This window comes from Mesorhizobium sp. M1312 (genome assembly GCF_040318115.1).
GTDB lineage: Bacteria > Pseudomonadota > Alphaproteobacteria > Rhizobiales > Rhizobiaceae > Mesorhizobium.
The window spans coordinates 1-57,671 of sequence record NZ_JAMYLQ010000018.1 but is presented as its reverse complement, the minus strand read 5'-3'; the positions used below and the strand labels follow the sequence as shown (position 1 = coordinate 57,671).

The 57,671-nt window shown below is 61.7% G+C and carries 49 protein-coding genes and 1 riboswitch (1 of these 50 running past the window's edge); of the genes, 23 read left to right on the top strand and 26 right to left on the bottom strand.

The features are described 5' to 3' along the window. Nucleotides 1-1,410, top strand: the 3' portion of a protein-coding gene (locus NKH36_RS20520; RefSeq protein ID WP_352962304.1) for a trimethylamine N-oxide permease. It extends 300 nt beyond the left edge of the window; the window shows 1,410 of its 1,710 coding nt (coding positions 301-1,710); its start codon lies off the left edge, out of view; the stop codon is at nucleotides 1,408-1,410. Nucleotides 1,411-1,574: 164 nt separating this feature from the next. Here the strand turns inward: NKH36_RS20520 and NKH36_RS20515 are convergent, their stop codons facing one another. The 4 genes from NKH36_RS20515 to NKH36_RS20500 form a co-directional block, all read right to left on the bottom strand. Next, a complete protein-coding gene (locus tag NKH36_RS20515; RefSeq protein ID WP_352962302.1) occupies nucleotides 1,575-3,068 on the bottom strand; it encodes an aldehyde dehydrogenase family protein in 1,494 nt (497 codons plus the stop codon). 68 nt (nucleotides 3,069-3,136) lie between these two features. Beyond that, a complete protein-coding gene (locus tag NKH36_RS20510) occupies nucleotides 3,137-6,283 on the bottom strand; it encodes an efflux RND transporter permease subunit (RefSeq protein ID WP_352962299.1) in 3,147 nt (1,048 codons plus the stop codon). A gap of 249 nt (nucleotides 6,284-6,532) precedes the next feature. Further along, a complete protein-coding gene (locus NKH36_RS20505; protein ID WP_502912077.1) occupies nucleotides 6,533-7,669 on the bottom strand; it encodes an efflux RND transporter periplasmic adaptor subunit in 1,137 nt (378 codons plus the stop codon). Between the two features lie 79 nt (nucleotides 7,670-7,748). After that, the gene (locus NKH36_RS20500) at nucleotides 7,749-8,363 is read right to left on the bottom strand and encodes a TetR/AcrR family transcriptional regulator (RefSeq protein ID WP_352962294.1); all 615 of its coding nucleotides are present in this window, start codon (nucleotides 8,361-8,363) and stop codon (nucleotides 7,749-7,751) included. A 318-nt stretch (nucleotides 8,364-8,681) separates the two neighbouring features. Between NKH36_RS20500 and NKH36_RS20495 the strand changes: the two genes are divergently transcribed. Beyond that, nucleotides 8,682-9,035 (top strand): VOC family protein, encoded by a 354-nt coding sequence (locus NKH36_RS20495; protein WP_352962291.1) that lies wholly within the window; start codon nucleotides 8,682-8,684, stop codon nucleotides 9,033-9,035. 209 nt (nucleotides 9,036-9,244) lie between these two features. Here NKH36_RS20495 and NKH36_RS20490 read toward each other — a convergent pair whose 3' ends face one another. Beyond that, nucleotides 9,245-9,703 carry a YybH family protein gene (locus NKH36_RS20490; protein WP_352962288.1) on the bottom strand — a complete coding sequence of 153 codons (459 nt, stop codon included), beginning with the start codon at nucleotides 9,701-9,703 and terminating at the stop codon, nucleotides 9,245-9,247. A 305-nt stretch (nucleotides 9,704-10,008) separates the two neighbouring features. Here NKH36_RS20490 and NKH36_RS20485 point away from each other — a divergent pair, with 305 nt between their 5' ends. The 3 genes from NKH36_RS20485 to NKH36_RS20475 all read left to right on the top strand — a co-directional run bounded on the left by NKH36_RS20485 (nucleotide 10,009) and on the right by NKH36_RS20475 (nucleotide 12,850). Beyond that, nucleotides 10,009-10,293 (top strand): hypothetical protein, encoded by a 285-nt coding sequence (locus NKH36_RS20485; protein WP_352962286.1) that lies wholly within the window; start codon nucleotides 10,009-10,011, stop codon nucleotides 10,291-10,293. Between the two features lie 131 nt (nucleotides 10,294-10,424). Then, the gene (locus NKH36_RS20480; RefSeq protein WP_352962283.1) at nucleotides 10,425-10,736 is read left to right on the top strand and encodes a hypothetical protein; all 312 of its coding nucleotides are present in this window, start codon (nucleotides 10,425-10,427) and stop codon (nucleotides 10,734-10,736) included. A gap of 212 nt (nucleotides 10,737-10,948) precedes the next feature. After that, entirely contained in the window at nucleotides 10,949-12,850 is a 1,902-nt protein-coding gene (locus NKH36_RS20475; protein ID WP_352962280.1) for a calcium-binding protein, read from the top strand. A 627-nt stretch (nucleotides 12,851-13,477) separates the two neighbouring features. On the opposite strand, the gene NKH36_RS20470 is transcribed toward NKH36_RS20475, so the two are convergent. From NKH36_RS20470 to NKH36_RS20455, 4 genes are all read right to left on the bottom strand, one after another. Then, nucleotides 13,478-13,810: a hypothetical protein gene (locus NKH36_RS20470; RefSeq protein WP_352962278.1), complete on the bottom strand. Its 333-nt coding sequence runs from the start codon at nucleotides 13,808-13,810 to the stop codon at nucleotides 13,478-13,480. Further along, the gene (locus tag NKH36_RS20465; RefSeq protein WP_352962311.1) at nucleotides 13,794-14,117 is read right to left on the bottom strand and encodes an STAS-like domain-containing protein; all 324 of its coding nucleotides are present in this window, start codon (nucleotides 14,115-14,117) and stop codon (nucleotides 13,794-13,796) included. The genes NKH36_RS20470 and NKH36_RS20465 overlap by 17 nt, the downstream gene beginning before the upstream one ends. Before the next feature lie 1,237 nt (nucleotides 14,118-15,354). Continuing rightward, on the bottom strand, nucleotides 15,355-16,305 hold the full coding sequence (locus NKH36_RS20460; protein WP_352962275.1) for a restriction endonuclease: 951 nt from the start codon (nucleotides 16,303-16,305) through the stop codon (nucleotides 15,355-15,357). A gap of 291 nt (nucleotides 16,306-16,596) precedes the next feature. Further along, complete coding sequence (locus tag NKH36_RS20455) at nucleotides 16,597-17,514, bottom strand: tyrosine-type recombinase/integrase (RefSeq protein WP_352962272.1); 918 nt, start codon at nucleotides 17,512-17,514, stop codon at nucleotides 16,597-16,599. Between the two features lie 65 nt (nucleotides 17,515-17,579). On the opposite strand from NKH36_RS20455, the gene NKH36_RS20450 reads away from it, so the two are divergent. Then, nucleotides 17,580-18,287, top strand: coding sequence for a PhzF family phenazine biosynthesis protein (locus NKH36_RS20450; protein ID WP_352962269.1), 708 nt, complete (start codon nucleotides 17,580-17,582; stop codon nucleotides 18,285-18,287). A gap of 89 nt (nucleotides 18,288-18,376) precedes the next feature. Here the strand turns inward: NKH36_RS20450 and NKH36_RS20445 are convergent, their stop codons facing one another. Then, nucleotides 18,377-18,841, bottom strand: coding sequence for a DUF417 family protein (locus tag NKH36_RS20445; protein WP_352962266.1), 465 nt, complete (start codon nucleotides 18,839-18,841; stop codon nucleotides 18,377-18,379). 162 nt (nucleotides 18,842-19,003) lie between these two features. Beyond that, entirely contained in the window at nucleotides 19,004-20,641 is a 1,638-nt protein-coding gene (locus tag NKH36_RS20440) for an acyl-CoA synthetase (protein WP_352962263.1), read from the bottom strand. Between the two features lie 190 nt (nucleotides 20,642-20,831). On the opposite strand from NKH36_RS20440, the gene NKH36_RS20435 reads away from it, so the two are divergent. Together NKH36_RS20435 and NKH36_RS20430 are read left to right on the top strand one after the other, a co-directional pair. Further along, nucleotides 20,832-21,797: a sugar-binding transcriptional regulator gene (locus NKH36_RS20435; protein ID WP_352962260.1), complete on the top strand. Its 966-nt coding sequence runs from the start codon at nucleotides 20,832-20,834 to the stop codon at nucleotides 21,795-21,797. Between the two features lie 87 nt (nucleotides 21,798-21,884). Beyond that, complete coding sequence (locus tag NKH36_RS20430; protein ID WP_352962257.1) at nucleotides 21,885-23,939, top strand: bifunctional aldolase/short-chain dehydrogenase; 2,055 nt, start codon at nucleotides 21,885-21,887, stop codon at nucleotides 23,937-23,939. Nucleotides 23,940-24,003: 64 nt separating this feature from the next. Here NKH36_RS20430 and NKH36_RS20425 read toward each other — a convergent pair whose 3' ends face one another. The 3 genes from NKH36_RS20425 to NKH36_RS20415 all read right to left on the bottom strand — a co-directional run bounded on the left by NKH36_RS20425 (nucleotide 24,004) and on the right by NKH36_RS20415 (nucleotide 27,683). Continuing rightward, nucleotides 24,004-25,059, bottom strand: coding sequence for a substrate-binding domain-containing protein (locus tag NKH36_RS20425; protein ID WP_352962255.1), 1,056 nt, complete (start codon nucleotides 25,057-25,059; stop codon nucleotides 24,004-24,006). A gap of 61 nt (nucleotides 25,060-25,120) precedes the next feature. Then, nucleotides 25,121-26,140 carry an ABC transporter permease gene (locus NKH36_RS20420; protein WP_352962253.1) on the bottom strand — a complete coding sequence of 340 codons (1,020 nt, stop codon included), beginning with the start codon at nucleotides 26,138-26,140 and terminating at the stop codon, nucleotides 25,121-25,123. A 31-nt stretch (nucleotides 26,141-26,171) separates the two neighbouring features. Then, a complete protein-coding gene (locus NKH36_RS20415) occupies nucleotides 26,172-27,683 on the bottom strand; it encodes a sugar ABC transporter ATP-binding protein (RefSeq protein ID WP_352962250.1) in 1,512 nt (503 codons plus the stop codon). 136 nt (nucleotides 27,684-27,819) lie between these two features. Between NKH36_RS20415 and mtnK the strand changes: the two genes are divergently transcribed. The 9 genes from mtnK to apnL all read left to right on the top strand — a co-directional run bounded on the left by mtnK (nucleotide 27,820) and on the right by apnL (nucleotide 38,818). Further along, nucleotides 27,820-29,091: an S-methyl-5-thioribose kinase gene (gene mtnK / locus NKH36_RS20410; protein ID WP_352962248.1), complete on the top strand. Its 1,272-nt coding sequence runs from the start codon at nucleotides 27,820-27,822 to the stop codon at nucleotides 29,089-29,091. After that, nucleotides 29,088-30,179, top strand: a complete 1,092-nt coding sequence (mtnA, locus tag NKH36_RS20405; RefSeq protein ID WP_352962246.1) for an S-methyl-5-thioribose-1-phosphate isomerase — start codon at nucleotides 29,088-29,090, stop codon at nucleotides 30,177-30,179. The genes mtnK and mtnA overlap by 4 nt, the downstream gene beginning before the upstream one ends. 337 nt (nucleotides 30,180-30,516) lie before the next feature. After that, nucleotides 30,517-31,344 (top strand): phosphogluconate dehydrogenase C-terminal domain-containing protein, encoded by an 828-nt coding sequence (locus NKH36_RS20400; RefSeq protein ID WP_352962243.1) that lies wholly within the window; start codon nucleotides 30,517-30,519, stop codon nucleotides 31,342-31,344. 295 nt (nucleotides 31,345-31,639) lie between these two features. Further along, entirely contained in the window at nucleotides 31,640-32,581 is a 942-nt protein-coding gene (locus NKH36_RS20395) for a D-ribose ABC transporter substrate-binding protein (RefSeq protein WP_352962240.1), read from the top strand. A 94-nt stretch (nucleotides 32,582-32,675) separates the two neighbouring features. Beyond that, on the top strand, nucleotides 32,676-33,335 hold the full coding sequence (locus NKH36_RS20390) for a DUF2291 family protein (RefSeq protein ID WP_352962237.1): 660 nt from the start codon (nucleotides 32,676-32,678) through the stop codon (nucleotides 33,333-33,335). Next, the gene (locus NKH36_RS20385; protein WP_352962235.1) at nucleotides 33,332-34,888 is read left to right on the top strand and encodes a sugar ABC transporter ATP-binding protein; all 1,557 of its coding nucleotides are present in this window, start codon (nucleotides 33,332-33,334) and stop codon (nucleotides 34,886-34,888) included. The genes NKH36_RS20390 and NKH36_RS20385 overlap by 4 nt, the downstream gene beginning before the upstream one ends. Beyond that, nucleotides 34,881-35,945 carry an ABC transporter permease gene (locus NKH36_RS20380; protein ID WP_352962232.1) on the top strand — a complete coding sequence of 355 codons (1,065 nt, stop codon included), beginning with the start codon at nucleotides 34,881-34,883 and terminating at the stop codon, nucleotides 35,943-35,945. Before NKH36_RS20385 ends, NKH36_RS20380 begins: the two co-directional genes overlap by 8 nt. 3 nt (nucleotides 35,946-35,948) lie before the next feature. Next, complete coding sequence (locus tag NKH36_RS20375; protein WP_352962230.1) at nucleotides 35,949-36,983, top strand: Gfo/Idh/MocA family protein; 1,035 nt, start codon at nucleotides 35,949-35,951, stop codon at nucleotides 36,981-36,983. Then, nucleotides 36,980-38,818 carry a D-apionate lactonase gene (gene apnL / locus NKH36_RS20370; protein ID WP_352962228.1) on the top strand — a complete coding sequence of 613 codons (1,839 nt, stop codon included), beginning with the start codon at nucleotides 36,980-36,982 and terminating at the stop codon, nucleotides 38,816-38,818. Before NKH36_RS20375 ends, apnL begins: the two co-directional genes overlap by 4 nt. Nucleotides 38,819-38,820: 2 nt before the next feature. Here apnL and NKH36_RS20365 read toward each other — a convergent pair whose 3' ends face one another. Further along, on the bottom strand, nucleotides 38,821-39,534 hold the full coding sequence (locus NKH36_RS20365) for a transcriptional regulator NanR (RefSeq protein ID WP_352962226.1): 714 nt from the start codon (nucleotides 39,532-39,534) through the stop codon (nucleotides 38,821-38,823). A gap of 141 nt (nucleotides 39,535-39,675) precedes the next feature. Here NKH36_RS20365 and oiaX point away from each other — a divergent pair, with 141 nt between their 5' ends. The 5 genes from oiaX (at nucleotide 39,676) to dhaL (ending at nucleotide 44,732) form a co-directional block, all read left to right on the top strand. After that, nucleotides 39,676-40,926, top strand: coding sequence for a 3-oxo-isoapionate-4-phosphate decarboxylase OiaX (oiaX, locus tag NKH36_RS20360; protein ID WP_352962224.1), 1,251 nt, complete (start codon nucleotides 39,676-39,678; stop codon nucleotides 40,924-40,926). A 9-nt stretch (nucleotides 40,927-40,935) separates the two neighbouring features. Next, a complete protein-coding gene (locus NKH36_RS20355) occupies nucleotides 40,936-42,270 on the top strand; it encodes a four-carbon acid sugar kinase family protein (RefSeq protein WP_352962222.1) in 1,335 nt (444 codons plus the stop codon). A 33-nt stretch (nucleotides 42,271-42,303) separates the two neighbouring features. Beyond that, a riboswitch (FMN riboswitch) is annotated at nucleotides 42,304-42,450 on the top strand. A 76-nt stretch (nucleotides 42,451-42,526) separates the two neighbouring features. After that, nucleotides 42,527-43,000 carry a 6,7-dimethyl-8-ribityllumazine synthase gene (locus NKH36_RS20350; RefSeq protein WP_352962220.1) on the top strand — a complete coding sequence of 158 codons (474 nt, stop codon included), beginning with the start codon at nucleotides 42,527-42,529 and terminating at the stop codon, nucleotides 42,998-43,000. Between the two features lie 74 nt (nucleotides 43,001-43,074). After that, nucleotides 43,075-44,082: a dihydroxyacetone kinase subunit DhaK gene (locus tag NKH36_RS20345; RefSeq protein WP_352962219.1), complete on the top strand. Its 1,008-nt coding sequence runs from the start codon at nucleotides 43,075-43,077 to the stop codon at nucleotides 44,080-44,082. A gap of 11 nt (nucleotides 44,083-44,093) precedes the next feature. Beyond that, complete coding sequence (gene dhaL / locus NKH36_RS20340) at nucleotides 44,094-44,732, top strand: dihydroxyacetone kinase subunit DhaL (protein ID WP_352962217.1); 639 nt, start codon at nucleotides 44,094-44,096, stop codon at nucleotides 44,730-44,732. Here the strand turns inward: dhaL and derI are convergent. The 3 genes from derI to NKH36_RS20325 form a co-directional block, all read right to left on the bottom strand. Continuing rightward, nucleotides 44,729-45,172 (bottom strand): D-erythrulose-4-phosphate isomerase, encoded by a 444-nt coding sequence (gene derI / locus NKH36_RS20335; protein ID WP_254018744.1) that lies wholly within the window; start codon nucleotides 45,170-45,172, stop codon nucleotides 44,729-44,731. The two genes, dhaL and derI, sit on opposite strands and share 4 nt — an antisense overlap. 28 nt (nucleotides 45,173-45,200) lie before the next feature. Further along, nucleotides 45,201-45,959: a triose-phosphate isomerase gene (locus NKH36_RS20330; RefSeq protein ID WP_352962215.1), complete on the bottom strand. Its 759-nt coding sequence runs from the start codon at nucleotides 45,957-45,959 to the stop codon at nucleotides 45,201-45,203. Between the two features lie 100 nt (nucleotides 45,960-46,059). Then, nucleotides 46,060-46,827: a DeoR/GlpR family DNA-binding transcription regulator gene (locus NKH36_RS20325; protein ID WP_352962213.1), complete on the bottom strand. Its 768-nt coding sequence runs from the start codon at nucleotides 46,825-46,827 to the stop codon at nucleotides 46,060-46,062. Between the two features lie 289 nt (nucleotides 46,828-47,116). On the opposite strand from NKH36_RS20325, the gene fba reads away from it, so the two are divergent. Then, entirely contained in the window at nucleotides 47,117-48,181 is a 1,065-nt protein-coding gene (gene fba / locus NKH36_RS20320; RefSeq protein WP_352962211.1) for a class II fructose-bisphosphate aldolase, read from the top strand. 43 nt (nucleotides 48,182-48,224) lie between these two features. Here fba and NKH36_RS20315 read toward each other — a convergent pair whose 3' ends face one another. Genes NKH36_RS20315 through NKH36_RS20280 form a run of 8 tightly spaced genes read right to left on the bottom strand, consistent with a single transcriptional unit; the run spans nucleotide 48,225 to nucleotide 57,372 of the window. Further along, complete coding sequence (locus NKH36_RS20315; protein WP_352962309.1) at nucleotides 48,225-49,166, bottom strand: sugar phosphate isomerase/epimerase family protein; 942 nt, start codon at nucleotides 49,164-49,166, stop codon at nucleotides 48,225-48,227. Then, entirely contained in the window at nucleotides 49,166-50,683 is a 1,518-nt protein-coding gene (locus tag NKH36_RS20310) for a glycerol-3-phosphate dehydrogenase (RefSeq protein ID WP_352962210.1), read from the bottom strand. Before NKH36_RS20310 ends, NKH36_RS20315 begins: the two co-directional genes overlap by 1 nt. Before the next feature lie 49 nt (nucleotides 50,684-50,732). After that, complete coding sequence (locus NKH36_RS20305) at nucleotides 50,733-51,773, bottom strand: 2-hydroxyacid dehydrogenase (protein WP_352962208.1); 1,041 nt, start codon at nucleotides 51,771-51,773, stop codon at nucleotides 50,733-50,735. Nucleotides 51,774-51,783: 10 nt separating this feature from the next. Continuing rightward, a complete protein-coding gene (locus NKH36_RS20300; RefSeq protein ID WP_352962206.1) occupies nucleotides 51,784-53,337 on the bottom strand; it encodes an FGGY-family carbohydrate kinase in 1,554 nt (517 codons plus the stop codon). After that, nucleotides 53,337-54,461, bottom strand: a complete 1,125-nt coding sequence (locus NKH36_RS20295; RefSeq protein WP_352962204.1) for an ABC transporter ATP-binding protein — start codon at nucleotides 54,459-54,461, stop codon at nucleotides 53,337-53,339. Before NKH36_RS20295 ends, NKH36_RS20300 begins: the two co-directional genes overlap by 1 nt. Then, a complete protein-coding gene (locus tag NKH36_RS20290; protein WP_352962201.1) occupies nucleotides 54,458-55,576 on the bottom strand; it encodes an ABC transporter ATP-binding protein in 1,119 nt (372 codons plus the stop codon). Before NKH36_RS20290 ends, NKH36_RS20295 begins: the two co-directional genes overlap by 4 nt. 5 nt (nucleotides 55,577-55,581) lie before the next feature. Then, nucleotides 55,582-56,439 (bottom strand): carbohydrate ABC transporter permease, encoded by an 858-nt coding sequence (locus NKH36_RS20285; protein ID WP_352962199.1) that lies wholly within the window; start codon nucleotides 56,437-56,439, stop codon nucleotides 55,582-55,584. A 9-nt stretch (nucleotides 56,440-56,448) separates the two neighbouring features. Further along, the gene (locus NKH36_RS20280; protein WP_352962197.1) at nucleotides 56,449-57,372 is read right to left on the bottom strand and encodes a carbohydrate ABC transporter permease; all 924 of its coding nucleotides are present in this window, start codon (nucleotides 57,370-57,372) and stop codon (nucleotides 56,449-56,451) included. Nucleotides 57,373-57,671: the final 299 nt, after the last annotated feature.

Sequence of the window (57,671 nt, the reverse complement as noted above, 5' to 3'; positions counted from 1 at the left end):
CTGTCGGTGTGGTGCAACTGGTTCGCCTGGTCGCCGGTGCTATCGCTCGGCTGCTCGATCGCCGCCGCCTACATCCTCAACGCGCTGGCGCCGGTGCCGCTGTTTACCGACACCTCGCCGGAAGTCGCCGCCTATATCGCGGCCAATGCCGGAACGAGTGTCGCCGATGCGATCACCGCGGTGAGCGCGGCCGCCACACCGGCGATCCGGAACTGGACGCTCTACGGTCACACGCTGGGTCCGGTCTCCTTCACCTTCAACGCCACCTTTTTCATCGGCGCCGTGCTGATGCTGATCATCTTCTCCATCCAGCATCGCGGCATCCTGGGCACCGCCAACGTACAGAAATATATCGGCCTGTTCGTGATCATTCCGATGCTGATCGTCGGCGTCGTGCCGATCGTCACCGGCCAGATCGACTGGGCGAATTTTTCGCCGCTGGTGCCGCTCGCAGCCGCCTACGCGCCGGAGCCCGGGGCGTGGAACATCGCCGGCTGGACGCTCGTCCTTGGCGGCATGTTCATTGCCGCGTGGTCGACCTATGGCTTCGAGACCGCGGTCTGCTACACGTCCGAGTTCAAGAACCCCGGCACCGACACCTTCAAGGCGATCTTCTATTCCGGCTTGCTGTGCATGCTGCTGTTCCTCCTGGTGCCGTTCACCTTCCAGGGCGTGCTCGGCTTGAACGGCATGCTGGCGACCCCGATCGTCGACGGCTCCGGCGTTGCCGATGCCCTGGCCGGGATGGTCGGTGGCGGACAGCTGATCCATAGCCTTCTGGTGATGCTGATGATCCTGGCCCTGGTGCTGTGCATCATGACGGCGATGGCGGGGTCCTCGCGCACGCTCTATCAGGGCTCAGTCGACGGCTGGCTGCCGCGCTATCTCAGCCATGTCAACGAACACGGCGCCCCGACCCGCGCCATGTGGACAGACCTGATCTTCAACCTGGCCGTGCTGGCCATCGCTTCGGCCGACGCGACCAGCTTCTTCTTCATCCTCGCCGTGTCGAATTGCGGATACATCATCTTCAACTTCCTCAACCTCAACGCCGGCTGGATCCATCGCATCGACAACGGCCATATCGCGCGGCCGTGGAAGGCACCGAGCTGGCTGCTCGGCCTCGGCGCCATCCTTGCCTATGTCAACATGATCTTCATGGGCGCCGGCGCAAAGGTCTGGAACCCGATGGCGCTGTGGGCAGGACTGATCACGGCTGCCCTGATCATCCCGGTGTTCTGCTTCCGGCATTACATCCAGGACAAGGGCAAATTCCCCGACCACATGCTGGCTGATCTCGGCATGACCTCATCCGATCTCGCCGTCAGAAAGGCGGGCATCTTACCCTACCTGACGCTGATCGCCGGCGTCGCGGTGATGCTGCTCGCAAACTGGCTGTTCGTCATCTGATATCAGCCTCAAAGATTGAGCGCGACGCGCGCTCGGTCCCCTTGCACGTTTGTTCTTGCTTTGTGCCGGCAGTTATGCTACTGTTCTAACTGTAGTGCCGATTGGCACCGATGACCCGCCGCCGAGGCGGGTTTTTTCGTTTCATGCCATATCCCGCGTGAGACTCAATCGATCTTGATGAACACGCCCTTGGTGTTGAGATACTCGTCGAGGTGCTCGGCGCCGCCCTCGCGGCCGTAGCCGCTCATCTTGTAGCCGCCGAAAGGCATGGCCGGATCTATGGCGTGATAGGTGTTCACCCAGACCGAGCCGGCGCGGATTTTCCTGGAAAGCTGGTGGGCGGTGGCGAGATTTTGGGTGAAGACCCCGGCAGCAAGACCGTAGGGCGTGTTGTTGGCCCGCTCGACCGCCTCGTCGAGCGTATCGAACGGCAGTGCCGAGATGACCGGCCCGAAGATTTCCTCGCGCGCGATCCTCATGTCGTCAGAGACATCGGCAAAAACCGTCGGCGCGACGAAATTGCCGGCGGCCAGCGCGCCCTGCATAAGGCGTTCACCGCCGGTCACGAGGGTCGCGCCCTCCGCCGTGCCGGCCTCGAGATACGAAGCGACCCGTTGCAGCTGCTTTTCGGAGACGAGCGGGCCGATTTCGGTCGCCGGGTCAATACCGTCGCCGATCCTGAGACCTCTGGCGTAGACCGCCAGGCGCGCGACGAACTCGTCGTGGATGGAGCGTTCGACGAACAGGCGCGAGCCGGCGATGCAGATCTGGCCGGAATTGGCGAACACCGACATCGCCGCGACCGGCACCGCTCTGTCGAGATCGGCGTCGGCGCACACGATGACCGGCGACTTGCCGCCAAGCTCCAGCGAAACGCGTTTGAGATTGCCCGCCGAGGCGCGGACGATCGACTGGCCGGTCGCTGTCGAGCCGGTAAAAACGATCTTGTCGACGCCCTTATGCTCGGCAAGTGCCGCGCCTGCCTCAGCGCCGGTGCCGGTCACGATGTTGACGACGCCGGGCGGAACGCCGGCCTCGTTCATGATGTCGGCGATCAGAAGCGGCGTCAGCGGCGCCTCTTCGGAAGGTTTCAGCACGACCGTGCAGCCGGTGGCCAGCGCCGGCCCGATCTTCCAGATCGAAGCGGCCGTCGGTGCGTTCCAGGGGATAATGGCGCCGACGACGCCGACCGGCTCCTTGCGCGTGAAGGAGACGATTTCGCCCGGCAGCGAGTTCTCGATCGTCTCGCCATGCAGGGACGTCGCCATGCCGGCGTAGTAGCGCAGCATACCGATGACGCGGTTGCGGTTGGCGCGGGTACGCACGATCGGCATGCCCATGTCGGTCGTGTCCGAGCGGCTGATCTCCTCCCAGTGCTTTTCGAAGAGGTCGGCGATCCTGAGGAGCAGCACCTGTCGCTCGTAGGGCTTATATCTGCTCCACGGCCCGTCGAAGGCCCTGCGCGCCGCGGCCACCGCCAGCTCGATATCCTGGCGGTCGCCGTGCGGCACCGTGGCGATGACCGCGCCGGTGGCCGGATTGCGGGTCTCCACAGTGCGGCCCGAGCGGGCGTCGACCCAGGCGCCATCGACGAACATCTGGCGGTAGCGTCCGTCGATTGGCTGGCGCAGCGCCGCCGGTGTCTGAGCTACGGTCATGACGGTCCTCCTCCAGCGCTCCTGCCGGTGGGCGGATTTAACCCCTGGACGTCACATCTGCCAACGCTCTATTCGGCGGCCAGAGCCAGTCGCGGCCTGTCGTCGTTTTCTGCCAGGTCCGGCTCGGCCGCCTGCTCCGCATCCTCGGCCTTCTTGCGCTCCCTGCCGAAGAACAAGGCATAGCCTGCCGGAAGGACGAGAATGGTGAGCACGGTGGCAACGAGGATGCCGCCCATCATGGCATAGGCGAGCGGACCCCAGAAGACGCCGCGCGAGATCGGGATCAGCGCCAGGACCGCCGTCAGCGCCGTCAGCATGATCGGCCGGAAACGGCGGACCGCCGAGCCGATAATGGCCTCCGAGCGTTCCATGCCGGCCGCGATATCCTGGTCGATCTGGTCGACCAGGATGATCGAGTTGCGCATGATGATGCCGAGCAGCGCGATGACGCCGAGGATGGCGACGAAGCCGAAAGGTGCGCCACTGATCAAAAGTGCCGCCGCTGCGCCGATGATGCCGAGCGGACCGGTTGCCAGCACCAGCATCGCCTTGCCGAAATGCTGCAGCTGGATCATCAGCAGCACGACGATGACGGCGAGCATGATTGGAGCTTTCGCAGCAATGGAGGCCTGGCTTTCGGCCGAATCCTCGGCGCCGCCCTGGATCTCGATGTTGTAGCCGGGCGCCAGACCGTCGCGAAGGCCTTGCATCTCGCTGTACATCTTCATGACGACATCGTTCGACTGCACGCCGTCCGGCAGCGTGGCGCGCACGCTGATGGTCGGCAGGCGGTCGCGCCGCCATTCGACGCCTTGCTCCAGCACCGGGACGACCTTGGCGACCTGCGACAGCGGCACGAAGCCACCGAAATCCGTCGGGACAGAGACGGAGTCGACTGCCGAGAGCAGGTGACGGCTTGCTTCCGGTTCGCGGGCGACGATCGAAACGGTCTCCTCGCCGTCGCGGAAATCATCGAGCGGCGCGCCCGACATGGTTGCCTGCAGCATCTGGCGGATGCGCTGCGAAGTGACGCCGAGCGCACGGGCGCGATCCTGGTCGATCACCAGCTTCATCTCCGGCACCGGCTCCAGCCAGTCGTCGTGAACGGCGCCGAGCAGCGGATTTGCCTGGAACTTCGCCTTCACCTCGTCGGCGATGCGGCGCACCTCCTGGCGATCCGGGCCCATGACGCGCATCTGCACCGGCCAGCCCGTGGGTGGCCCGAGGAACAGGCGGTCGACCTTGGCGCGGACCGACGGGAAATCCTCGGCCAGAATGGTGCGCAGCTTGACGATCAGCCGTTCGCGGGCCGGTTCGTCATTGGCCATCACCAGAAGCTGGGCGAAGTTCGGATTGCGAAGCTGCTGGTCGAGCGGCAGGAAGAAGCGCGGCGCACCCTCGCCGATATAGGTGGCTATGAAGCGCTTGTCCTTGTCGTCCATCATCCTGGTTTCGAGCGCCTTGGCCTGCGTCTCGACTTCCTTGATGCTGGTGCCCTCCGGCAGCCAGAGATCGACAAGAATTTCCGGACGCGACGACTGCGGGAAGAAATTCTGCGGGATGAACTGGAACGCCCACAGGCTGGTGGCGAAGGTCACCAGCGTCATGACCAGCACGATGATGCGGTGGCGCACGGACCAGCCGACGGTGGCGCGAAGCCGGCGGTAGAAGCGCGTGTCGAAGACATCGTGATGGTTGCCGGCGTGTTTTCGCTGCTTGAGGATCATGTGACCGAGCCACGGCGTGAAATAGACCGCCACGAACCAGGACACGATCAGCGCGATGCCGACGACATAGAACAGCGTGCGCACATATTCACCTGCCGTCGAGGCCGCGAAGCCGACCGGAATGAAGCCGGCGGTGGTGATCAGCGTGCCGCTCAGCATCGGGAAGGCCGTCGAGGTATAGGCGAAGCTCGCCGCCTCGATTTTGACCAGTCCTTCCTCGAGCTTGCGCTCCATCATTTCGACGACGATCATCGCGTCGTCGACGAGCAGGCCGAGCGCGATGATCAGCGCGCCGAGCGAAATGCGCTGCAGATCGATGCCGATCTCGTACATGATGGCGAAGGTGGCGGCCAGCACGAGCGGAATGGTGATCGCGATCACCAGGCCCGAACGCCAGCCGATCGTCAGGAACGAGACGACAAGCACGATCAGCAGCGCCTCGCCAAGCGCCTTCATGAACTCGCTCACCGCTTCCCGGACAACTTCCGGCTGGTCGGCGATCTGATCGACCGAAACCCCGTAAGGTAAAGCCTCTTCGAAGCGGTGATAAGTCGCCTCGACGTCCTTGCCGACATCGGTGACGTTGAAGCCCTTGGCCATGACGACGCCGACCTGGACGCTATCGTGCCCGTTGAAGCGATATTTGCGCTGATAGGGGTCTTCGAGACCTGTGGTCACGGTTGCGATGTCGCCGAGGCGCGTCACCTGGTTGCCGGCGCGCAGGCGAAGTTCACGGATGTCGGCCGCCTCCGTCACATTGCCTTCGACCGAGATGCGCACAGAGCGCTGGCCGGTGTCGACCGAACCTGCCGGATCGACATTGTTCTGGCCCTTGATCGCGTTCTGCAGATCGGTGAGCGTCAGGCCGCGCTCGGCAAGCACCTTGGACGAAACGTCGATGTAGAGTTTTTCCGGCTGGTCGCCGATGATCACGGCCTTTTCGACGCCGGGCGTCGTCAGCAGCATGTCACGCGCCTGGATGGCTAATTTCTTCAGCTCGGGATAGCTATAGCCGTCGCCGCTGATCGAATGCAGGGTGATGAAAGTGTCGCCGAACTCATCGTTGAAGTAGGGCCCGAGCAGCCCCTGAGGCAGCTCGTTGGCTATATCGCCGACCTTCTTGCGCACCTGATAGAAGGCATCCGCGACCTGCGCGGGATTGGTGTCGCCTTCCACCTGCAAGGTGATGATGGCGCTGCCGGCGCGTGTGTAGGAACGGACGAAATCGAGATGCGGCGTTTCCTGCAGCTTGCGCTCGATCTTGTTGACGACCTGGTCCTCCATCTCCTGGATCGAGGCACCCGGCCAGACAGCCTGGACGACCATGACGCGGAAGGTGAAGTCCGGGTCTTCCTTCTGGCCCATGCGCATCAGGCCGAGCGCACCGGCGACGATGATCAGGCCAAACAGGAACCGCGCAATGCTCGGGTGCCCGATTGCCCAGCGCGAAAGATTGAAGGGCCGCTTCTCATTGGTGTCGGTGGTCATAGCGCCAGTCCATTTGTCTGATCGTCAGCGCACGCACATGGCATGCCCACGGAGCTTCTCATGCTGGCTTCCGGGCGGCGAGGCTTTCCGAACGGAGAGACACTCATCACTGTGGGGACGCGAGGATCGATGTGGGGGGTTACATCGACCTGCCGTCTCGCCAATCGGGCACCTGCCGCCCGGAAACCGTGAACCGCTTGACCTCGCGGCTTGCGCCGATGCGAGGAAAAGCCGTTTTATGCCTGGCCGTCAGCGCACGTGCTTGACGGCGTCGCCATCGTCCGCCGATGCGGACTGTTGCACCGCATCGCCAGCCAGCTTGACCTTCAGATTTTCGGTCATGAACTGTGTGCCCGCCGCAACGACCACATCGCCGGGTTTCAATCCTTCGGCAACATGCACACCGTCGGCGGTGAATTCGGCGACCTTGATCGGACGCGCATGGACGGTCTCGCCGTTGCGGTCCACGGTCCAGACGATCTGCTGGCCATCCTTTTGCGCCAGCGCGCTCAACGGGATCGAAACGCTTTGCGGGCTGCTCTTGGCCGCCGAAGCCTCGATGTTCGCGGTCATGCCGAGAAGCACGCGCGGATCGTTGGGCAGGCTGACGCGAACGGCGAAGGTACGCGACTGCTGATCGGCGCTGCCGGCGACTTCACGGACCTTGCCGTCGAGCGTCAGCGCATCGTCGGACCAGAAGCTTGCCTCGACGTCCTTGCCCGGCTTGAACTGGGCGATATCCGTTTCCGGCACGGCGACCAGCACTTCCTTTTCGCCATCGACGGCAACGGTCACAACCGGCGTGCCGGAGCCGACCACCTGACCGACATCGGCGGTGACTGATGTGACGATGCCGTTCCTGTCCGCCTTGAGGTCGGTGTAGAGGACCTGGTTCTTCGCCTGGTCAAGCGCTGAGCGGGCGGAATTGCGGGTGGCGACCGCCTGATCATAGCTGAGCGTCGCCTGTTCGAGCTGCGCTTTCGAGGCGAAGTTCTTGGCAAACAACTGTTCGGCACGACGGCGGGCAAGGCCCGTTGTCTCGACCTGCCGCTCGGCGGCCTCGAGGCTGGCCTCGGCACTCTTGACCGAAAGGTCGTAGTCGGCGGGATCGATGCGGGCAAGAACATCGCCCGGCTTCACGCGCTGGCCGATGTCGACCAGGCGTTCGGTGATCTTGCCGTTGATGCGGAAGCCAAGGTTCATCTCGGTGCGGGCGCGCACCGATCCGGAGTAGGAAAGTTCACGGGTATCGTTCGCCTTGGCGATCTCGACGACCTTGACCGGCCGGACGATGTCCTTGACCTCCACTTTTTCTTGCGAGCAGCCGGCGAGCCCAAGCGCCGCGACGACGACCAGAGCCGGACCAATGGCCGGCAGCCTGTTCATGATGGATTTGGACAAAGGCACTTGCGTACTCCCGAAATGGATATGGATTGCGACATCGCCGCCCGACAGGCGGAAACGGTCATTTCTTCAAAGCCCTGATGGCAAACTCGATAAGCTCGTCCGGCATCGCCCGGTTCTTCTTGGCAAGGCACTGGGCGACCATCTGCGGATGACAGAGGGTGATGATAGCGGCGCCGAAACACCGTGAAGCGACTTCCGGGTCCTGGTCGGCAAACTCGCCTGCTGCGATTCCCTCGCGGATCACCTCCTCCACCAGGGAGCGGATCCTGTCGATATGCTTCTCGATGACATGCCAATCGCGTTCGATGGCAACGACGACCATTTCGTGCACATTCTCCTGGTCGAGCATGGTGTTGCGGGTCCACTGATAATGGGTTTGCACGTAGCGGCGAAGCCGTTCGCTGGCCGTTCCGGGACTATGGCAGGCGTCGTAGGTCAGTTGATAGCAGGTAGCGAGCATACGGCCGCAAACGGCCTGGTGGATCTCAACCTTGGAGGCGAAGAAACGGTAGATGTTGGCCGTCGACATGCCGAGTTCACGCGCTATGTCGGCGACATTGGTTTTGCCGTAGCCGTAGTGGCGGAACAGCCGCTCTGCGCAATCGAGGATGCGCGCAACATTCTCCTGCCGGATCAGGTCGGCCGTATCGAGGGTATCAAGGGTATCATTCATCGTGTTTCATTAGCTCATTACGAGTGACGAATTTTGAATTTCGTCACTCGTAATTCGAAATCGCCCGCCTGTCAACATGTGACGTTACCTTTCTGGACGAGAGGTGACATCTATTGACACAACCTGAGCGTGAACAGCGTTAACGAAGCCTACTGCGAGCCGTGCACAGGCACCCCGCCGGTCCTTCAAGGTCCATCTCCGGCACTCTGCGGCTCAGGTGATCGGCGCCTGTTTTGTTCGAGACGTGCTCCGCAGCGCGCAGCTATGCGTTACCATCCAAGCTGTGGAGATATGGCAAGCTGTGAAAGGAGATATGGAATGACCGTCCTGCGCATCGTCTCGAATATCGCAACAGACAGCATTCCGGATGTTCGGAAGTTCTATACCGACTTGTTCGGGCTCGATGCCGTCATGGATCAGGGGTGGCTCGTCACGCTGGCGTCCAGCGAAACCACCGTCCCCCAGATCAGCATCGCCAGCGAGGGCGGCTCAGGCACCCCGGTGCCAGATCTGTCGATCGAGGTCGACAATGTCGACGCGGTTTATCTTCGCGCGAACGAGATCGGTTGCAGAGTGGTCTATGATTTGACCGACGAACCGTGGGGCGTAAGACGCTTCTTCATTGCCGACCCAACCGGCAAGCTGCTCAACGTGCTCTCCCACCTCCGCTAGAAATTGTCTGCAATACTGCACGGGCCCAATTGCGGTTCCCGGAGGAAAACCATGAGCAGAGCAATTCCATTTCATTTCATCGATGTCTTCGCGGTAGAGCCGCTGACCGGCAATTCACTGGCGGTGGTCGATTGCGGTGGCGAGTTGGCGCTCGCGGCCAGCCGGAACGCGCGCTGGCGGGGCTCAAATCGCCGCGCTGTTGGGGAACTCTACTTCTTGGCAGGGTTCGTATTCCAAATATCCCGATGCATTCGCCATTCGCCGTCGGCGCCCTTTTTCCAAACGACAATGTATTTGCCGATTTCCTCACTGATCTTGCCGTCACTGCCGGGAATCTTGATAGAGTAGGTGCCGTCCTCATACGCGAGAGTGCCGCTCTCCTCGACCTGCGCCGCTTTCAAGGTCAGATCGGTCAATCCTGCATCGATCCAGCTCTGCCACATCTTCTGAACGCTTTCGCGGCCGGCGATCCGCTCTTCATTGGGAGGAAACGCTACCGCGTCTTCGGTATAGTGTTGAGCCAGGCCTGTCGTATCCTTGGCGGCAAACTTCGCAACAAAGTCCGCATTGTTCGCCTCTATGCTTGATTGGGCTGTCTGGGCACCGGCAGGTTCGCCACCGCCGATAACTAGTGCGACGAAACAAAAAGTGGCTAGAAGGTAGCGCATCGAAGTCCTCCCTTTTAAAGCCGGCCAGCGAAGACCGTGTGCAGATGAAGACAACGAGGGCGATTGCTGGCTGTTGTCGGACATCGGCGCGCCCACTAAATACAGACGGGGCGTAGCAGGCCGCTTGCAGGGCCAATATGCGCTTACGCTAATACAATGACAATCCCGGCCAGACTTATCCATGGTCCCCACCGGCTTCCAGCGCTGTGGCCGCTCATGGTGCTGAATGACTGTTCGTGTGACGGGCTCCATTGCACCGGGAAGCCGGATAAGATCGTCGCTCATCGGAATATTCTCACTTCAGCTTGGTGGAAGATTCTACAGCCGGTCTTGACGATCAAGAAGAATGTTCCTTATTCGTTCTCATGGCGCACGATCCGATAGACACGCTGGGCAAGGCGACCCGGCACAACATGCTCGTCAAGGCAGAATGCAGTTGCGGCAACGTCCGCTACTGCCGTTCGGCGGACCTGATGATGGTCTATGGCGGCGGGCGATCCGCTGAAGCTGAAATTCGACTGCAGCCGCTGCAAGCCAACGGTGAAGATCACATTGCTCAGTTCATCCCGAGCACCTGCCCAAGCGCCTGATGATACATAAGCCGATGAAGATCGGCGGCAAGATCCATTGGACCACCGAGCGGTTCCGGGGATGAGCGGGCGCCTCAAGGTCCGCCTCGCCTATCAGCGTGGCTTCCAAATCGTCGAAGGCAGCATCGTTCTTGCTGCCTTCGAAAAGCCTGTCGAGGCCTTTAAGTTTCGTCCGCGACCGCGGCGCTCGGGTATGGCTGGACTGGGGCAGAACCGTGGTCGCCGGCCAAACTGGACAGTACGATTTTACCGCGAATTTCCTGCAATCTTCAGTCGGCCGCATTTTGAAGAATCAATGGGGTTCCCTCTCTGGAACTTGGTCCTGGTCGATCTCGACCTCCGATCCACGGTTCCGCCTCCATGGCGGGCAGCGCGGGAACGCCGAGACGAAAGAGCAAGCCGTATTCGAGCTCGAGCGCGAGTTCACGCGCTTCATTTCCTAGACGGAAAAATTCCGGCGCTAGTCACACCAGGGTCGGCGCTTGCCGGTCAATGGCCGCGCCGAAGCGCCCAGGGTTGAAGCGCCTAGGGTCAAAGCGTGACGATTGGTGTCCGTCGAAGATCTCAGTAACGTGTCGCTAATTGATTTAGCGCTAATATTGACCGCCGAGTAGGCAGGAATCGGGGCTACCCGAATCAGACGAGGGATATACGCATGGCCACGATGCACTTCACCTGGGGCGCCTCCGCTGCCCAGGCCAAGGCCTATGGCTTCAACCTGGTTGATCTTCAATACGCGTCATCGGTCAACGCGCTGCCGGATGGCTCGAAGGCTCTGATCTGGCTCGGCGAGAGCAATGGCGTAACCCAGTCCTTCATCGACAAGGTAACGCCTCTCCTCAACAATCCGAAGGTTTTTGGATTTTTCCTGACTGACGAGCCGGATCCCACCGGCAGATATCACACCCAAGTGAGCGCTGCCAACCTGAAGGCGGAATCCGACTGGATCCATTCCCATTTTCCGGGTGCCAAGACTTTCATCACCCTGATGGATATGGGGTCGTACACAGATTCGAATTATTCCAATACCTACAATCCTGCCAACACGGGGATCGATTATTACGGAATAAACCCTTATCCCGTGCGCACGACTGCGGTGGACTTCAACTACATCGACAGAGCCGTGGCTGCGGCGTTGGAAGCAGGCATCCCGCAGAGCGCGATCATTCCGGTCTATCAGGCGTTTGGCGGCGGCGGCTGGGCGACCAATACGGGCGGGTCATATGTCATGCCCACGACGTCCCAGATGCAGACCATGATCGACCACTGGGAAAGGCTGGTACCCAATCCTGCCTTTGACATGGCTTATAAATGGTCCTCGCAGAACGGCGAAACCTCGCTTGGCAACACTCCGGAGATGCAAGACTTTTTCCTGCAGCATAACACCAGCCCGCCCGACGATACGCTCTACGGCACCAGCGGAGCCGATGTACTCCAGGGGACCGGTGCCCACACGATGATCGGCTACGGTGGCAACGACACCTACTACGTCGACAATGCCGGCGACAAGGTGGTAGAGGCGGCCGGCGGCGGCACCGACAGGGTGCTCACCTCGCTGAACTATGCGCTCGCGGCCGGCTCCGAAATCGAGCTTCTCGCCACCACGAATCCATCTGGCACGACGGCAATCAACCTCTCCGGCAATGAGTTCGCCCAGATTATCCAGGGCAATGCCGGCGCCAATGACATCAACGGCCTCGACGGCGCCGACACGATGACCGGCAACGGCGGCAACGACACCTATTATGTCGACAATGCCGGAGACAAGGTGATTGAGGCGACCGGCGGCGGCACCGACAAGGTGCTCACCTCGGTGGCATACGGGCTTACAGCCGGCGCGCAGGTCGAGCTTCTCACCACCACCAACGCTGCCGGCACGGCAGCTATGAACCTCAACGGCAACGAGTTCGCCCAGACCATCCAGGGTAACGCCGGCGCCAACAACATCAATGGCGGCGGCGGTGCTGACACGATGATCGGCTATAGCGGCAACGACGGCTACTATATCGACAATGCCGGCGACAAGGCGATTGAGGCGGTCGGGGGCGGTCGCGACGTCGTGGTCACCACGGTGAGCTATGCGCTTGCGGCCGGCTCGGAGATCGAGCTTCTCGCCACCAGGTATCCGACCGCCACAGCTGCAATCAACCTCACCGGCAACGAGTTCGCCCAGACCATCCAGGGCAATGCCGGAGCCAACGTCATCAACGGTGGGCGAGGCGCCGACATCCTGACCGGCAACGGTAGCAACGACACCTTCGTTTTCAATAGCGCCCTTGGTAACGGCAATGTCGACAGGATTACCGACTTCAACCCGTCCCAGGACAAGATCCATCTCGAGAATGCCATTTTCGCCGGGCTGGGCGGGGGCGCGCTCACATCCGCCGCTTTCTTTGCGGGTGCATCCGCGCACGACAGTTCCGACCGTATCCTCTACAACAATTCAACCGGAGCGCTCTCGTTCGACAGCGACGGGATCGGCGGCGCGGTTCAAACACAATTCGCCACTCTCTCTCCAGGTCTGTCGCTTACGGAAGATGCATTCTTTGTGATTTGAATAAGTTGGCGAAGGCGTCCGACAAGCCGATCGCCAAGAAGAAAATTAGCGATCTAATGATTGTCTGTGGGGCAGCCAGCGCGCATACCGCCGATAGCGAGGACACTCCTCAAGCAGATTCGCAACTGACGGGTTTTACATTTCGGATGTAACCCATTGATATCATACAAGCGACTTTTCGCCTGTTTTACAGGCAAGCCATTGGAATCCGGCCGAAAGGGCTAGCTTCCCAAGCTGACAGTATTCTGTTTCTGCCTTGATCAGCTCCCAAGCCGCGGCGCCCTTCCAAAGTCGTTCGCGCCTATTCGGCCAAGAGACAATCATTCCAGCCCCGCCGGAGCGGTGCGGACTTGGGCGGCAATCTTGAGGGCCTCGCGGCCGCTCTACTGCCGAACTCCAGCTCTATCCAAAATGCGAGTATTTCCAGTGATCAGGTCAAGACCGCACCCAAAAAAATCAAAGTCATCGGATACAATGGCATGGCCTCGTGAGATACAGTAGTCGCGCAATATAATATCACTAAAATCCATGTGTCCGCGTCCAGCCTCTTTCAATACGCCGCTGATGCTTGCAGGGTCCACATCTATCGCCTCAAACTTGCAATCGGACAAAATTCCATCACAAATCTCACGTTACGCCGGTCATAAATTCAGAGAACTCGGCACTTTTTCTAAGCTTTTTATAACTTGGAAAGGTTCCGCTTGAACTTGTTGACGTGAATTCATTTTTTCTTATGTCGTATTCAATTTTACAAACTCTATTGAAAAACTCCCCAAGGATGTAGTCATTTATCACAATTGAATTGTCGCTTTTACGCAATTCGGCGAAGAACTCGCTATAACCGACACCAGCACTACGATGCGGATCGATACCTTCGAGTGAGATCCAGACATTTGTATCCAGAAGAACGCTTCGGCCCTTTAGGATACACCCGCTCTTAACATCATATATCGCTGTCATCGTCGTCCTCGGCGTGCGAGCTGATGGCATTTGCGACAATATCGGGTCGGGTGAAGAATATTTTTGCGCGATCGACTACAAGTTTCAGCCGCGTGAGGTGCCATGGCTCTGCATCTATTGGAGGAGCAAGGTGTTTGCGAATGTGCTCTTCGGGGAATTCGTTGTACAACTGACCTACAGCAGCGTTTAAGAAGGCGGTCGTCATGCGACTTATACCCGAAAAGGATAGCGTTACCCTATCGCCCGAAGCGACGTGACGCTGAACGACTTCGTAAACCTTTTGGCCATCCGAGGTCGAGACGCAGATGCCGCCACCTCAGGGCGGCGATCGAAATGGTTACGTTCTTCATTAGGTTTTCACCAGATATCTCTCGGGTCGGGAGCTGAGCCAAGATCGTATTGATTTCGGTCTGACGTGACTATCTCAAAAACCACGGATGTCCCAGGGAAGCCCGTAGGCAGCGCGTGACATGTCACTCTTGATGCGGACTGGCACCAATAACCACCACCGGACACAATTGTCAGCTCCCCCCCGTTCGATTGAACAAATGATCTTATGAGTTTAAGCCCGAGGCCGCCTGGGATGTCTCCCGACCGCGTTGTGCTGCCGGGCAGCATCGCCCAATTTATAGCCTCATGTGGTCGGATTGGGGTGCCATATTTGTCCACGTATGCGCCGACGATCCCTCGTCCTCCGTCCGAGATGGCAAACGCCAAATTCTCGTAACGTGGATAGAATTGTCCACTTACGCTGACGGATGGAGAATTAGAGTGCAGCGCACAGTTGGCAAAAATTTCATCAATCCCCTCGTAGAATTTAAGCGTCAGCGCCTCCGTCATCCTTGGCATCTCTGGGCGCTTCAGGTGCATTCTTGCATATTGGGAGAATAGGACACCGTTATTCGGGTTGAATTCGGTCAACGGCATCGTTGTCCTGTAAATATCGTCCTTCTGTGAGCCAAAAATTTATTCTTTTGTAATATGGTCTGAACCTGCTGGTCCATGTTCAAGAAGCTTACGATGTTCCCTCTCATCTGCGTTGCTCTTATTATTATCATTAACGCAGCAGCAAGATGGGCGTCGAGCCATTTCACTCCTTTGAAATCTATATGTATTGCGTTGAAAAATACGGCAGAAGCGATTGATAGATCGCGCCCAATGTATAAAATCCGGTCGCGCTTGTTCGAATATCACGCGCACCAACGGGGATCACGACCGTTGCGGTCATTGTGGCCCTTCTCGCTTCCAGCAGACAAACAGCATTTATAAAATTGCCGTGCATGCATAACCCTAGACGGTGTCGCGGAACAGGGCCGTCGGCACGATCTTGATAACGCACGCCGGGTATTAGGCGTCGCGACTGGAGGGCGACACGCCCCGGAAGACCCCGATAGCCTCTATGTAATCGGCCTCATATTCGGCAGTCCCTTGATCGACTCCAAACTGCCAAAAAAAGCGGAGGTTAAGGCGTCCTGATTCGCCCGCCGCACAGCATCGCCCCCATTCATCGCTTCGGTCTTCTAGATCTGCGCCGAACAGGAACTTCAAAAGGTCTCGTCCAGTAAAATTTCTTCAAGTCCCTTGTCTGGAACCATCATCCCACGTTCATTTTGGACGTACAATTTACAAAGCGATTCCAGTTTTTGGCGGCCCGCAAGGACGACAAGTTTCGTGGACACTTCTACCCTGGCCCGCATTACCTCACTTGTGAGCCCAGAGGTCGAAAGCAGCAGACCTCCCTTTCCAGCATTTGCCACGACAACGTCTATGAATCTTTCGACGATGTCTTGACCGACCTTCTTCGGTTCCGACCATTGCTTTACCTCCACAAAATATACGAATCCTTCAACCTCCAATTCCAGATCAAAACCGCCGTCCTTACCGGACCTCGTCAGCTTTGTGCCGTAACCAAGTCCCTCGAAGATCTCGCGCAAGACGCGCTCCAGATCGCGCCACTCAACTGCGCCCATCTCGGGGTGGAAAGCGATCCGTCTAGCAACCTCGCGCATTGCGTCGCGAATTATAGAATTCACCGTGCGGATCGCCTCGGCTTCCTCGGTTTTTAAATTCTCTCGAAGTGCTGCAAATTGCTCTTTGATGAATGCGGATCTGGCGGGGCCGTTGATTCTATACGGCTGTCTTGGGTCCAGTGGGCGAGTCCCTTTGGGTCTGCAAGGATCGGAATATTCACGTTCTATGTCCGCGATCGCGGCTTCAAGTGCATTGTTTTGGTCTTCTGAAAACTCTTTCGACGCGCCAGTCTCTTGTAGATGTTGTGTCAGGGTCTCCCGTGCATTCCGATAGACCAAATTCCGATCACCCTGGGTCGGATCGTCGTCCAATCTGACGAAAATGCGCTTCACGACGGAATAGAAATCGGTGGCGTCAGAACTGGCAGCTTCTCGACGGTGAAAAATTCGAGATACAGCAACATCTGTCCAGCGAAAAAAGCGTCCCGCAATTGACGACCAGTCCACAGTGAATCTGCTCGCCACTGTTTTCAACTTTCCCGCTTCGGCCGTTAGGCTGGCAAATCTTCAGATTACAAATGGTGACGCCACGTTAACCACGCAAGCTGCATCAAGCCACGGCCGATCACCGCGGTGCACGGGAGCGCGCTTGCGGGATCTGAACGGGGGGACAAACGGGCTCCGACCAAGTCAAAAAGTGGGACCAGCGCGCCGAAAAACATAATGAAACTGCGCGATCTTGATCTGCCCCACTCTCTCGGAAGATGTTGAAATTCTTCGCTTTAGGCACATCGGCTAGGGGCACCACCCTATTTTTTAGGCACTGATTTTCCTCAGCTTTTTGCCTGTTTTTGTCCCACTTTTTTCAACCGCTTCGATTGGTGGGACAACTTCGTCCATTTTTTGTTCCGCGGTGAAGAGCAGTTTGTGGGCGGCGCGGCCGGCGATCAGTTTGCGTCTGGCCTTCTTCGTGTAGAGAGTTGATTGCGTCTTGGTGACCCAGCCATAGATCGCCATCAGCTCTTCATCGGTTGCGCCGTTCTCGGCCGCGATGGTGGCACCAAGCTTGCGCAGGCCATGCATCGAGCATTGCGGCAGGTCAGCCTGGTTGCACCAGTCACGCATTTTGTTGCCGAGCGAGTTCACCGTGAACGGGCGCTTCCATTCCGATTCCAAGAACGTCATGACGCCGGCAGCGCCGGCATCGATCTCGTCCTGCAGGATCGGCAGGATCGGCAGCTCGATTACGACGCCGGTCTTCTTTGCGGTTTTGCCCGGCCGGATCGACAGCCATCCGGCCTTGACGTGCTGCTTGCCGGCGATGGCAAGATCCTCGCGCCGCAGGCCGGTGAACATCGCCAGATAAAGGGCCAGGCGCGGCTTCGACCCGGCAGGGTGCCGCCGCTTGTAGGCTTCGAACTCCTCGACAGTCCATGTGTGGAAGCCGTCGCCGGAATACAGCCGCTTGATGCGCAAGGCAGGATTGGATGTTGCCACGGCATTGTCGACCGCCCAGCCGAACATTGCCGAGATGACCTTGACGACGTCGTTCTGGGCTCCAAGCGTCGAGCGCAGTTCGTCCCGGATTTCGAGGACGTGCTTGCGCTCCATCAGGGCGAAGGGCAGCGTGCCACGCTTCCTGCCCTTGTGCTTGCTCTCGCAGATATCGTCGAGGATGACCGACCGGCGCGCCAGCAGCTTGGGGGAAAGCTTGCCGCATGCAGAACATTGCACGTGAGTTCAATCAGTCCGAGACCACCTTTGTCCTGCCGGTGACCCGGGCGGACGCCGATTGGTAATTGCGCTCTTTCACGCCGAAAGGCGTAGAGGTTTTCGGTGCAGGCGGCCACAATACGTTAGGGGCTTGGTGGTGGCTCGCTGCAGCGGGGCGGCTCGATCTGGGCGATGGCCCAACATGGTTTCACCAACAGATCGGCGACTTGGTGTATCCATTGGCTATCTGGCAAAGCCAGGGGAACCTCGAAAAGATCATTATGCAGCAAGAAGCCCCAGTAGCCGGCCGGCAGCTCTCAAACCTTGGCGCTCTTGCCACGGTACTCGGCCTTAATACGGAAGAAATAGCGGCTGAGGTCGCGCCTTGCCAGGTGGTCTCGACCGGTGCTGCCCATCTCCTGGTGCCGATCCGCGATCGCGAAGCCGTCGACCGGATTTCGCCTGATGCCAAACAGCTTTTCGACCTGCTCAACAAGGTCGGTGGGGAAGGCTGCTACGTCTTCTCACTCGACCCGCGACAGCCCGAAACCACGGCGTATGCACGCTTTTTCAACCCGACTGTCGGCATTTCCGAAGATCCGGCAACCGGTACGGCGGCTGGTCCGCTCGCCGCACATCTCGTTGCACACGGTCTTGCGCAGCCCGGCGTAATCAAGATCGAGCAAGGCACGGCTCTCGGACGTACCAGCATCATCGAGGTAGATGTAGACGCCGGCTCAGTGAGCATTTCCGGACGCGGCATCGTGGTGGCGAGCGGGGCGCTTTGGATCTAGTCGAAGGTTGCAAATCCGGTTGCCGCGGCGAACCTGTGCCCCGCCATTTGGCGCGCTGTGCGGATGACGTGGTCGACCACGCCTTCGACTCAGATCCGCTTAGGTAGCGATCTGTTCAGTCTGTTCAGGCTTTCGCCCAGTATGACAAGCGCGATGCCGAGCAGCGCAATGTCCTTGATCAGGAACTGACCGGCAGGACCGAGCGCGGGAAAGCCCAGCGCAGGCTCCCAGATCGGCAGGGCAACCATGATCGAACAGGTGACCAGGAAAATCAGGGCGGCCAATGCCCCGCCGGCGACACCGGCGCGCGTCGACCAGGGAGAGGCAATCAGCAGAAGCGCGGTCGCGATCTCGACGACGCCAAGCACATAAGAGGCACCAGCTTCACCGAATACCGGATACATCCAGGCGAGCCAAGGCGTGCCGCCGATCAGCGGCTTCAACGCCTCGATCTCAACAGCCGTGAACTTCATCCCGCCGATCATGAGAAGCGGCAGTATGACCCCGATCAGGGCTAGGATCCGCCCGGCTTTGCTGACCGCGGTGTTCTCCATCGGAATGCTCCTCCTGCTAGATCTTCTTCCGTCGGCCGGGTTCTGTATCGAGGACGATCGGGAGGCACTCGATCCGACACTGAGGGAATCTTTTTTGCTCCGTTCTTGTTGGGCATAGCTGGGCCAACAATGATCTGACACGGATTATGGGTCCTGCCCTGCCTACCCCTTCGCCATCTCCCTCAGCCTGAACTTCTGGATCTTGCCGGTCGAGGTCTTCGGGATTTCGGCGAAGATCACCGCTTTCGGCACCTTGAAGCGGGCGAGCAGCGCGCGGCAGTGATCGATGATCTCGGCTTCGGTCGCCGTCCTGCCCGGCTTCAGCTCGACATAGGCGACCGGCACCTCGCCCCATTTGTCATCGGGCCTGGCGACGACGCCGCAGGAGGCGACGGCGGGATGCTTGTAAAGCGCCTCCTCGACCTCGATCGATGAGATGTTCTCGCCACCGGAAATGATGATGTCCTTGGAGCGGTCCTTGAGCTGGATGTAGCCGTCGGGATGCATGACACCGAGGTCGCCTGAATGGAACCAGCCGCCGGCGAAGGCCTCGTCGCTCGCCTTGCGGTTCTTCAGATAGCCCTTCATGACGATGTTGCCGCGGAACATGACCTCGCCGATCGTCTCGCCGTCGGCCGGCGTCCCCTCCATCGTCTCGGGGTCCATCACCGTCAGATCCTCGAGCGCGGCATAGCGCACGCCTTGCCTGGCCTTCCTCGCCGCCCTGAGACCCTTGTCGAGCCCGTCCCACTCGCCATGCCATTCGTTGACGACGGCCGGGCCATAGGTCTCGGTAAGGCCATAGAGGTGAGTGACGGCAAAGCCTGCATCGGCCATGCCCGACAGCACTGCTTCCGGCGGCGGTGCCGCGGCCGTGCTGAAGGTGACCGTCTGCGGAAATTGCCGCTTGTCCTCTTCCCCCGCATTGATCAGCACCGACATCACGATCGGCGCGCCGCACAGATGGGTGACGCCATGATCGGCAATGGCGTCATAGATCGGCTTCGGCCGCACCCAGCGCAGGCAGACATGGGTGCCGGCCTGCACGGCCAGCGTCCATGGAAAGCACCAGCCATTGCAGTGGAACATCGGCAGCGTCCACAGATACACCGCATGCTTGCCCATAGCGGCATGGATGGTGTTGGCGTAGGCCATCAGTGCCGCACCGCGATGATGATAGACGACGCCCTTCGGATTGCCTGTCGTGCCGGAGGTGTAGTTGAGCGAGATCGCATCCCATTCGTCGTCCGGCATCGACCAGGCGAAATCCTCGTCGCCACCCGCGACGAAGTTCTCGTAGTCGAGCGTGCCGATGCGCTCGCCCTTGGGATAAGGGGCATCAGTGGCGTATTCGGGATCGTCATAGTCGATGACCAGCGGTTTTACCTTAGCCAGCGCCAGCGCCTCGCTGACGACGCCCGCGAATTCGCGGTCGACGATCAGCACCTTGGTTTCGGCATGGTCGAGTTGGAAGGCGATGACCGCGGCATCGAGGCGGGTGTTGAGCGAATGCAGCACCGCCTTGGTCATCGGCACGCCGAAATGCGCTTCCAGCATCGGCGGCGTGTTGGACAGCATGACGGTGACGGTGTCGCCCTTGCCGATGCCGCGCCTCTGCAGCGCCGAGGCAAGCTTCAGCGACTGCCGCCAGAAATCACGATAGGTCGTGCGCTGGCGACCATGGATGATAGCAAGATGGTCGGGAAAGGTCTTTGCCGCCCGCTCGAGATAGCTGAGCGGCGTCAGCGGCTGGTGGTTTGCTGGATTCCTGTCGAGATCCTGTTCGTAGGGATTGCCCATCCCGTCCTCCCCTAATGTCTGATCGAGACCTTCTACCCCACAGGCTTCCGGCCCGTCACCACCAACGATGCCACGATAGGGCGCATTTGGCACAATGATGATTTAGATAAAGCAAGCGAAAGGGCATCGTTTACTCTCGCTCGGTTTGACTTTTGTCGAGAGCCGTGAATAATGTCAGCAAGGAGATGGCATGGCGATCCGACCGGCAGAACAGCTTATTCACAAGGCCGCCTGGCTCTACTATGCCCACGGCTTGCGCCAGGACCAGGTGGCCAGCCAGCTCAAGATTTCCCGAGCCTCGGTCGCCATGTATCTGCGCAAGGCGCGCGAGACCGGCATCGTCAACATCTCGACCTCGACCCAGCTTTTCACCGACAATGTCATGGCGCGCAAGCTCGAAGACGCATTCAAGCTCGATGCCGTCTGGATAGCGCCGGAAAACGGCCATGTCGCCGATCCGTCGACCGACATCGCGGTGCTGGCGGCCAGCGTCTTTCTCGAACTGATCAAGAAGGGCGATCGCATCGGCGTCGCCTGGGGACGGACCATCTATACGATCGCCGACATCATGTCCTATGCCGATCTGCAGGATGTCACGGTGGTGCAGCTCTGCGGCAATCTGGGAGCCCCCTATTCCTACCGGCCCGACCAATGCACCATGGAAATCGCACGCCGGCTCAATGCCAAGGGGCTCAATTTCTATGCGCCGCTGGTGCTGACGACGGAAGAACTGGCGCGCGGCCTGCGCGCCGAGCCGGTGATCCGCGAACAGTTGTCGGGCATCAGTGCGTGCAATCTGGCGCTTTACTCGGTCGGCACCGTCGACGCCGACAGCCATGTCGTCAAATGCGGCGCGCTGACTGCGAGCGAAATGGATGTGCTGCGCCGTGCCGGGGCTGCCGGCGTCATCGCCGGGCAGATCATCGACGCGCAAGGCAAGGCGCTCGACTGCAGCTACAACCGGCGGATCATTTCGGCGGAGCTGTCATCGCTGCGCAAGATTGAAAAGCGCCTCGTGGTGGTGCAGGAGGACAGCAAGTTCGGACCGCTGGTGGCGGCGATCGCAGGTGGGCTGTGCACGCATCTGGTGGTCGGCGCACGGATGGCGCGACGGCTGCTCGACCATGCCGGACCGGCAGCGGAAAAGGTCGCCTAGATACGCAAAATTCCGCCGCGGGCGCATTGTCATCAAGGCGCCGCGGCGTTCCTGTTCACAAACAAAGAGAAATCGGACGAAGCGAACATGAAGAACCTGTGGAATGACGGCGACGCGGAAAAGCTGGTTGCCGACTATGCAACAAAGGGTGTGGCCCGCGACCTGGCGCTGCGCGTCTACACGACCAGGCTTCTGGGCGGCGAACCGCGGCTTGTCCTACATGGCGGCGGCAACACATCCTGCAAGACAAAGGCCACCGATCTCGTCGGCGACGAATGGGACGTGCTCTGCGTCAAGGGCAGCGGCTGGGACATGGGCGTCATCGAGCCGCAGGGCCTGCCGGCGGTCAAGCTCGGCGCGCTGCTGAAGGCGCGATCGCTCGAAAAGCTCTCCGACGAGGATATGGTCGCCCTGCAACGGGTGAACCTCATCGATCCGTCTTCGCCGAACCCTTCGGTCGAGACGCTGCTGCACGCTTTCCTGCCGCATAAATTCGTCGACCATACGCACTCGACCGCCGTTCTGGCCATTGTCGACCAGGACGATAGCGAGGCGCTGAGCAAGAAGGTCTTCGGCAATAAGATGGGGTTCGTGCCTTATATCATGCCGGGCTTTGACCTGGCGATGGCGGCTGCCGACGTCTTCGATGCGGACCCGACGGTCGAGGGCCTGATCCTCGACAAGCATGGCATTTTCACCTTCGGCGACGATGCCAAGCAGGCCTACGACCGGATGATCCATTATGTGAATGTCGCCGAGGATTTCATCGCCAGCCCCGGCAAGCCGCGCATCGAAAAAGCCGCCTTGCCGGCCAGGCTGGCGAAGCCTGCGGAAATTGCGCCGATGCTGCGCGGTGCAGTGGCGGTGGCGCGCGGCGAAGGCCGGTTCGATCGCATGATCAGCGATTTCCGCACCTCGGAGGCGATCGTCGATTTCATCAATTCGGCCAGGATTGCCGACTATGCCGGGCGCGGCGTGTCGACACCCGACCTGTCGATCCGCATCAAGACCGGACCGATGGCGCTGCCGGCGCCCGACGCGGACAAGATCGGCGACTACAAATCCGACATTCGCCAACATGTCGAGACGTTCGCCAAGGACTATCGCGCCTACTTCGAAACCAACGATGCGCTCGACGATGTGAAGCGCACGATGCTCGACCAGATGCCGCGGCTGACGCTGGTGCCGGGCCTCGGCATGTTCGGCCATGGCCGTACGCTCAAGGATGCGAAGATCGCCTCCGACGTCGGTGAAATGTGGATCGAGGCGGTGCGCGGAGCCGAAGCGGTCGGCGATTTCCGTCCGCTGTCCAAAGCCGACCTGTTCCCGCTCGAATACTGGTCGCTGGAACAGGCCAAGCTCGCCTCCAACAAGCCGAAGCCGCTGACCGGCCAGATTGTGCTGGTCACCGGCGGCGCCGGCGCAATCGGCGCCGCCACGGCAAAGCTGTTCGCGGACAACGGCGCCCATGCCGTCGTCGTCGATCTCGATGCGTCAAGGGCGGCGGAAGCGGCGAAGAAAGCCGGCAACAGTTCGATCGGCATCGGCGCCGACATCACCGATCCGGCGCAGATGCGCGCTGCGTTCGACAAGGCGGTCGCCGTCTACGGCGGCCTCGACATTCTCGTCTCGAATGCCGGTGCGGCCTGGGAGGGCAGGATCGGCGAGCTCGACGACGCCACTTTGCGCAAGAGCTTCGAACTGAATTTCTTCGCCCACCAGTCGGCGGCGCAGAACGCGGTGCGCATCATGCTCGAACAGGGCACCGGCGGCGTGCTACTGTTCAACACCTCCAAGCAGGCAATCAATCCGGGTCCGAAGTTCGGCGCCTATGGCATACCGAAGGCGGCGACGTTGTTCCTGTCCAGGCAGTATGCCCTCGACTATGGCGCCCATGGCATCCGCTCGAATGCCGTCAATGCCGACCGCATCCGCTCAGGGCTTTTGACCGACGCCTTGATTGCCAGCCGCTCGGGCGCGCGCGGCGTGTCGGAAAAGGAATACATGGCGGGCAATCTGCTCGGGCAGGAAGTGACGGCCGAAGACGTGGCCCAGGCCTTCCTGCATCAGGCGCTGGCCGAGCGGACCACCGCCGATGTGACGACGGTGGACGGCGGCAACATCGCGGCGGCGTTGAGGTAAAAACAGCCCAGACGCGAAAAGAGCGGCCCGAAAGCCGCTCTTTTCTTTTGCCAGCGGTAAAAAGCTATTTGGCGTTCGGGTTCGGCATCCAGGCAGGCATCGCGACATCGGCATGAGCGAACTGCGGCAGCTTGGCCGAGAGGTCTTCCATGTTCTTGATGTCCTTGTCGAGCAGATCCTTCTGGGTGATCAGCGTCGGCGGCACGATGACGTTATGGCCGGGGTCTTCGCCGGCCAAAAGCTGCGCCAGCGCGCGCACCGAAACCTGACCGACGACGGCCGGATTGGTGGCGGCGGTTGCCGCCCAAGCGCTGTCGGGCTCGCGCATCGCGGCGATGTCGGAGGTCGAGATGTCGGCCGAATAGATCTTGATGTCCTGGGACAGACCGGCCTCATCGACGGCGATCTTCACGCCTTTGGCGAATTCATCATAGGGCGCGAACATCACCTTGATGTCGGGGTTGGCCGACAGCACCGAGCGAGCCTGGTTGGCGACGGAATTGGCGATCGGATTGTCGAGTGTGCCAAACATCGCCGCCTCGTTGATGCCGGCATATTTCTTCTTGAACTCGACCCAGGTCTCGTTGCGGCGGTCGAGCGGTGCGATGCCGGCGACATAGACGTAGCCGGCCTTCCAGCTCTCGCCATTGTCCTTGACCGCCTGTTCGAGCGCGAGGCGCGCAAGGTCGCGGTCGGACTGTTCGATCTGCGGTATCTTGGGGTTTTCGACATTAACGTCGAAGGCGACGACCTTGATGCCGGCGTCGACCGCGCGCTGGGCGGCTTCCTTCATCGATTCCGTCAAGCCGTGCTGGATGATGATGCCCTGGACGCCAAGCGCAATGGCCTGGTCGACCATGTCTGCCTGGAGGGCTGCATCCTGACGGCTGTCGAGGACGCGCAGATCGACGCCAAGCGCCTTGGCCTGCGCTTCGACGCCGGAAAGATAGGCCTGGAAAAAGTCGCCGGTCGAAAGATAGCGGACCAGCGCGATCTTGACGGCGCCGGGCTTGTCGAACGGCGCCGGCTTGTCTTGCGCCATCGCCGGGACCTGCATCAGCAGCGTGGCGCCAGCAAGCCCGAGTGCTGCCTTCCCCAAAAGTCTTCTTGTGATCTTCATGTTGTTTCCTCCACTTGTTGAACTCAAATCTCAGCCAGTCGAAATCCTATCTATCGAAATCCTACCTCTTACCCCTGCCGGAAAGGGCGAAGGTGAAGACAAGGGCAACCACGAGAACCACGCCCTTGATGAAATCCTGCGTGTAGTAGGGCGCGTTCATCATCGTCAGGCCCTGCAGCAGCACGCCGACAAACACCGCACCGACGGCCGTGCCGAAGGCGTTGGGCTTGGCCGCCCCGAGGACCGCGTAGCCGATGAGCGCCGCAGCCACTGCGTCGAGCAGGAGATTATTACCCGAGGCGATGTCGCCGCGTCCAAGCCGCGCAGCGAGCAAAACACCGCCGATCGAGGCAAAAACACCCGAAATAACATAGGCCCAGATTTTGTATGCCTTGACAGGCGCGCCGGCGAGTTCGGCAGCCCGTTTGTTGCTGCCGACCGCGTACATCATGCGGCCGAAACGGGTGTATTCGAGAAAGAACCAGATCAGCACTGCAAGCACGAGCAGGACGACCACCGAAACCGGGATGAGGTTCGGGATAAAGAAATCGAAGCGGTGGCGGCCGAGCGCCAGGAAGGCGGCGCTGAACGTGCCGTTGGCCACCGAGCCGTCGGGCATCGTCATGCCGGTGGCGATCGAGCGGCCTTCGGTCGGGATGCGCTGCAGGCCGACGAGCAGGAACATCATGCCGAGCGTCGCCAGGAGGTCCGGCACACGCATATAGACGATCAGCCAGCCATTGATGAGGCCGACGATGACGCCGATCGCGAGACAGGCGATAACCGCGACGACGGCGTTCTGCTCCAGCACCACCATGACATAGGCGGCTGCCATCATGGCGCTGGTGGCGACCGAACCGATCGACAGGTCGAAGCCGCCGACGACCAGGGTGGCGGTGACGCCAAGCGCCAGCACGCCGGTGATGGCGACCGATTGAAAGATGAAGACGGCGCTTTGCGGCGAGACGAAGCCGCTGGCGGCGGTGGCGAAATAGGCGATCAACCCGAACAGCAGAACGATGAAGCCGTAGCGAATGGCATGGTCACGCGCGGCTGCCATCTCTATCCAACCCGAACTCATGCCTTCTCCATTCCACGTCCCATAGCCGCCCTTACGATGCGCTGTGCAACGGCCCGCCCGCCACTTCGGCCAGCAATTGCTCAAGGTCGATGTCGGCGTTGCGATGTTCGCCGACGATTGTCTGCTCAGACATCACCAGGATTCGGTCGGCGGTCTCCAGCGCCTCGTCGAGTTCAGTGACGAACAGCAGCGTCGCGCGGCCGTTCGCGCTCGCCCGCAGCTTGGCCGCGATATCGCGCCTGGCCGAAATGTCGACGCCCTGAAAAGGCTCGTCCAGAATGAACAGTTTTGCGGTCTGCGACATCCAGCGGGCGACCATCACCTTCTGCTGATTGCCGCCGGAAAGCGCGGACATTTCGTCCTTCTCCGAGCGGCAGACGATGCCCAGTTCCCGAATCTGCTGGCGGGCGGTGGTGCGCTCGATCCGGCGCTTGAGGACGCCGAGACGCGACATCCGCTTGTGGAACGGCAGGCTGATATTTTCCTGGATGTTGAAATCGCCGACGATCCCGTTTTCGCTCCGGTCCTTGGCGACGAGAAACACGCCGGCGGCGATCGCTTCGCCCGCCGACCCCGGCGCATAGGGTTTGCCGTTCAGCATCATGGTGCCCGACAGCGGCTTGCGGACGCCAAACAGCGTTTCGGCGAGCGCGGTCTTGCCGACGCCGACGAGGCCGGTGATGGCGACGACCTCGCCGTCGCCGAGCGTCAGCGAGATCGGCCTGGGACCTTCCGCAATCCGTAACCCGTCGATCATCAGGACAGGCTTGGCCGAATTCTTGGCGACGATCCGGTCGAGGTGGATCTTGCGGCCGAGCATGGCGTTGACTGCGCCTTCATAATCGAGCGGCTTGCGGTCGAAGACGCCTGAGATGATCCCGTCGCGCATCGAGACGATACGGTCGGCAAGCCGCCTGATGTCGGACATGCGGTGCGAGATGTAGAGGATTGCGACGCCGTGCTCGCGAAGCCTGTCGAGCAGTGCGAACAGCCGGTCGGCCTCGGCGCTGGACAAAGAGGAGGTCGGCTCGTCGAGAATCAGCACTTTCGGCTGGTGCGCCATGGCGCGGGCAATCGCCACCATCTGGCGGTCGGCCAGCGAGAGATCGCTGATCCGGGCTTTCAGGTCGATGGCCAGACCCATGCGGTCGGCGATCGCTTTTGCCTCGCGACGCACCCGGCCCGGATTGAACAGGGTCGGCGCGCCGCTGCCGCTCAGCCTGTCCAGCGTCAAATTGGTGGCGACGTCGAGATCGGCGACGACACCGTCATTGATGTTTTGATGAACGGTGACGACGCCGGCGCGGATCGCTTCCGCCGGCGTGCTTGGCGCGAAGTCGTCGCCGGCGAGGCTCATCGTGCCGCCGCCACGCTCATAGACGCCGCTGATGATCTTGACCAGGGTGGATTTGCCGGCGCCGTTGGCGCCCATCAGTACGGTCACTTCGCCGGCATGCAGATCGAGCGAGACGCCGCCAAGCACCTCGATATGGCCAAAGGACTTCCTCAGCCCGTGCACGCGGAACACGGCATCATTGCCCATTCGCTCCTCCCTGACCGTGACGCTAGGGGCTGTTCCGGCAATTGTCAACCCGATTGACAATTGCCAGAGAGCTTCCTAGCTTGGATCAACCGCCTTGGCTCCACTATGATGGGAGCACATCAGCGGGAGGGTGAGGATGACTGGGAAATTGCCGTTCGAAGCACTGTCGGTCGACACCCTGGCAGCACGCCTCGGCGCCAACGAGGCGCTGTGCTCGCATATCGGCAAGGACACGGCCCGCTGGAAGGTCCGCGAGGTCGGCGACGGCAATCTGAACCTGGTCTTCATCGTCGAGGGCGCCACGGGTGCGGCCGTCGTCAAGCAGGCCCTGCCCTATGTCCGCCTGGTCGGCGACAGCTGGCCGCTGCCGTTGAAGCGCTCCTTCTTCGAGTATCACGCGCTGACGCGGCAGGAGGCGAGAGCGCCAGGTTCGGTGCCTGCGATCTATCACTTCGATGAGAGCCAGGCGCTGATCATCATGGAATATCTGTCGCCGCACATCATCCTGCGGCGGGCGCTGATCGAGGGCCGGCAACTGCCCAACATCGCCAGGGACATCGGCCTGTTCATGGCCCGCACCCTGTTTCGCGGCTCCGACCTGCATATGGCGACCAAGGACCGTAAAGCCGATCTGGCTCTGTTCGCCGACAATGTCGAGCTCTGCGACATCACCGAGAACCTGGTGTTCTCGGACCCGTATTTCGACGCCAAGATGAACCGGCATACAAGCCCGCAGCTCGACAGCATCGTTGCAGAATTGCGCGCCGACCGCGACCTCAAGGTCGAGGCGCAGCGGCTGAAGCATAACTTTGCCGCCAATGCGGAGACGCTGCTGCACGGCGACCTGCATTCGGGCTCGATCATGGTCACCGAGACAGAAACGCGGATGATCGATCCCGAATTCGCTTTTTACGGCCCGATCGCCTTCGACGTCGGCATGCTGCTGGCCAATTTCTGGATGGCGTTCTTCTCGCAGCGCGGCCATGAGCAGAACGGAAAGCGCGACGCCATGCGTGCCTATCTGCTCGATGTGACCGTCGAAACATGGTCGGTGTTCCGCACCGAGTTTGCGCATCTTTGGCGAACCGAGCGCACCGGCATGCTCTACCAGAAGAGCCTGTTCGAGGATCAGGGCGACCGACTGGGCGCCGAGCAGGCGCTCGACCATGTGCTGCATTCGATCTGGGACGACCTGCTGGGCTTTGCCGGGATCGAGATCCACCGGCGCATTCTCGGCCTCGCGCACAACGCCGATTTCGAGACCATTGCCGACGAGGGTCTGCGCGCCACATGTGAAGCGAAGGCGCTGAAATTCGGCCGCCACATCGCCGTCAACCGGCGCCAGATTCACAGTATCGACGAGGTCAACAAATTGGCCGCGCTGATCGAACGGGAGAACAGAATTTGAACGTCGGCGACCGTCACTATCGCACCATCTGGCTGAGCGACGACGGGCGTTCGGTGGAGATCATCGACCAGCGCTGGCTGCCGCATGATTTCCGCGTGGAAACAGTCAGCACAGTTGCCGGCATCGCGACGGCGATCCGCGACATGTGGGTGCGCGGCGCGCCACTGATAGGCGTTACCGCCGCCTATGGCGTCGCCATGCAGATGGCCGACGACCCTTCGGATGCAGCACTCGACGGCGTCTGGGAGACCTTGCACGAAACCCGCCCGACCGCGATCAATCTGCGCTGGGCGCTCGACGAGATGCGAAACGTCCTGCGGCCGCTTGCGCCGGGGCAACGCGCCGAGGCTGCTTACCGGCGCGCCGGAGAAATCGCCGACGAGGATGTCGGCCTCAACCGCGCCATCGGCGTCAACGGGCTTGAGATCATCAAGGAAATCGCGGCGCGCAAGCAGCCGGGCGAGCCGGTCAACATCCTGACCCATTGCAACGCCGGCTGGCTGGCCACCGTCGACTACGGCACCGCCACGGCGCCGATCTATCTGGCAACGGAAGCCGGCATTCCCGTTCACGTCTATGTCGACGAAACGCGCCCGCGCAACCAGGGCGCTCAGCTGACGGCATGGGAGATGGCCGGCCATGGCGTGCCGCATACGCTGATCGTCGACAATGCCGGCGGCCATCTGATGCAGCGCGGCCAGATCGACATGGTCATCGTCGGCACCGACCGCACCACCGCCGACGGCGATGTCTGCAACAAGATCGGCACCTATCTGAAGGCGCTGGCCGCGGCCGACAACGACGTGCCGTTCTACGTCGCCCTGCCGTCGCCAACCATCGACTGGACGGTGGGTGACGGTCTGGCCGAAATCCCGATCGAACAGCGCTCCGGCGACGAGGTTTCGCTGGTCTGGGGCAAGACGGCGAATGGCGAGATTGCGCAGGTCCGCATCTCGCCGGAGACGACACCCGCGGCAAACCCGGCCTTCGACGTGACGCCGGCACGGCTGGTCACCGGGTTGATCACCGAACGCGGCGTCGCCAAGGCCTCGCGCGAAGGTTTGAAGGCAATGTTTCCCGGACGCTGATGATCCGGCTTCATCGACTTTTGAAAATGGTATCGGCGGGCAACCGAGAGTCCAGCTGTCCTTATCCGTAGCAAGGGCGCGGCTTGCGTCTCATCCAGAGTAGCTCATCTCCGGCAGCCGGCATTTTGATGGCGGCCGTTTCTGCGTGATATCCTGGTGCTCGCCTCGCTGGCACGCGGACGAGCTAAAGCGACGCGATCGTCTAACAACCAACGGCACTGACGAAGCGGGCCGCATCCGATTCCTATCCAGTTGCCAAAGCTTGGTAGGGTGATTATACCAGCTACTAAGATGACGATCGGCAGGGCCATCGTTCGAGATCAGGAGTAATGGCTAGATGACAACGATTGCGCTGTTTGGTGCCGGCGGGAAAATGGGTTACCGCCTGTCGACCAATTTTCGCGGCTCTCCCTACACGATACGCCATGTCGAGGTCAGCGATGCCGGCAGAGAGCGGCTGAAGACGGGGCTGGGCATCGAGGCGATCAGCGCCGATGAAGCCCTTGATAGCGCCGAAGTGGTGATCCTGGCGGTTCCCGACACCCATATCGGCAAGGTTGCGGCGAGCATCGAGGGCAAGCTTGCATCCGGCACTATGGTCGTCGTGCTGGACGCCGCAGCACCTTTCGCCGGCCATTTGCCGAAGCGGCCGGACCTGACCTATTTCGTCACCCATCCCTGCCATCCGCCGATCTTCAATGACGAGACCGATATGGCGGCCAAGAAGGACTATTTCGGCGGCGTCAAGGCCAAGCAGCATATGGTCAGCGCACTGATGCAGGGGCCGGAGGAAGATTTCGCCAAAGGCGAAGCAATCGCCAAGATCATCTGGGCTCCGGTCATGCGGTCGCATCGCGTCACGGTCGACCAGATGGCGCTGCTCGAACCCGGCCTTTCGGAGACCGTCTGCGCCTCGCTGCTCGTCGTCATGAAGGAAGCCGTCGACGAGGTCGTCGCTCGCGGCGTCGACCAGCAGGCCGCTCTCGACTTCCTGCTTGGCCACATGAACGTGCTCGGCGCCGTCATCTTCGGCGAGACCAAGGGTGTGTTCTCCGACGCCTGCAACAAGGCCATCGAGTTCGGCAAGCCGGTGCTGATGCGCGACGATTGGAAGCGGGTCTTCGAGCCTGAAGAGATCGCGGCGAGCATTCAGCGCATCACCTAAGGCGGAGAGCCGGGCGGTCCGGTTCCGGAATTGGATACATATCATCTCAATTAGTGATTGACTCATCATACCAGTTGGCTTAGCTGTTCGTAGGCTCGGGCCAACCAGGCCTCGTCAGGAAATTCAAGGCCTGGGCGAGCGGAGGACTGTGGGACGGGGGCGCGACGATCCGTTCAGAGGAAGCCGGCAAACGGTTTTCAAACTGAGGCGATCCGCGATCTCTTGTGCCGCATGACGAATTGAAATGCAGACAGTGACCTGAGTTGATCAGGGCTTTTTCAAACGGGAGGACTTCATGAAACTCACTCGCAGAATGACACTTGCGGCTTTCGCCGGCATGCTGGCGCTTGGCACCGCCGCACCCGTCTACGCGGCGGATCTCATTGCCATCATTACGCCTTCGCACGACAATCCGTTCTTCAAGGCCGAAGCCGTCGGCGCGGAAGCCAAGGCTAAGGAACTCGGCTACGAAGCACTGGTGCTTGTCCATGACGACGACGCCAACAAGCAGTCCGAGCTGATCGACACCGCGATCGGCCGCGGCGCAAAGGCGATCATCCTCGACAATGCCGGCGCCGACGCCACCGTCGCCGCCGTGCAGAAAGCCAAGGACGCGGGTGTTCCCTCGTTCCTGATCGATCGCGAGATCAACGCTACCGGCGTCGCCGTCGCGCAGATCGTCTCCAACAACTACCAGGGCGCCCAGCTCGGCGCGCAGGAGTTCGTCAAGCTGATGGGCGAGAAGGGCAATTTCGTCGAGCTGGTCGGCAAGGAATCCGACACCAATGCCGGCATCCGCTCCAAGGGTTACCACGACGTCATCGACGACTATCCGGACCTGAAGATGGTGGCGCAGCAGTCCGCCAACTGGAGCCAGACCGAGGCCTATTCCAAGATGGAATCGATCCTCCAGGCCAATCCGGACATCAAGGGCGTGATCTCCGGCAACGACACGATGGCAATGGGCGCCTATGCCGCGCTTGCCGCCGCCGGCCGCAAGGACGTCATCGTCGTCGGCTTCGACGGGTCGAACGACGTGCGCGACTCGATCGCCTCAGGCGGCATCAAGGCCACAGTCCTGCAGCCGGCCTATGCGCAGGCGCAGATGGCAGTCGAGCAGGCCAACGACTTCATCAAGAACAAGAAGTCTCCGGCCGAGGAAAAGCAGCTGATGGACTGCGTCCTGATCAATGGCGACAATGCCGCCAAGCTGGAAACCTTCGCGCTGACCAACTGAGCCAGCGTGACATCAAATCGCAAGGGACGAGCTTCCGGCTCGTCCCTTGCTTCCATTTACTGGGTGCCCTGACCGCCATGCCGAACAAGCCGACATGTTGAACAAGCTCACTTGGCCGAGCCTTGCCGCGCCGATCCTTGCCGTGACCGTCGGCATCAGCCTGACCGCCTGCAAGATCCTGCCGACACCGTCCGGGGAAAACGGCGGCAATGCCCCGGCCTTCAACGCGGACAAAATGGTCGGCGATATCTGGGCTGCCAAGGCGGTGCCCTATCTCCAGCAGAAAGCCGGGCCGTTTCCCGAGGTTCACGCCCTGGCGAAAGCCGATCCAGCGGCTGCCGGCGCCAAGCATGGCAATCCGAAGAAGCAGGCGAATTCGCCGTGGACCTTTGCGGTTCGCCTTGAAGGCAAGGTCGTCGCCGCGAACACGCAATCGCGCGCGGCGACCATGGATGTCGATGCCGACGGTGACGGCAAGGCGGACGCGCGGGTGCAGATCGGACCCGCGATGCGTGGCACCGCGCTGCGCGACAGCCTCGACTTCATCCAGTTCAACGATTTCACCAATCAGATCGACTTCGCCCAGTTCGGCAAGGCGTTCAACATCTATGCCGACAAGACCGTGCTTTCCAAGCTGCCGCGCGAAGCGCTGGAGGGCCGGAGCGTCAGGGTTGTCGGCGCCTATGTCATGGGCAGCGGCCAGGACCTGCCGCTGGTGACGCCGGCGGAGGCAGAGATCGGGTCGAAGCCATGAATGCCGCCACCGATCATGATGTCATCCTGAAGCTGGAAGACGTCTCGAAGGTCTATTCGGGCACCGTCGCGGTCAAGCGCGCGAATTTCGAGGTGCGCAAGGGCGCGGTCAACGTGCTGGTCGGCGAAAACGGCGCCGGCAAATCGACGCTGATGAAGATCATCGCCGGCGTCGAACAGCCGACGCTCGGCCGCATTCTCCTGGAGGGTGAGGAGGTTTCCTTCTCCTCATCCGGCGACGCAGTGAACCGCGGCATCGGCATGGTGTTTCAGGAGCTGAACTTGTTCGGCAACCTGACGGTCGCCGAAAACATTTTCGCCACCCGCGAAATCACCAACCGGTTCCGCAAAATCGACAGCAGAGAACAAGAGCGCCGTGCGGCGGAATTCCTTGAGCGGCTGGAAGCCGGCATCCAGCCCGACATGCTGGTCGAGGATTTGCGCATCGGCCAGCAGCAGCTGGTCGAGATTGCCAAGGCGGTCTCGCTCGATGCGCGCGTCCTGATCATGGACGAACCGACCTCGGCGCTGAGTGCCGCAGAAGTCGAGATCCTGTTCAAGGTGATCGCCGACCTCAAGGCGCGCGGCGTGGCGATCGTCTACATCTCGCACCGGCTCGAGGAACTGATCCGCATCGGCGACTACATCACCGTGCTGCGCGACGGGCGCATCACCGGCCAGGAGACGATGAAAAACGTCGACACGCAATGGATCGTGCGACAGATGATCGGCTCTGACGCCAAGGATTTCGCTAAGGCCGACGGCCATGTTCCGGGCGAAGAGATCTTCCGCGCCGAGGACATCTGCCTGCCGCGAGTGACCGGCGGGCTTGCCGTCGATCACGTCTCGCTGTCGCTGCGCGCCGGCGAGATCCTCGGCATCTATGGCCTGATGGGCGCCGGGCGTAGCGAGCTGTTCGACTGCATCATGGGACGCCACGGCCATGCGACCGGAGCGATCTTCATCGCCGGCAAGAAAGTGAAAGAGCGCGACACGACGCGGCGGATCCGGCGCGGGCTGGCGCTGATCCCCGAGGATCGTCAGCGCGAAGGGCTGGTGTCGATCCTCTCGGTTGCCAGCAACCTGACGCTGGCGAGCCTGTCGCGGTTCGTCCGCCTGTTTCACATCAGCGGCGCCAAGGAGAACCAGGCAGTGACGCAGATGGTACGGGAGCTGGCGATCAAGATCGCCGACCCGGCGCAGGAGGTCTCGTCGCTGTCGGGCGGCAACCAGCAGAAGGTGGTGATCGGCAAGGCGCTGCTCACCGGACCCAAGGTGCTGCTGATGGATGAACCGAGCCGCGGCATCGACGTTGGCGCCAAGGCCGACGTCTTCCGCACCATGCGCAAACTGTCCCGCGACGGACTGGGCATACTTTTCGCCACCTCCGATCTCGACGAGGTGATGGCGCTGTCCGACCGGATCGCGGTGATGAGCAATGGAAAACTGACCGGCATGTTCGATCGCGCCGAGGCGACGGAGGCGGCACTCGTCGCAGCATCCGCGCTTGGCCACGGACCGGTCCCGCACACGGAGAGCCACGCCCATGACTGACATCCCGGCCAAGGCTTCTGTTGCCTCCGCCTCGAGCGGCTCCGTGCTGCTGACGCTGATGAAGGCGAGGACGTTCATCGCGCTGATCGCCGTCCTGATCTTCTTCTCGCTCGCGGCACCGAATTTCCTGTCCGCGGCCAACCTGATCCTGATGTCGAAGCACGTGGCGCTGAACGCCTTCCTCGCTATGGGCATGACCTTCGTCATCATCACCGGAGGCATCGACCTCTCGGTCGGCTCGATTGTCGGCCTGTGCGGCATGGTCGCCGGCTATCTCGTGCTCAACGGCATCGACCTGCAGATCGGCTATACGATCTATTTCAACGTCTTCGAGATCGCACTGATCACACTGGCGGTCGGCATACTGATCGGCGCCGTCAATGGATTGCTGATCACCAGGCTGAATGTCGCGCCGTTCATCGCCACGCTCGGCGTGCTCTACGTCGCACGCGGCCTGGCGCTGCTGTCGTCCGATGGCCGCACCTTCCCGAACCTCGTCGGCAAGCCCGACCTGGGCACGACAGGATTCGGCTTTCTCGGCGCCGGCCGGCTGCTCGGCCTGCCGGTCTCGATATGGATTTTGGTCGTCGTTGCACTGGGGGCGGCCTATCTCGCCAAATACACCCCGCTCGGCCGCCACATCTTCGCCGTCGGCGGCAACGAACGGGCAGCGCGGATTTCGGGCGTCAGGGTCAACATGGTGAAGATGTTCGTCTACATGTTCTCCGGCTTCTGCGCGGCGGTCGTCGGCCTGATCATCTCGTCCGAGCTGATGGCCTCGCATCCAGCGACCGGCGAGAGCTTCGAGCTCAACGCCATCGCAGCGGCAGTGCTCGGCGGCACCTCGATGTCGGGCGGCCGCGGCACGATCGGCGGCACCATCGTCGGTGCCTTCGTCATCGGTATTCTCTCCGACGGGCTAGTCATGATGGGCGTGAGCTCGTTCTGGCAGATGGTGATCAAGGGCCTCGTCATCATCGTCGCCGTCGTCGTCGACCAGGCGCAGCGCCGGCTGCAGAGCCGCGTGACTCTGATGCAGATGGCAAAGGCGGGCTGACCCGTGGCCGAACTGCGAGGAGCGCTGATCGGCTGCGGCTTCTTTGCTGTCAACCAGATGCACGCATGGCGTGACATCGCCGGTGCGTCCATCGTCGCCATCTGCGACCGCGATCCGGAACGGCTCAGAATTGTCGGCGACCAGTTTGGCATTGCGCGGCGCTATACCGACGCGGCAGCACTTTTTGCCGGCGAAAGCCTGGACTTCGTCGATATCGCCACCACCGCGCCGAGCCACCGTCCGCTCGTCGAGATGGCAGCACGGCATCGCGTTCCGGCAATCTGCCAAAAGCCGTTCGCGCCGTCGCTTGCCGACGCCAAGGCCATGGTGAAGGCCTGCTCCGACGCCGGCGTGCCGCTGATGGTGCATGAGAATTTTCGCTGGCAGTCGCCGATCCAGGCGGTGCGTGCCGTGCTCGCCAGCGGCGAAATCGGCACACCCTTCTTCGGCCGGATCTCCTTCCGCTCGGCCTATGACGTGTTTTCCGGCCAGCCCTATCTGGCGAGGGGAAAGCGCTTCATCATCGAGGACCTCGGCATCCATAGTCTCGACATTGCCCGCTTTCTGCTGGGCGACGTTTCGACGATCACGACACGAACCGCTCGCATTAATCCCAACATTGCCGGCGAGGACGTCGCTACCATGCTGATGGATCATGTCAGCGGCGCGACGTCTGTGGTCGATTGCAGCTATGCGACCAAACTCGCTACCGAGCCGTTTCCGCAGACGCTGGTCGAGATCGACGGCAGCAACGGCACGATCCGGCTTGAGCAGAATTACCGGCTCACCGTCACCGGCAGGAACGGAACGGTGGTCAGCGACGTCTCACCGCCGCTGCTGCCCTGGGCATCGCGGCCGTGGCACAACATCCAGGAAAGCGTCGTCGCCATTCAAAAGCACTGGGTCGACTGCCTGGCGAACGGGACTGAGCCAGAAACCTCCGGCGCTGACAACCTCAAGACTTTCGCGCTGGTCGAGGCGGCCTATGCGGGTGCTGCGAGTCGTGAACCGGTGCAGCTCGACGCTTTGCTGAGATGACAGCCGACGCCTTCCTCCTCTATGGCACGCCCGCGGTCGAGGCCGAGCCGGTCAGGCTGCGCGCCGGCGCGCTCACCGCCGACTTCGTCAACGGCAATCTACGCACCATCCGCCATGGCGGCATCGAAGTGCTGCGCGCTATCGCCTATATCGTCAGGGATCGCGACTGGGGCACCTATGAGCCGGTGCTCTCGGATTTAGTCATAGACCAGGGCCCTGAGAGCTTCTCCGTCAGCTATTCGGCAAGTTGTGTCGGGCCGGGAGGAAGCCGGCTCGATTTTCTCGCGACGATCGAGGCTTCCGCTGACGGCCATCTGGTATTCGACGTGAGCGCGCTTCCCGAAAGCGATTTCGAGACCAATCGCTGCGGCTTCTGCATACTGCATCCGATTGCCGGCCTGGCCGGCAGCCCGGTCACGGTCGAGCACACCGACGGCAGCGTGGTGGAAACAAAGCTTCCGCAGCTGATCGACCCCTGGCAGCCTTTCAAGGATCTGCGGGCGATCACCCATGAGGTCCGACCCGGCGTCACCGCCGAATGCCGGATGGAAGGCGACGCGTTCGAGATGGAGGACCAGCGTAACTGGTCGGATGCGTCCTACAAGACCTATGTCCGGCCGCTCGCGCTGCCATGGCCCTACATGCTGCCAGCCGACGAGATGCTGCGCCAGACGATCAGCCTGCGTGTGACCGGCGACGGCAAGGTGCCGGCTGCCACAACAGCCGCTGAACACATCCGCGTCGAGCTCGGTGAAGCCGGACCGGCACTACCGGATATGGGCGTGATCATCTATCCGGATGAGGTCGATGCCGCGCTTGAAAATCTTCAGATGCTGTCCGCGCTTGGCCCACAACAGCTGATGTTCCATTACGATCCGACGTGCGGCCACGGTCTGGGCGCCTTGCAGTCCTATGCCCGGATCGCCGCAGCCTACTCGGTCGAGACCACGCTTGAATGCGTCGTTTACTGCGTCGGTGATCTCGATGCGGAGCTTTCAGGCGTCGCCGGTATGGTCCGCCAGGCCGGGCTGAAGCTTTCGGCCATTGCCGTTTCGCCTTCGGTCGACCGGCAGTCGACGCCGCCAGGCAGCGCATGGCCACAATGCCCGCCGCTCGAAGACGTCTATGCGGCGGCGCGGCGCGCCTTCCCCGATATCCGCCTCGGCGGCGGCATGTTCAGCTATTTCACTGAGTTGAACCGCAAGCGCGTCCCGGCCGGCCAGCTCGATTTCGTCACCCATTGCACCTGCCCGATCGTGCACGCCGCCGACGATCTCAGCGTCATGCAATCGTTGGAGGCGCTGCCTTTCATCACGGCGTCGACGCGGGCGATCTTCGGGCCAAAACCCTACCGGATCGGCCCATCGACCATCGCCATGCGCCAGAACCCCTATGGCGGTGCGACCAAGGCCAATCCGCACGGTCAGCGCATCGCCATGGCCGACCGGGATCCTCGCCATGCCGGCCTGTTTGCGGCAGCATGGACGATCGGCTACGCCGCGCGGGTCGCGCCGGCCGGGCTGGAGATGCTCACGCTTTCCAGCTTCACCGGACCGTTCGGCGTGCTGGCGGAATCCGGGGAACCCGTCGGCGAAGGTGAACCCCGGCCGATCTTCCAGGCCGTACAGGGGCTTTGCGAACTGGCCGGCTTCAGGCACGTAGCGGCAAGGACGAGCGATGAGACGCGGGTGCTCACGCTGGCCGGCCGTTCTCCCCTAGGCAAGACCGTCATGTGGCTGGCGAACTTGACGGCGAGCGAAGTGACGGTTGATATTTCCGGGTTCGAACGACGCCACCTTGTGATGACGCCTTACGCGATCACCCGGATCGGGTGAAATCAGTTGCCGGAATTCATCACGTAGAGCGCGCGCGAGCGCTCGAGGTGCTTTATCATCGCCTTTTCGGCGCCGTCCGCATCCTTCTGCTCGATACGCCCGATGATCTCTTCGTGCTCGGTCAGCGTGAACTTTTCCTTGCCGGTCCAGATCAGCATTTCGGTGTGATATTCCTTCAGCCAGCCAAGCATCGCTTCGCTGACCGCAACATAGATCGGATTGCGGGATATCGCTGCGATCTGGGTATGAAATTTCATGTCGGCCGATATGAAGGCTTCGGAATCGCCGCGAAAGCTCCGCTGTTCGGCAACGGTTGCGCGCAGCCGCTGCACGTCCTCGGCGGTGGCTTTTTCTGCGGCTTCCCTGACCATGCCGCGCTCGAAGAAGATGCGCGCATTCTTGAGGTGCTCCAGCGTGTCCTTCGACGACGAAAGAATGATCTTGGCCGCGCCGTCGACCTGTTTGATGATCGACTTGGCGGTCAGCTGAAGCACTTTCGCCCGCTCGCCATGCGAGATCGCGACGAGACCCATATTGCTCAACGCCTGCATCGCTTCACGGATCGCCGGCCTGCCGACCTCGAAGCGCTCCATCAGCTCACGCTCCGACGGCATGTCGTCGCCCGGCTGCAATTCGCCGCTGGTGATCAAGCGCTTCAGTCTCAAAAATACTTCGTCGGAAAGCTTGCGCCGGACGATCGGCTCCGAACGGTTCATCGTCGCGAATCACTCCCTTGACCGGTCTCTGTTTAGCATTGCCATCACGAATTCCAGAATGCCTGCCGAGCAGGATATCGCTTGCAATACTTATGTACTCATTATACCAGATTTCAAAGATCGGGGAACTTTTTTCGAGCTATGATCACCCTCACCTATCGCATCGAGACCTCGGCGAACATCGAGGCGCTGGCGACCAAGATCGCCAGCGACCAGTCGACCGGAACCTTCGTCGCGCTGGCCGGCGAGACCGAAGAGCTCAAGGCGCGGGTGGCGGCGCGCGTCCTGGCGATACGGCATTTGCCGGACGGCGATCGCCCGTCCCTTCCCGAAGCCGGCGACGGGCCCTTCAAGCGCGCGGATGTCGACATTGCGTTTCCACTGGACGCCATCGGCACAGACCTTTCGGCGCTGATGACCATCGCCATCGGTGGCGCCTTTTCGATCAAAGGCCTGTCCGGCATTCGCGTCGTCGATATGAAGCTGCCGGACGAATACCGGGGCGCGCACCCGGGCCCGCAATTCGGCGTTGCCGGCAGTCGCCGGCTAACCGGTGTGGAGGACCGCCCGATCATCGGGACGATCGTCAAGCCGGCGCTTGGGCTGCGCCCGCACGAGACGGCCGTGATGGTCGGTGAGCTGATCGCCGCCGGCGTCGATTTCATCAAAGATGACGAGAAGCTGATGAGCCCGGCCTATTCGCCTTTGTCGGAACGAGTTAAGGCAATCATGCCGCTCGTCCTCGACTATGAGCAGAAGACCGGCAAAAAAGTTATGTATGCATTTGGCATCTCGCACGCCGACCCGGACGAGATGATGCGCAACCACGATCTGGTAGCGAAGGCCGGCGGCAACTGCGCCGTGGTCAACATCAATTCCGTCGGCTTCGGCGGCATGGCTTACCTTAGAAAGCGCTCCAGCCTGGTGCTCCACGCGCACCGCAACGGCTGGGACATCCTTACCCGCCACCCTGGCCTCGGCATGGATTTCAAGGTCTGGCAGCAGTTCTGGCGGCTGCTCGGCGTCGATCAATTCCAGATCAACGGCATCGCCTCGAAATACTGGGAGCCGGACTGGTCCTTCATCGAGTCCTTCAAGGCGGTGACCACGCCGATCTTTTCGCCGGATGATTGCGCGCTGCCGGTCGCCGGCTCCGGCCAGTGGGGCGGACAGGCCCCCGAAACTTTTGAGCGAACCGGCCGAACGGTCGATCTCCTCTATCTCTGTGGCGGCGGCATCGTCAGTCACCCGGACGGGCCGGGTGCCGGCGTGCGCGCCGTGCAGCAAGCCTGGCAGGCGGCGGTCGATGGTATCCCGCTGGCGGAGTTCGCCCTGACTCATGCCGAGTTGGCGCGGTCGATCGAGAAATTCGGCGACGGCAAAGCGGCCTGAAGCGACGCCATGCAAAACCTGCTGCTGAGCTACTATGGCGACGATCTCACCGGCTCGACCGACGTCATGGAGGCGCTCGAGCTCGGCGGCGTGGCGACCGTGCTGTTCATGCGCCAGCCGGACGAGGCCCTGCTTTCGCAATTCAGACATTGCCGGGCCATCGGCTTAGCCGGCACCAGCCGCAGCGAGACGCCGCAGTGGATGGACACATTTCTGCGGGACGCCTTCGCCTGGCTGAAGACCTTGAACGCCGAGATCTGCCATTACAAGGTCTGCTCGACTTTCGATTCCAGCCCGGCGATCGGCAGCATCGGCCGGGCCATCGAGATCGGCCGCTCGGTGTTTAGCCAAGACGGCGTGCCATTGGTGGTCGGCGCACCGCAGCTCAAGCGCTACACCGCCTTCGGTCATCTGTTTGCGGCCTACCGCGAAAAATATTTCCGTATCGATCGCCATCCCGTGATGAGCCGCCACCCGACCACCCCGATGGATGAATCCGACCTGCTGGTCCATTTGTCGCGCCAGACGGATCTCACCTCAGGGCTGGTCGATCTCGCGACGCTGCAGTCGGCCTTCCGCTCGGAAGCGTTCGATCGCTTGCTCGCCGACAGCACCAACATCGTGCTTTTGGATGTCGACAGCCTGGAAACTCAGGCGCTTGCCGGCAAGGAGATATGGCGTGTTCGCAGGCCGGGCGGCACTTTCGTCGTCGGCTCTTCGGGCATCGAATATGCGCTGCTGGCCGAATGGACCTCCAACGGGAGCGTCCGTGCCGAGCCCAGCTTTTCGCCGCCGGGTGCGGCCGACCGGATTGCGGTGGTCTCGGGCAGCTGCTCGCCGACAACGGAACGACAGATCCGGCATGCTTTGACGGACGGTTTCGATGGGATCGAGGTGGACCCTGTCGAACTGGTCTCGGAGGGTTCCGACAAGGCGATTGCGCGGGCGGTCTCGGCCGGTCGCGCCAGTCTGGTAGCCGGTCGCAGCGTCGTCCTCTACACTGCCCTTGGTCCTTCAGCCGACCGGGGCGCCGAAATCGACCGGCAGGAAGGCGCCCGCCACAAGCTCGGCCGCGGTCTCGGCGAACTTCTTCGCAAGCTGACGATCGAGCAGAAATTGCAGCGCGTGGTCATCGCCGGCGGCGACACGTCGAGCCACGCACTCGGCCAGATGGGCGTCGATGCACTGACGGTCAGGATGCCGCTGCCCGCCTCGCCGGGCTCTCCGCTTTGCGTCGCCCACTCGCGCATCCAGGCAATCGAAGGACTGGAGGTTGCCCTCAAGGGCGGGCAAGTCGGAACTGATCGCTATTTCTGCGCCATCCGCGATGGGCTCGGCGGTTGACAGGTTCGCCCTGCCCTTCCATACAGATGCCGTCAATGTTCTCAGGGCGGGGTGAAAGTCCCCACCGGCGGTAAGGGTTTCGGCCCAAGCCCGCGAGCGCTTTCCGGTTAGCCGGAGGGGTCAGCAGATCCGGTGTGATTCCGGAGCCGACGGTCACAGTCCGGATGGAAGAGAACGAACGGAAGACGGTCCGCTTTCGCGGTTCGGACTCCGTATCGTGCGTCCTGATTCTGGATCGAAACGGAAGGATGGACCCATGAATCAGCATTCCCAGAAAGACTATGAAACGACCCGCGTTGCCGTCATTCGCGCGCGCTGGCACGCCGACATCGTCGACCAGTGCGTCGAGGCGTTCCAGGCCGAACTTGCGGTCCTTGGAGAGAAACGCTTTGCCGTCGATGTCTTCGATGTGCCGGGCGCCTATGAGATTCCGCTGCATGCAAAGACGCTTGCCGAGGCCGGTCGCTATGCAGCGATCCTCGGCGCGGCATTTGTCGTCAATGGCGGCATCTACCGGCATGAATTCGTGGCGAGCGCGGTCATCGACGGCATGATGAATGTGCAATTGTCCACCGGCGTGCCGGTGCTTTCGGCGGTGCTCACCCCGCACAACTACCATGACGGTGCGGAGCATCACCGCTTCTTCTTCGAGCACTTCCAGGTCAAGGGCAAAGAGGCAGCCAATGCCTGCGTGCAGATCCTGGCCGCGCGCGAACGCATCGCCGCGTGAAATGTCCGTCCCCGGGTGGAAATCCCGGTAACACGCTGTACTATCTGCGAAAATACCGAGATCGGAGGATGCAGGTGCAGACCAAGAAGATCATTAATGACGGCAACCGCACCGTCGACGAGATGCTGGAAGGCATCCTGGCCGCGCATCCCCGCCATCTCAAAAGCGCTGAGGGAAGTCCGCGCTCCATCATCGCCCGCGATGGACCTCGCCAAGGCAAGGTCGGCATCGTCATCGGCGGCGGCTCGGGCCACGAGCCGACCTTCCTCGGTTTCGTCGGCAAGGGGCTGGCCGACGCGGCGGCGATCGGCAATGTCTTCGCCTCGCCGCCGCCGGACCCGATCCTCGAATGCGCCAAGGCGGCCAGCGGCGGTGCCGGCGTGCTGTTCATGTATGGCAACTATGCCGGCGACGTGATGAATTTCGACATGGCCGCAGAGATGGCGGCGATGGATGACATCGAGGTGCGCACCGTGCTGACCACCGACGACGTGGCATCGGCGCCACGTGACCAGCGGCAAAAGCGGCGCGGTGTCGCCGGCAATTTCTTTATCTTCAAGGCTACCGGTGCGGCCTGCGACCGGATGCTGTCATTCGATGAATGCGAGCGCATCGCCCGGAAAGCCAACGACCACACTTTCACTATGGGGGTGGCGCTGTCGCCCTGTTCGCTGCCGCAGACCCGCCGGCCGAATTTCGAGATCGGTCCGGACGAGATGGAGATCGGCATGGGCATTCACGGGGAGCCGGGCATCGCGCGCGGAAAACTGAAAACAGCCGACGAGATCACCGACGAGATGCTGGACAAGATCCTCGACGAGATGGCGCCGGCACGTGGCGACAAGGTCGCCGTGCTTGTCAATTCGCTCGGCTCGACGCCGCTGATGGAACTCTACATCATGAACCGGCGCGTGAAGCGTCGGCTGGATGACATCGGCGTGTCAGTTCACGCGACCTGGGTCGGCAATTATTGCACCTCGCTCGAAATGGCCGGCGCCTCGGTGACGCTGGTGCATCTCGACGCCGAATTGCAGACGATGCTCGACCATCCTTGCGACTGCGCCATGTTTCGCGCCGGCTGAAAGCAGCATCCATGACATCCATCGACACAGCCGATCTGAAAACAATGTTCGATGCGATCGCGGTGGCGATCGAAGCCGACAAGGACAGGCTCTGCCAACTCGACGGCGTCATCGGCGACGCCGATCATGGCATCGCCATGGCGCTCGGCTTCGGCGCGGTGCGCGATGCTTTAGCTTTGCTGGACCTCGCGGCGACCGAGCCGACAGCTCTCCTCAACACCGCCGCGAAATCGTTCCTCAACGCCGTCGGCGCTTCGTCAGGTCCGCTCTATGCGACCGCCTTCATGCGTGGTGCGGCCGCCGTCAAGGGCAAGGCTATCCTGACGGACGCGGACGTCATCGCTCTGTTCCAGGCGATGGCGCAAGGCATCCAGGATCGCGGCAAGGCCGAGATCGGCGAGAAGACGATGGTCGACGCCTGGCTGCCGGCGGCGCAAGCAGCGGCGGCCGCGCATGCCTCAGGCAAGACCGTGTCCGAAAGCCTTGAGGCGGCGCTTCAAGCAGCCGAACGGGGCGCCGAGGCGACCAAGGACATGATCGCCGCGAAGGGCCGCTCGTCGCGGCTTGGCGAGCGGTCGCTCGGGCACATAGACCCTGGCGCCGCGTCGGCCGTCACCGTCATCGGCGCGATGCGGAAGAGCTTGGGTTAGCCCAGCTTCGCCGCGTCGAGCCTGTCGATCGCCTGGACATTGCCGGCCGATGGTCCGTTTTCGTCGAACTCCGATGCGAGCCAGGCGTCGACGATCGACTTGGCCAGTTCCGGGCCGATGACGCGGGCACCCATGGTGATGATCTGGGCATTGTTGGATTTCGCAGCGCGCTCGGCGGAGTAGGTGTCATGGGTGAGTGCTGCGCGAATGCCGGGCACCTTGTTGGCCGAGATCGAAACGCCGATGCCGGTGCCGCAAAACAGGATGCCGCGATCGTTCTCGCCGTCGAGGATGGTCTGGGCGAGCTTTTGCGACAGGTCGGCATAGTAGCCCGCCTGGCTGAGGTCGCTGACGGCAAGGCCGGGCTTGGTGGCGAGATGCGCGGCAATAACGTCGAGCAACGGCTTGCCGGCACTGTCGGCTCCAATGGCAATTTTCATTTTTTCTGTCCTTTCCTGTTCGATTGATTCAGATCGCCGCCGAGGCGCGTTGAAGGATGTCGATGTAACCATCCGCCTGCCAGGCGGAGCGGCCAATGAACAGCCCGTCGATATGAGGCTGGCCGATCAACTCGGCGGCATTTTGCGGATTGACGCTGCCGCCATAAAGCACCGGCGGTATGGCCGGCAGAAGATCGCCGGCGATCTTCTTGATCAAGGCCTGCTGCCTATCGGCATAGTCCGCACTTGCCGGAATGCCCTTGTCGCCAATCGCCCAGACCGGCTCGTAAGCAAACAGGATCGTCGCCGCCTTTGCCTGGCCTTCAAGGTATTGCAGCGCGCCATGCACCTGCAAGGCCAGCACCGCATCGGCCTGGCCGCTGTTGCGTTGTGCCAATGTCTCGCCGACGCAAATGAGCGGCACCAGCCCATGCTTCACCGCCGCAGCGGTCTTGAGGCCGACCGCATTGTCGGTCTCGCCGAAATGCTCGCGCCGTTCGCTATGGCCGAGCTCGACGAGGTCGAGCCCGCAATCGGTCAGCATCACCGGCGAGATCTCGCCGGTCCAGGCTCCGGCGTCGGCCCAATGCATGTTCTGCGCACCGACCTTGACCCGCGTCGTCGCCAACGCCTTCTTGACCTCGCGGACCGCCGTGAAGGGTGGGATGACGAAGGGCTGGATGCGGTCGTCGAAGCCGGGGACGAACCCCGCCAGCGCCCTGACGAATTCAGTCGCCTCTGCAAGCGTCTTGTTCATTTTCCAGCTTGTGCCGACCCAGTAAACCATGCGTCCTCCTTCTAGAACCTGTTCCCTAGCGGGATGCGGTTCTATCTTCTTTGACCATGATCTTTTCCGAAAACCGGTTCCCACTTTTCGGGATCATGGTTTAGTCCTTCTCGACTAGTGTTAGCGAAACGCCGGCGCCATCCAACACCTCGCGCATCTGCGATTCCAGTTCGCGACCCGTGAAGACGGCGTCGAACGCCTTGAGATCGGTCAGGAAATGCAGGGCCGTGCGGCCGAACTTGCCATGATCGACCAGCAAATATTTACGCGCGGCGGCGGCCATCATCAGCCGCTTGGTGTGGACCACTTCCTGGTCCTGGTGGAAGGCGGAAGCGCCGTGGATGGCCGACGATGACAGGAAGGCCACATCGGCGCGCAACGATCTCAACGTGTCCTCGGCAAGCAGGCCGAAGAAACCGTGAAACTTCTTGCTGTACTGGCCACCGAGCGCGATCAGGGTGATCCCGCCAACGCCTGCCAGATCCTGGATGACGGCCAGATTGTTGGAGATCACCGTCAGCGGGCGGAGATCCGTAAGGTGGCGCGCGATGCCGCCGGCCGTCGAGCCGTCGTCGATGATCACCGTCTGGCCCGGTTCGATCATCGCCACGGCGGCAGCCGCCAAGCGCTGCTTCTCCTCACCGGCCTGCTTCTGACGGTAGCGGAAATCGCTTTCGAACAGACCGCTCGGCTGGATCGAGGCGCCGCCGCGCACCTTGCGCAGGAAACCGCTTTCCTCAAGCTCGTCGAGATCGCGATGGACGGTCATCTTCGACACGCCAAAGCGCGAGGCGAGGTCATCGACACTGGCCGTGCCGGTGTCCATCAGAAAATCCATGATGCCTTGCCGCCGGCCGTCGCTCTTCATTGTCCAGCCTGTTCCTGAATCCGGCTCGCTGCGAACCGCCGTGGCGGAAACGGCGAGCTGAAACCATTATAACAGAGAAAATCGCATCCATGCCGAATTTTTTGTGATGGTGTTACGTTTATTTGGGATATTGCTCGCTTATGATCGCGGACGTGTAACAAGAATTGCTCCCGGCGCCTTGGCCAAAGGTTGCGGATCTCTGGAAATCCGGCCAGAAGCATCAGTGGGCCGAACCACGACCGGACGGCTCGCAACCATCGGCTTGAAACCAAATACGGGAGACTATTGGGTGGCTCGCATTACATTGAGACAATTGCTCGACCATGCCGCCGAACACGGCTATGGCGTGCCTGCCTTCAACATGAACAATATGGAACAGGGCCTCGCCATCATGGAGGCCGCCGAGGAGACCAAATCGCCGGTCATTCTGCAGGCGAGCCGCGGCGCCCGCGCCTATGCCAACGATGTCGTGCTGGCCAAGCTGATCGACGCGCTGGTCGAAATCCATCCCGATATCCCGGTCTGCATGCATCTCGACCACGGCAACAACGAAGCGACCTGCGTCACCGCGATTCAGTACGGCTTCACCTCGGTAATGATGGACGGCTCGCTGAAGGAGGACGGCAAGACGCCGGCCGATTACGATTATAATTCCGCTATCACGCGGCGCGTCGTCGACATGGCGCATTGGGGCGGCGTGTCGGTGGAAGGCGAGATCGGCGTTCTCGGCTCGCTGGAGATGGGCGGCGGCGAACAGGAAGACGGCCATGGCGTCGAAGGCGCCGTCAGCCATGACCAGTTGCTGACCGATCCGGAACAGGCGGTGCAGTTCGTCAAGGACACGCATGTCGATGCGCTGGCCGTCGCCATGGGTACCAGCCACGGCGCCTACAAATTCTCGCGCAAGCCGGACGGCGCTGTTCTGGCGATGAACGTGATCGAGGAGATCCACCGCCGCCTGCCGAACATGCATCTCGTCATGCACGGCTCGTCCTCGGTGCCGGAAGAGCTGCAGGAGATCATCAACAAATATGGCGGCCAGATGAAGCCGACTTGGGGCGTGCCGGTCGAGGAGATCCAGCGCGGCATCAAGCACGGCGTGCGCAAGATCAACATCGACACCGACAACCGCATGGCGCTGACCGGCGCGATCCGCAAGGTGCTTACCGAGAACCCGAGCGAATTCGATCCGCGCAAATATCTGACTCCGGCGATGGCCGCGATGAGGAAGCTGTGCAAGGAGCGCTTCGAGCAGTTCGGCACCGCCGGCAACGCTCCCAAGATCAAGCCGCTGCCGGTCTCGGAAATGGCCAAGCGCTACAAATCGGGCAGTCTCGACCCGAAATTCGGCTGACGCATTCCGGTTCTAAGCAGGAGCCGCATCGGCTCCTGCTTATCTATCCTGCTCGCGGCAAAATCGCTGCCCTGCCGGTCTCGATAAACGGCGCCCAGTAGTCGACCGACTCGCGGATCATGGCGACGACCTGGTGATCGACCGGCTCACGTTCGCGAAACGACAGTTCGAGGCAGATCTCGTTGTCGATGCCGCCGCCGCGGCCAACCGTCTCCAGAAGTTTTTCCGGCGTGATGCGGCCGTCCTTGTTATAGGCGGCGATGAACGGCCAATGGCCGCCCTTGTTCATCGACGACTGTTTGATGTGGATGATCGGCGATACCCTGGGAAAGGCTTCGGCCCAGGCATAGGGATCGATGTCGGCCGGGTTGCTCGAGGTGACGTCGCCATGGTCGATATCGACCATCATCTTCATGGGGATGGCCATGCCGGCTGCTTCGATCTCGTTGTGCAGGGCCCAGCAACCCTCGATGGTGTGGCCGAATTCGCGGCCGACCGACATCGGCTCCCAGAACAGATAAGTTAATCCGGCCGCCTTGGCGTGCTCGGCGACCTCGCGCCAGCATTCCAGCGCGATGTCGAAAAGCCGCGCGCGACGCTCGGGATCATTGAAATCCCTGTGCGTGAAGATCGCGAACTGGGTGCCCATGCCGCTGGCGCCGAGCTCGGCCGAAATGTCGGCAAAGCTCTTGAACCAATCGACATAGTAGCGGCGGACATCGGCGTCGGGATGGCCGAAATGATTGAGCCGCCCATAAGGGCCGGTCATCCCCGACGTCACGCGCACGCCGGTGCGGTCGAGCGCGTTGCGGAACAGGCGGATGAATTTCGAGATCGTCGCCGCCGGCCAGCCGGGGTTGACGAATTCATGCGTGAGCTGCACGTCCCGGATGCCGATGTCGTAAGCGATCGCATCGATCAGGTCGTCCGGTTCGGCGAAACGATTGACCAGCGGATTGGTGTTGAGGGAAAGCGTAAAGGCCATCAGCTTGCTTTCACCAGCCGGCTCGCGCACCAGTCCTCGAAGGCGGCTTTTTCTGCGGCGGACAGGTGCAGCCCATGCTTGGTGCGCCGTTCGAGAATGTCGGCGGCGGTCAGCGCCCATTCATATTTGAACAAATAATTGGCTTCGCGTTCGAAAAAATCCTTGCCGAAGCACCGCCCCAGATCGGCGAGCGACTTGGCCGCCCCGACCAGAAGGCGCGTCCTGGTGCCGTAGAGCCGGCCATAATGCTTGACCAGCGACGCCGGCATCCAGGGATATTCGCGGCCGAGATCGCCGAGAAACTGCTCGAAGTCGGCATTGGCGATATCGCCACCCGGCAGGTAGTCCTTCGATGTCCACGGCTTGCCCATTTTCGGAAAGAACGGCGCGATCCGGTCCAGCGCGTGCTCGGCCAGCTTGCGGAAGGTGGTGATCTTACCGCCGAACACGGAGAGCAGCGGCGCCTGCCCGGCCGATGCGTCGAGCTCGAAAATATAGTCGCGCGTTACCGCGCTGGGGTTGTCGGCGTTGTCGTCATAGAGCGGCCGAACGCCGGAAAACGAGTAGATGACATCGTCGCGGGCAAGTTCGCGCTTGAAGTAGCGATTGACGATATTGATCAGGTAGTCGATCTCGCTGCTATCAGCCTTCACATCTTCCGGCCGCCCGTCATAGGGGATGTCGGTGGTACCGATCAGCGCCAGATCGTTCTGGTAAGGGTTGATGAAGATCACGCGCTTGTCGCTGTTCTGGACGAGATAGGCCTGCCGCCCTTCCCAGAATTTCGGCACGACGATGTGGCTGCCCTTGACCAGGCGCACATTTCGTTTGGAGTTCTGGCCGGCCACGCGGTTGATGATGTCGTTGACCCAAGGACCGGCGGCGTTGATCAGCGCCCGTGCCCGAACCGTCGTCGTGACGCCGGTTCGGCTGTCGCGCATCTCGACCGACCACAGGCCGTTTTCGCGGCGGGCGGCGGTGCAGGCGGTCCGGGCAAGGATCTTGGCTCCCCGTTCCGCAGCGTCAAGCGCATTGATGATGACGAGACGGGCGTCGTCGACCCAGCAATCGGAATATTCGAAACCGCGCTTGAACGCATCCTTGATCGGCGCGCCTTCGGGCGCGGTGCGCAGGTTGAGCGTGCGGGTGGCCGGCAGCCGCTTGCGGCCGCCGAGATGATCGTAGAGGAACAGGCCGAGCCGGACCAACCAGGCCGGCCGGTCATCCGGGCTGTGCGGCAGCACGAAGCGCATCGGCCAGATGATGTGCGGCGCCGATTCAAGCAGCACTTCGCGCTCGATCAGCGCCTCGCGCACCAGCCGGAACTCGTAGTATTCGAGATAGCGCAGGCCGCCATGGACAAGCTTTCCCGATCGCGAACTGGTGCCTTCGGCCAGATCGTCTTTTTCGCATAGAATGACCGAAAGCCCGCGGCCGGCTGCGTCGCGCGCGATGCCGGCGCCATTGACGCCACCGCCGATGACGAACAGGTCGACGATTTCATTGGCGCCGCTCATCTCGCCGGGTCCTCGGTGCCTGGATTGTGTTTCATGGCTGCCGCGACCTTCAGCATGGATTGATAGGCGGGAGACCGGCGATAAAGCGACGCACCTCTTCGGCAGCCTGCTCGGCGGCATAGGTCACGGTGCGTACGGAGGCACCGGCGATATGCGGCGTCAGCGTGACGTTCGGAAGCTGCAGCAGCGGCCAGTCGGCAGGCACCGGCTCGACCGCGAACGTCTCCAGCATCGCGCTGCCGATATGGCCTGAGACGAGCGCATCGTAAAGCGCGTCGTAGTCGACCAGCGGCCCGCGCGCGGTGTTGACGAAGATCACCCCCGGCTTCATCCGCGCGATGGTGTCCTTGTTGATCAGTCCGCGGGTCTCCTCGGTTACTCGGGAATGAAGCGTGACCACATCGGAGCGGGACAGGAGATCGTCCAGCGAGACCAGTTCGACGCCGCCATTGCGGTCTTCGGCACTCAGTTGCACATAGGGATCGGTGACCAGGATGCGGCAGCCGAAGGCGCGCAGCAGGCGGACAACCTTGGTACCGATATTGCCGTAGCCGATGACGCCGACGATCATTTCGTTGAGCTCGCGGCCGGTGCGGTCGGCCCGGTAGAGATCGCCGCGCCATTCCCCTTTGCGCAAGGCCTCGTGCCCGGCCCGGATCAGCCGCGTCTCGGCAAGGATGGCACCGATGGTGAACTCGGCCACAGCACTTGCATTGCGGCCGGGCACGTTGACCACAGTGATGCCATGGGCCTTGGCGGCGGCCATGTCGATGTTGATCGGGCCGCCGCGCGATACCGCGACCAGTTTGAGTGTGGGCATGCGCTGCATCATGGTCTCGGAGAGCGGCGCTAGCTGGGTGACGAATATCTCGGCGTCGCCGATGAAATCGACCACTTCGTCCGGATCGCCAAAATACTCCTTGACCTTGTCGAGGCCAAGCGCCGCATTGCCGAATTCCATCGGCTCGTCGGGCCAGGCTGCCTCAAGCGTGCGAATGTCGAGATTGTCGCCGCAGGCCTTCTCGATTTTCTCGCGAAACACCTGGGGAAGCATGAAGCGGTCGCCAATGATTGCAATCTTCTTACGCATGCTCGACTTCTCAGTTTGCCCTGGATGCGGCCATCGACCGCCAGACCGGCCGCAGCGCCTCGTGCGCCAATGTGTAGGACGGAACCGTCCGCTCATAGATCGCTGCAAGTTTTGGGTCGCTCGGCTCCGCCGCGCCAAGCAGCGGCGTGACCCATTCGCCGACGCATTCGTCCATCGACTTGTATTGGCCGACGCAGACCGCAGCGATCATCGCGGCACCCGCCGCACCGGCTTCCTCGCGTTGGCTGGTGCGAATGTCGGTGCCGACGACAGCACCCAGGATCTTGCGCAGAGCCAGGCTTCTGGCCGCACCGCCGGTCAGCCGGATTTCGCTCGGCAGCGGCCCCATGGCCGCATAGCAATCGCGTGCCGCGAAGGCCAGACCCTCAAAAACAGCGCGAACCATATCGCCATAGCCGTGCCGCGACGAAATGCCGACGAAGCCGGCCCTGGCGTTGGCATCGACGAACGGCCCCCGCTCGCCGGCCTCCGACACATAGGGCTGATAGAGCAAAGAGGCCGGCTCCGATGACGATATCCATTTATCGACCAGCGCAATCATCTCGCCATTGGTTCGCGTAATGCCTTGCGAAGCGAGAATGCCGGAGGCGAGGCTAAGGACCCAATCGATGTTGAGTGTCGCCGCCATGTTCGACTGCATCTGCGCAAAGACGCCGGGCACCGGCATTGTCATGGTATAGCCGGTCGCCGCCTCGTTGAGCAGCACCTCGTCCGGCGTCTGCGCTAGCCGCATATGCATGCCGGTGGAGCCGATGATGGAGCAGCCGGGCTTGCGCTCGCGGTCGAGCAGGCCGGCGCCGAGCGCGGTGCAGGCCACGTCGACATAGGCCAACACGACCGGCGTACCGGAAAGCAGCCCGGTTGCTTCGGCAGCCGCCGCCGACAGGCCGGCGCTATGCCTGGTGCCGTCGACGATCGGCGGCAGCAGATGCCTGAGATCAGTGACGCCGAGCACCTCAAGCACATCGTCGCAATAGCCACGAGTGCGGAAGTCGCCAAAGGTGAAGGTGCCCTCGGACGGATCGGTGGCGCGTTCGCCGGTCAGGTTGAAATAGAGCCAGTCCTTGCAATGAAATGCCGTCGTGGCATCGGCAAACAAGTCAGGCGCGTTGCGCTTCATGAAGGCAAGCTGCGGTCCCTGCTGGCAGGCGGCCAACCCGCTGCCGGTCTTTTCGAAGCGGAGCCGATCCTCCGGTCGCGCACGGATCTCCTCGACGATCCCTGCAGCGCGCGCGTCGAGCCATAGCCAGCCCTTGGCGACCGGCTCACCGTCCTTGTCGATCAGCCAGGTGCCATCGCCCTGCCCGGTCACGGCGATGGCAATGGTGCGCCTGGCAAGGTCCGGCACTTTGTCGGCAAGCTGGCGCAAGGTAGTCGCGGTATCGGCCCAGGTGCGCGCCAGATCCTGCTCGGCGCCGCCGCCCGGCAAGGTCTCGTACCGGTTCGGCAACGCCGTGGCCGCGAGCTGCCGGCCCGCCGTGTCGAAGGCGACGGATTTGATGACAGACGTGCCGGCATCGATGCCGATCAGCACATCCCGCATCAGGCAAGCTCCATGCCGTGCGAAATGGCCATGCCGCTGGACTGATCGAAGACGTGCAGGTTTTTCGGATCGATGCTGATGCTAATCGGCGCGCCAAGCTCCAGCCGGGTCCGGTCATGCTCGACCAGGACCAGCGAACCGCCGGCGAAATCCGCCGCGATATGCGTCTGATCGCCGAGCCATTGGTTGGCCGAAACCGTGGCCGGCACGCCATCTTTCGAGCGGCGGACGGCATAGGGCCTGATACCGATGACGACCCGCTGCCGTTTGAGCAATTCGTCGCGAACCGAGCCGCTGAACGCGTCCTTGTCATAGTCGAGTGAAAGCCCGTCGGGCAGTCGCAGATTGATCTTGTCGGCAGCCGTGCCGACATAGGCCTCGAAGACATTCATCGGCGGCTCGCCTACGAAAGTGCCGGTGAACAGGTTGGCTGGCCGCTGCTTGAGCATGTCGGGCGTGTCGAACTGCTGCAAGACGCCGCCTTCCATCACCGCGATCCGGTCGGCCAACGCGTTGGCCTCGGTCTGGTCGTGGGTGACCAGGATCGCGGTCAAGCCACGCTCCTTGATGAAGTGCTTGATGCGACCGCGCAGCACGGCGCGAAGCTGCGGCTCGAGCTGGCCCATCGGTTCGTCCAGCAAATGCAGATCGGCCTTGCGGATCAGCGCCCGGCCGAGGCTGGCGCGCTGCTGCTGGCCGCCGGAGATGGAGCTCGGATAGCGCTCAAGAATATCCTCGATCTCGAGCAGCTTGGCGATGCTGGCAACCTTCGCGTCAACCTCGCTTTTCGGCAGCTTGGCCGCCTTCAGCGCAAACGCCATGTTCTCGCGCACGGTCAGCGGCGGATAGAGCGAATAGCCCTCGAACGCCATCGCCACATTGCGCTTGATTGGTGGCAGCGTGTGCACCTTGCGGCCGGCAACCGAGATGGTGCCGCGCGAGACCTCTTCGAAGCCGGCGATCATGCGCAACGTCGAGGTCTTGCCGCAGCCGGACGAGCCGAGCAGTGCGACGATCTCGCCCCTGCCGATTTCCATCGTCAGGTTCTGGACAGCGTGCACGCCCCTATCGATCGGACCGTAGAACTTATCGACGCCGGAAATGGTGAGTGCGCTCGGGCTCATGCCGCTTCTCCGCTGCGCAAATTGACCACGTTCTTCGAGCCGATACGGTCGCCACTGGCACGATCGAACAGCAGGGCGCTTTTGCCGTCGACGGCGATATGGGCCCTGCCCTCGGTTTGACCCGGTGTTCCGCCCGGCCGGGAGACCAGGATCTCGCGGCCGCGCACGGTGCGCACCAGCGTAACGATCTTTTCGTTGAGCGGCGTCTCGGCCTCGACCGTCACCGGAATGGCGCCCGGCGAACTTTCGCCGACGAAGCTCAGCGCTTCCGGCCGCAAGCCGATCACGCAATCGCGGCCGACCGTCGCGTCATAGGCGCCCGTCAGATGGACCTGGACATTCGACAGGCCGACATAGATGCCCTTGGCATCGCGCGACGGCTTGACGTCGAGCAGGTTGATGGTCGGATCACCGAACAGCCGCGCGATCTCGATGTTGGCCGGCTCACGATAGACCTGCTCGGGCGTGCCGAGCTGCTTGATAACACCTTGCGACATCACCGCGATGCGATTGCCAAGCGCCATGGCCTCCTTGTAGTCCTGGGTGACGTAGACGACGGTCGCGCCACGGTCGGCCAGCAGCCTCGGCAGTTCGAGCCGCATCTCGAAGCGCAGTTTGGCATCGACATTGCGCAGCGGGTCGTCGAGCAGGAGCACCGGCGGCGAGCCGACCAGAGCGCGGGCGAGCGCGGTGCGCTGCTTCTGGCCGTTGGATAGCGCCCGTGGTTTATGACTGAGCACGTGACCGATCTTCAGCAGCTTGGCGACGCCCTCGACGCCCGCTTTCATCGCGCTCTGCGATGAGCGCTTGGCCTGAAGCGGCGTGGCAATGTTGTCGAAGGCGGTCATGTGCGGAAACAGCGCGAAATTCTGAAACGCCATGCCGACGCCGCGGAACTCGGCATCGAGGTCGGTCATGTCCTCGCCGCCGATGAAGATCTTTCCCTCATCGGGGTCGATGACGCCAGCGACGAGCCGCAGCAGCACCGTCTTGCCGGCGCCGGACGGCCCGAACAGGACCAGGGTTTCGCCGTCGGCAACGGTCAGCGACAGATTGTCGAGGACAGTCTGGCTCTTATAGCGTTTGACGACATTTCGAAGTTCGAGGCTGGCCATCGGAGCTATCCTTTCACGGCGCCGAGCGACAGGCCTTCGACGAGATAGCGCTGCGCATAGAGGGCAAGTGCCAGCGTCGGCGTGATCGAAAGCACGATCGCCGCCGAGATCTGGCCATACTGGATGCCGGAGGAGGTGATGAAGGCGAGCGCGCCGACTGTCACCGGTTGCTTGTCGGCCGAGGCGAGCACGAGGGCGAAGACAAAATTGTTCCAGGCAAAGATGAAGGCGAGCAGGCCGGCGGCCGCAATGCCCGGGCCGGCGAGCGGCAGCGCGATCTTGCGGAAAGTGGCGAACCAGGAATGACCGGCGATTCGATAGGCATATTCGATGTCGGCCGGGATGTCCTCGAAATAGCCGCGCACGATCCATAGGATCAGCGGCAGGCAGATCAGCTGATAGACCCAGATCAGCCCGATATAGGTGTTGGCCAATCCAAGCTTCTGGAAATAGAGGGTCAGCGGCAGGAGCACCAGAAGCGCCGGCGCGAACCTGAATGATAGCAGCGTGAAGGCGATGTCTTCCGAGCCGCGGAATTTGTGCCGTGCAAAGGCGTAAGCGGCGGGAACGCCGAGCAGTAGCGCGACGGCGACCGAGGTGACCGACAGGAACACCGAATTCCAGAGGTTGCGCATGAAGGCGATGTCGAGCGTGCCGGCCGCCGTCGTCAGCTTCCCGGTGATCAGCGCGGTGTAGTTGGCCAGCGTCGGCTTGAAGACAAGCTGCGGTGGAATCCGCAGGATGGTCTCGTTGGTCTGGAACGACATCATAAGGATCCAGACGATCGGGAACATGAAGAAGATCACGACCAGCGTCAGCGCTATGCCGCGCAGGGTGCGTTCGAGAAGCGAGGTGTGTTCCATCTCAGCCTCCTATGCCTGGCCGCGGGCGCGTTCGCGCAGGCGCAGCCAGTTCTTGATGAAGATGTTCGAGAGGAAATAGGTGATCGCCCACAGGATGATCATCAGCGCCGCCGAGCGGCCGACATTGGTCGACTGGAAGAAGTTGAGGTAGGCCTCGACCTGGAAGACGGTCAGCGTGTCGCCCGGACCGCCCTGGGTCATGGCATAGATGATGTCGAACTGCTGGATGGAATCCAGCAGGCGGAACAGCGTCGCCGTCAGGATGTAGGGCGTCAGCATCGGCAAGGTGATGCGGAAGAACACGAAACTCCTCGGCACGCCGTCAAGTGCTGCCGCCTCGAACGGCTGCGTCGGCAGGCTGCGCAGGCCGGCAAGCAGCAGGATCATGATGAAAGGCGTGTAGACCCAGATGTCGACAAGAACCACGGTGAAAAGTGCGGTAGACGGAGACGAGGCCCAGCGGAAATCCTGCAGTCCGATCAGGCTGGCGAGATAGCTGAGCACGCCGAAGCCGGGATTGGTCATCAGCTTCCACATCAGCGCGGCAAGCGCCGGCGCCGTCATCAGCGGCATCAACAGCATGATCGAGATGAAGTTGTTCAGCGTCGAGCGCTTCTGCAGCAGCATGGCGATGCCGAGACCGAGAAGCAGTTCGAGCAGGACGGTGATGCCCGCATACAGCAGCGAAACCTCAAGTGTGTTCCAGAACCTCGGGTCAGTGAAAAAGGAGATGTAATTGTCGCCCCAGTTGAACTGCCGCGCCCAGGGCTGGCTCAGCCGGTAGCGCTGGAACGAATAGACCACAGATGTGAAGAACGGGATCAGGATGCCGATGCAGACGAGCAAGGCCGGCAGGCTGAGTACATAAGGCAGCACCTTCTTGCTGATCCTGAAGCCGGAAGGCCTTTTTCTTTGCATTGTCGCCGCAGTCATCGTTGCTCACCCGTCATCTCTGTTGCTTCGCCCTGCCGGCCGCCCAGGGAGCTAGGCGGCCGGTGGGCGAGTGGCGGCACCGCCAGTGTTTGAGCATCGGATTTTCCAAAACCGGTTTCCACTTTTGGTCCGATGCTCCAAGGCGCCGCTCCGCAGTGGAATGGCGGGGGGGGGGGGGGGCGGGGGGGGCGGCGCGCGCCCCGGCGGGTAAGTAAGCAAGCCCGCAGGGCCGGAGGACGTGTGAGAAAAAAAAAAGACACCGCGAGCGGCAGAAGATAAGAATATTGTCTATGGGGGGA

Excerpts from the sequence above, each read along its gene's own strand:
- NKH36_RS20515 (WP_352962302.1), bottom strand. The coding sequence starts at position 3,068 with ATGACCGTAGCTCAGACACCGGCGGCGCTGCGCCAGCCAATCGACGGA.
- NKH36_RS20510 (WP_352962299.1), bottom strand. The coding sequence starts at position 6,283 with ATGACCACCGACACCAATGAGAAGCGGCCCTTCAATCTTTCGCGCTGG.
- NKH36_RS20505 (WP_502912077.1), bottom strand. The coding sequence starts at position 7,669 with ATGAACAGGCTGCCGGCCATTGGTCCGGCTCTGGTCGTCGTCGCGGCG.
- NKH36_RS20500 (WP_352962294.1), bottom strand. The coding sequence starts at position 8,363 with ATGAATGATACCCTTGATACCCTCGATACGGCCGACCTGATCCGGCAG.
- NKH36_RS20495 (WP_352962291.1), top strand. The coding sequence starts at position 8,682 with ATGACCGTCCTGCGCATCGTCTCGAATATCGCAACAGACAGCATTCCG.
- NKH36_RS20490 (WP_352962288.1), bottom strand. The coding sequence starts at position 9,703 with ATGCGCTACCTTCTAGCCACTTTTTGTTTCGTCGCACTAGTTATCGGC.
- NKH36_RS20475 (WP_352962280.1), top strand. The coding sequence starts at position 10,949 with ATGGCCACGATGCACTTCACCTGGGGCGCCTCCGCTGCCCAGGCCAAG.
- NKH36_RS20470 (WP_352962278.1), bottom strand. The coding sequence starts at position 13,810 with ATGACAGCGATATATGATGTTAAGAGCGGGTGTATCCTAAAGGGCCGA.
- NKH36_RS20445 (WP_352962266.1), bottom strand. The coding sequence starts at position 18,841 with ATGGAGAACACCGCGGTCAGCAAAGCCGGGCGGATCCTAGCCCTGATC.
- NKH36_RS20440 (WP_352962263.1), bottom strand. The coding sequence starts at position 20,641 with ATGGGCAATCCCTACGAACAGGATCTCGACAGGAATCCAGCAAACCAC.
- NKH36_RS20435 (WP_352962260.1), top strand. The coding sequence starts at position 20,832 with ATGGCGATCCGACCGGCAGAACAGCTTATTCACAAGGCCGCCTGGCTC.
- NKH36_RS20430 (WP_352962257.1), top strand. The coding sequence starts at position 21,885 with ATGAAGAACCTGTGGAATGACGGCGACGCGGAAAAGCTGGTTGCCGAC.
- NKH36_RS20425 (WP_352962255.1), bottom strand. The coding sequence starts at position 25,059 with ATGAAGATCACAAGAAGACTTTTGGGGAAGGCAGCACTCGGGCTTGCT.
- NKH36_RS20420 (WP_352962253.1), bottom strand. The coding sequence starts at position 26,140 with ATGAGTTCGGGTTGGATAGAGATGGCAGCCGCGCGTGACCATGCCATT.
- NKH36_RS20415 (WP_352962250.1), bottom strand. The coding sequence starts at position 27,683 with ATGGGCAATGATGCCGTGTTCCGCGTGCACGGGCTGAGGAAGTCCTTT.
- mtnK (WP_352962248.1), top strand. The coding sequence starts at position 27,820 with ATGACTGGGAAATTGCCGTTCGAAGCACTGTCGGTCGACACCCTGGCA.
- NKH36_RS20400 (WP_352962243.1), top strand. The coding sequence starts at position 30,517 with ATGACAACGATTGCGCTGTTTGGTGCCGGCGGGAAAATGGGTTACCGC.
- NKH36_RS20395 (WP_352962240.1), top strand. The coding sequence starts at position 31,640 with ATGAAACTCACTCGCAGAATGACACTTGCGGCTTTCGCCGGCATGCTG.
- NKH36_RS20390 (WP_352962237.1), top strand. The coding sequence starts at position 32,676 with ATGTTGAACAAGCTCACTTGGCCGAGCCTTGCCGCGCCGATCCTTGCC.
- NKH36_RS20385 (WP_352962235.1), top strand. The coding sequence starts at position 33,332 with ATGAATGCCGCCACCGATCATGATGTCATCCTGAAGCTGGAAGACGTC.
- NKH36_RS20380 (WP_352962232.1), top strand. The coding sequence starts at position 34,881 with ATGACTGACATCCCGGCCAAGGCTTCTGTTGCCTCCGCCTCGAGCGGC.
- apnL (WP_352962228.1), top strand. The coding sequence starts at position 36,980 with ATGACAGCCGACGCCTTCCTCCTCTATGGCACGCCCGCGGTCGAGGCC.
- NKH36_RS20365 (WP_352962226.1), bottom strand. The coding sequence starts at position 39,534 with ATGAACCGTTCGGAGCCGATCGTCCGGCGCAAGCTTTCCGACGAAGTA.
- oiaX (WP_352962224.1), top strand. The coding sequence starts at position 39,676 with ATGATCACCCTCACCTATCGCATCGAGACCTCGGCGAACATCGAGGCG.
- NKH36_RS20355 (WP_352962222.1), top strand. The coding sequence starts at position 40,936 with ATGCAAAACCTGCTGCTGAGCTACTATGGCGACGATCTCACCGGCTCG.
- NKH36_RS20350 (WP_352962220.1), top strand. The coding sequence starts at position 42,527 with ATGAATCAGCATTCCCAGAAAGACTATGAAACGACCCGCGTTGCCGTC.
- dhaL (WP_352962217.1), top strand. The coding sequence starts at position 44,094 with ATGACATCCATCGACACAGCCGATCTGAAAACAATGTTCGATGCGATC.
- derI (WP_254018744.1), bottom strand. The coding sequence starts at position 45,172 with ATGAAAATTGCCATTGGAGCCGACAGTGCCGGCAAGCCGTTGCTCGAC.
- NKH36_RS20330 (WP_352962215.1), bottom strand. The coding sequence starts at position 45,959 with ATGGTTTACTGGGTCGGCACAAGCTGGAAAATGAACAAGACGCTTGCA.
- NKH36_RS20325 (WP_352962213.1), bottom strand. The coding sequence starts at position 46,827 with ATGAAGAGCGACGGCCGGCGGCAAGGCATCATGGATTTTCTGATGGAC.
- NKH36_RS20315 (WP_352962309.1), bottom strand. The coding sequence starts at position 49,166 with ATGGCCTTTACGCTTTCCCTCAACACCAATCCGCTGGTCAATCGTTTC.
- NKH36_RS20310 (WP_352962210.1), bottom strand. The coding sequence starts at position 50,683 with ATGAGCGGCGCCAATGAAATCGTCGACCTGTTCGTCATCGGCGGTGGC.
- NKH36_RS20305 (WP_352962208.1), bottom strand. The coding sequence starts at position 51,773 with ATGCGTAAGAAGATTGCAATCATTGGCGACCGCTTCATGCTTCCCCAG.
- NKH36_RS20300 (WP_352962206.1), bottom strand. The coding sequence starts at position 53,337 with ATGCGGGATGTGCTGATCGGCATCGATGCCGGCACGTCTGTCATCAAA.
- NKH36_RS20295 (WP_352962204.1), bottom strand. The coding sequence starts at position 54,461 with ATGAGCCCGAGCGCACTCACCATTTCCGGCGTCGATAAGTTCTACGGT.
- NKH36_RS20290 (WP_352962201.1), bottom strand. The coding sequence starts at position 55,576 with ATGGCCAGCCTCGAACTTCGAAATGTCGTCAAACGCTATAAGAGCCAG.
- NKH36_RS20285 (WP_352962199.1), bottom strand. The coding sequence starts at position 56,439 with ATGGAACACACCTCGCTTCTCGAACGCACCCTGCGCGGCATAGCGCTG.
- NKH36_RS20280 (WP_352962197.1), bottom strand. The coding sequence starts at position 57,372 with ATGACTGCGGCGACAATGCAAAGAAAAAGGCCTTCCGGCTTCAGGATC.